The following is a 57,671-nucleotide window of genomic DNA, read 5'->3' as shown; positions in this document are numbered from 1 at the left end:
TGAGACCCTACATCAACCTGGTCTTCTTCCTGGCCATCTACCAACTCTTCTGCCCGCTCATCTTCCCCTTAAAGAGGAAGCCCCCAGGCGGATCGCTGTCGCAGGTCAGCGCTCCGCTGGCCCTTCCTGAGTCCACCCAGCCTCGGTACCCCGCGGGAACCTGTTGACGACTGGGGAAAGAAAATGGGCGGCGAAATTCAGATCCGGCGATGGGAAATACACGAGAACAATTGGCGTCCTTACTATTCATACCGACCCGGATTTCTTTGCCTGTTGTATTTTTTCTTGCTGCCCCACTTCGCTTTCATCCTTCGCTGGCTACATCTCCGCCACCTGCTGATTTCTGTTTCTTTCGTAAGGTTTCCAACGTTCTTCGCCATCGCGCGCATAAGGTGAGAGTGGCGCAAAAAAGGAAGAAAAAGCGGCTCACTGGTGTTGTGTCGCACGCGGAGCCGGCGTTAAGCTAGAGTCATCGGAACACAGGAAATACATCAAAGTTCCGGATTCATAAGAATATCGCGGGTAGGGATTGGTACCCCGTTTGCCCGCAACTCGAAAAGAAGCATCGAAAGGCATTCTCATGACTGCTGTCACTGTGGAAGCGTGGTCGCACGGCGACGGGTGGCTTGCCGTCGACACGGGCGAGTGGATCAACGATCGCGGCGAGTTCGCGCAGGATCTTACGGATGATCTGCGCGACTGGATGGACGACAACGGCCATCGGTGGCCGCATGATGACGTGATCGCCGCGTGGATCGAAGAGCGCACGGGCGAGCCTCCCGCCGGCCTGCATGGCGACGGCGCGGTGTGGCACCACAACCTGGTCAACTTTTCCGATCACCTGATCGATAATCTTGGTTTCGTCGTGCTCTCGTCGGCTGACTTCGGTGATCTCATGATCGTCGTGAGCGATCATCTCGGCTGCTATGTGTGGCCGACGGTCTATCGCTCCACTGTGGACGAATTGGAAGAGTGGGCCGACTACTCCGACGCTACGGGCGAATGTGCGAATGGGCACCGTTGGCAGACGCACGACACGGTGCGCCTGCATGCGTGGGACAGCGCCGACATGACGACGTATCGGCTGCCTGATCTGGTCCGAGTGCCGTTCGACGACCGTAGCCGCGCCTATGTGGCCTGCCCCGCATGCGGTAAGGCCGTGCGGTTCGAAAACCGGTTCTGAACTCCGCGGCCGGCCGCGCCCCCTGCTGTGTGCGTGCTGCGGCCGGCCGCCCTCCCTTTTCCTTTCGTTCCTGATCTTGCTTGTGAGGTGCGTTGTGTTTGTCCTGTCTGCCAACGGCGACATGATCTCCATCTCTCCCGAGGACTTCGATGACTCGTCGGTGATCACGTTGGAGAACGCCGAGGAAACCGAATGGCGGTGCCTCGCGTGCGGCGAGTCCCTGACCGAGGAAACCGACGGCTACGCCGACGAATCGGGTTCGCTGATCTGTGACGCCTACGACCCGTACGACGATCCCGAGATTGACGACGTGGACACAGCGCCGGATTTCCGAGAGGGTTCGCACCGCGCGCAACGGGTCCCGCTGGCGTGGGCCAACGGTGCCGCGATTCACACCAACCCAGATGAGGACTCGATCACGGTCACGGTCTCGGTCGGTGACCCGCGCGGCGCGTTCGCCTTCACCGTGCGCCGCATTCCCGATGATGCCGGGACCAACGGGGGCCGGTTGATCATGCACACCCCGTACCCGGGTGAGCCGATGCCGCACCGGGACTTGATCGAGGACCACACCGGTACCTACTGGGTCGGCTGACCCGCCGGGCAGGGCGCCCGTGGCCGCCGCAGTGCGGGCGCCCTGCCACCTCCCACTGGCTCTGCCGGCACCCCCTGACTTCGTGCTTTGAAACTCCCTTTCTTGGAGGTATCCGCGATGACGACCGCTACCGACACCACGACGACCGCCGTTCAGTCCGCGCCGGCTCTGGAATGCCGTATGGACCGCGCGACCCTCGCGCACGCTTTGACCACGGTCGGCGTGGGCATCGCGCGTCGCCCCGTTGTGCCACTGCTGGGCGGTGTGCTGCTCGACGGGCGTAGCGGTGACCTCACGGTGACCGCCACCGACTGCGAAACCGCCGTGTCGGTCCGCGTGCCCGACTCTGTGCTGACCCCGGGTCGGCTGCTGATCGACCACGCCGAGGCAACCAAACTCGTTGCCGCACTGGTGAAAGGCATCCGCAAGCGCGACGCGGACACGATGCCCGTCAGCGTGAAAACGACGGGCGACGGCACAGCGGTGCTCGAACTTGGCGGCTACACGATGCCCGTCACCACTTACCCGGCCGAGGACTTCCCGACCCTGCCAGACGCCCCGCCTACCGTGGCCGAGGTCAACCGCGAACGGTTCACCGCCGACGCGCGCCGTGTGTTAGTCGCCACGGGTACAGACGACACCTTGCCCATGATTACCGGCGTACAGATGCAGGTGATGCCCGGCACGCTCACCCTCGCCGGGACCGACCGATACCGGCTCGCCGTGGCGGAGCTGGCCGCGACGACGGTGACCGAGGAACGCTCGGTGCTCTTCCCGGCCCGCGTGCTCTCCGCCGCGCTGAAGCACGCCACTGCTGACCGCGTACGACTCGGGCTCGGCCGGGACAAGCTCGGCGACTGGGTGTCGCTGTCGTGCGGAACGCTGACCGTCGTCACCCGCCCGGTAGAGGCGCAATTCCCGTCCTATGAACAGCTTTTCCCGGACACGACCGTCACGGCCCGCGCCGACCGCGACACGCTCACGCAGGCCACCACACGGGCCACGGCGGTACTGGAGGCCAAGAAGCACACCACACGGGACAGCCACGGGCGCCGCATCGCGGCACAGGTCGCCGTGACCGTCGATCCCGCCGGGTCGGTGTCTATTGCCCCCGTGCGCTCGGGGAGCATGCCGACGCGGTGACCGCCCCCGAGCATGCCGCCGAGGTCCACGGCGCCACCGACACCGTGCGCGTGCTGTTCTCCGCGTCCTACCTGCGCGACGCACTGGGAACCCTTGACGGTGACACGGTGACCATGCAGCTCGCCACGCCGACGCGGCCGGTCGTGCTCACCGGTGCCGACTGGTGCGTTTACCGGCACCTGCTGATGCCCGTCCGTCCGCCGCAGTCCTGAGCGTGCGTCCCTGGGGAGCGGTCCACGCACCGCTTCCCAGGAACCGCTAAACCACAAACCCCTTGCCGTTCCTCCAATCACCGCAACCATTCTGTACACAAAGGACATCCAATGAACGAGATGCGCGAATACCGCTGCGTCATTGAATGGGACATCGAGGCTGAAGACCCTATCGAGGCCGCACGCCTCATGTGGTCGTCGATTATCAATTCACCGGGGCCGATTGTGAACGTCTGGACGGGTTCCGCCCGAAGCGTCGACGTTGATCTCACCTGGCCAACCGCGACCACCGACATCAACGGCGCGACAGCCGAGGAATACCGACACAGCAACAACGTGGCATCAGAGGCCATGACCCCAGACGGTCGTTGGACCACGGCCCCCACGAACAACACCAGGACCCATCCCGATCACACGGCGTCGTCCTGAACCACGGCACATACAGGAGAGAGCAAGGAGTCTCACCATGCACACGACCACCCTCCACAACGGACACGACGGGCACCACGAGTGGGCCACCGTCGACCTGCCAGACGGCCGGAGCCTGGATGTCTACGCATCGGGCACCGTGCAGGTCTATTACCCCGACAAGACCGCCGTCGAATTCACGATGCCGGCCACCGCGACCGAAGCGTTCGAGCCCGGCTGGATCGGCCACCACGTGCACCGTCTCGGCTAACCCTGACACGCCAAATACGGGAAGGAGGAGAAGTGTCCAAGGGAGGATTCATCAACGACCAATGCGGAACCGTCGGGTGCGCGGGTACCGGTTGGGGCATTTCCATCATCGTGTCACCGAGCGTCTACCGGTGCGCCGAGTGCGTGCAGTGCCTCAACGCTCTCGCGCCCAACTGGGTTGACGAACTCACCAACCCCGACGCCCACGCGGAACGCAACCGTGCCCTCGTCGCGATGGACGCGGACACCCTGCGCGAACAGGCCGCACCCGCGCTCGCCCTGCGCACGGCCGTGCGACGCGCCACTCACGCACTGGCCGACGATGTCGCGGACACCACGTTCGCCAGGCAAGCCGTCATCGACATCGTCAAGGCTGCTGACGAGATCATCGGCGCCACCGTGACCAACTGGTGGGCAGCGCACCGCCGCCCACAGCACTACCAGAACCACGCGCCCGAGTCCGCCCCCTACGCACTCAACCCGACATGGCTGGTCAAAGTACACGGCTCCGGAATCGGCACCGTGCGTCTCGCACCGAACGGCCCAGACGAACGATACGAGGCGAGCGACCTTTGTGGCGGACCTCTTCGCCCGGACCTGCTGCCCGACGATCAACCGCACTTTGACTCCCCGGCAGAAGCTGCCGCTGCCCTGACCGAACGCGCCCAGGAAATGGGCTGGGTTGATTCGTCCGCAGACGCCGGCTCGGACAACTAGATGGATTGGTTTGCATAACTGTCCACATGCGACAACCGAAAACGTCGCCTATGCAAGGAGAATTCAACGTGAGCACGCAATGTTTCAACGACGGCCAGCCGTCCGCCGTCGTCCTGGTCCGCGAAGACGTGGACCCGCCGCACATCAGCACCGGCGGCCTGTGTACGTCGTGCGCCACCTGCACCAGCCCCGGGTGTACGGAACTGGGAACGATCCTGGACGCCGAGTACGAGGAGCCGTGGTGCACCAGGCATGCCGCACAGTTCTCCGGCGACGAGGCCGTTCATGGCCCCAATTTGGTGCCCATCAACTCGGACCGCTACCGCGAACTGACCAGCTGAGCACCCCGCGCGACCGACCCGTGAAACGCGCCCTGACGCGACGAACCACCGCGCGCACGGCACGTATCACCTGGTCACGGGCCTGACCGACGTACTGGCGAGACGACAACTGGACAACGAGCGGTACGGGACACCACCGGAACGGTGAGTTACCCTGACCTCTACCTCCCTTCGGGGACGGTGCCCTTTCGATGGGGCTTTTCGAGAGGCCGGCGGACCGTACCAACACCCTCCGGGGTGGGTCCGTCGGCCCTTTTCATGCGCTTTCCCTGTGCCGCCCGCGCCGCGACGCGCCCACAGGCAAACCCTGCCTCGACCCTGGCCAATCCCGCCGGGAGCGGTCTCCGTGGCAATTCACGCTGGCCACCCCGAACACCCCACCGAAAAACCATCGAGAGGAGCACCCGATGAAGACACACTGTGAGCAGCCTTATCAGGCGATGATCTCGACCGCTAGCGCAGTGCGCCGACTGTCCGAGGACACCTCGACCTGGCACGTGCGTCGGCTCGCCACCGACCTCGCTGGGGCCGTGTGCGACCTGGACGGCCGCATGCGCGCCGTCCTGGAACTGCCGCGCGCCTGGCAGAGCACCCCGGACGCGGACAAGACGACAGACGGGGGATCAGCAGAGGAGGCGGACGACACCGCGCCGGTCGACACGGACGGCCATGAGCCCGGGTTCTACACGCTTCCCGCCGCCGACCTCGAAGAAGGCATGAGCACGGCTGACGGGCAAGACATCGTGAGCGTCGGCACCGACCCGGACGGAACGGTCTTCGCGGACGTATACACGCCCCGTTCCGACGATCCCGAGCTGGACGAGCGCAACCGCTCCGAGACCGAATGCCGCATGTACCAGCCCGGCGAGCGCGTGGCCATGGGCACCTTCGTCGACACCGAGATTGACGGATCGTCGGCCGCCAACGCCCTGCCTCTCCATGCCACCGACCGCAGAGCCTGACCCCGGGGCTCGCCCGGATCAGCCGAACGCGCACTCTCGCACAGAAAGGACGATCTCGTATGCCTGACACCGAGACTCCCCACACGCACACGCTATTCGCACTCGGGCGAGGCGAGCATGCCGAACCTCTCGGCGGGTTCGGCGGTTACCTAGCCCCGGCCGAGCTGGTGCGCGTGCCGATCGGACGCCAACTGCTCGCTGCTAGCACCGCCACCGAAGTCCGCGAACGGTTCGCGCGATTCGCGCTGGCGTGGGACGTGGCCGGCTACGACACGTTCAACCGCACCCGACGGGAACCTCGCATCCCCAGTAGCGTGCCAGGGCGCGCCGACTGGGTGCCCTACGAGCATCGCCGCGACATTTACGCCTTCGACGATGGCACGTGGTTCCTGTGGATCGCCACCGACTATCCCCAGTGGCACCGTCTGAGTTTCAAACCGGACGGCACCATTCACGAGGAGCCCGTGGCCCGCATCTACGGCACGGACTACGCCCGCACCCACGGGCTGGATCTCCCGCAGCTCGCCGCCTGGATCATGGGCGCGGCAACCGAACGCCTAGCGAACAGCGACTTGGCGTTGTCGGCTCTCGTGCACACAGGAGAGAACCAGGACGAGCCCGCTATCCATTTCACTGTCCACAACGGACATGATAGCGATCGGGGGCTCGTAACGGCGGAGTTGGAGTCGATTGCGCAGACTCACAACTGGTCCAACCCGTGCGATCCGGACGACCGGCGCTTCACGCTCTGCACCGGACACCCCCAGGCTGTAGCCCTCGGCGAAATCCTGATCGTCGAGGACGAACCATACGACGAGTGAGCTAAATACCATCCCTTAATTGCAGATTCCTTATCCGGAATCGCGCCCTTCTCTCATTTTCCTTTGTTCCTTGCCTATTCCTCGGCGGGCACACCTATGCCCGCTGACGGGCTGCACCTCCCATCAGGAGACCGCCATGCCACCAAACACAGCACCGCAATCGGTCAGCCAGTCGAGAACCAGCGTGGAACCGGGCGAAACCGCCCAGCTCGGCCACGTGCTCATCCAGCGCGACCGAAGCCGGCCGAACCCCAATCAAGCCGAGATCACCGCGGAGGAGGGCTGAACCATGGGCCGATCCACCCGGCGCAGCCAGACCCACCGCGATCCAGGTCAACACGCCGCCGCCATCGCGCAGGCCGTCGACGAGTCATGGAACAAGTCGAACCACTCCGGCCGCCGTGACGTGGCCCTGTCCGTGGTCGCCGGGCTGTCCCTCGTGGGGCAACGCGACCCGGACGGACCGGACCCGAGCGAGCAACTGCGCTCCCAGACGCCGGAGGGTTTCAACGCCACCTTGCGGGAGATCTACACGACCCTCGTTAACGCGCGCCCAGACTTGATGCACCTGGTCTACCCGCTCATGGAATGGATGTTCAACGACCCCGACGCGGCCCTTCAGAACGCCGCGAAGCGCACCGCCGACGCCGCTCTCAAGCAAGGTCAGCTCGATCTCACCGGTACCGACAACCGGCACGACACCGACCTGCTCGGCCACGTGCTCACTTTGCTCAAGTCGGACTCGGCCGGCAAGGCCAACGCGCAGATCTACACGCCCACGCCCGTGGCGGACTTGATGGCGCGCATGACCCTGCCCGAGGAGGGCAGCTCTGTGTGCGACCCCGCCGTCGGCACCGGCGGGCTGCTGCGCGCTGCCGCCCAAGCGATGCGGGAGCAAGGCCGCGACCCCGCCACCGTCGCCTGGTACGGCGCGGACATCGATGACTTGGCGGTTGCCGCCGCAGCGGTCAACAGCGTGCTCTGGGGCCTCGGGCCGCGCATCCTGCTGTGCGTGGCCAACACGCTGGCCGAGGGCGACTGGCCCCGACGCGCAGAAGCCCAGCGCGCCGAAATCGTGCAGTTAGCGGAGACCGTCCGCCGGGACAAGCTCATGATCGCTGCGGTGCGCACCGCGCAGCGGATCACCGAGATGGTCGCTGAAGATGACATGCCCGATGAGGGTGAATCGGCCGCGTCCTGATCCGGAGTAATGTCGATGGTGGCCCCGTGCTCCCAGTGACCCCCAGGCTGGTCGAGCACGGAGCCACCATCGTCAGGTGACTGTTTCACGGTCCTTGTCAATCCGCGTCGCCCCAGAACTGGCGTCGTCGATATGACCATTCCACGCGTCGTATGCTCAAGCCCGACCGAAGGCTGAGCCGCCAACATAACCACGTGGCAACCAAATCTGGATATCAGCGATTCGCTTAATAAACGTAACCGTTGTGCCGCAACGACATTGCGGCCAGCCAGTCAACGTCGGGGATCGCCTTGCCCCGGGCGACTCGCTCCCAGATAGTCGTCACGTTCCCAACGCGCATTGTCCACTTTGACCGGAACCTCGAAGTCCGGGGCGTTGATCATCTTACCTGCCCCGATGTACAGCGCGACGTGGTGCACATTTCCTGGGCTCCCGTAGAAAAGGAGATCGCCCGGGGCAAGCGGCGCTCCGTTCGGTACCCGTGGCCCAGCGTCGTATTGTGACTTTGCCGTGCGTGGCAAGGTGATCCCGGCTGCTTGGTAGGCCGCCATGGTCAGTCCGGAGCAGTCGAAGCCTTGGTGTCCGTGGTCGGGTCCGTTGCCGCCCCAGACGTAGGGCAGCCCGAGCTGACCTTGGGCGTAGTTCACGGCTTGTTGCGCTTGCGGGGATGGAGGCGCGTCTTCTCCGGACTTGTTTTCGGCTTGCTTGTACTGGGCTGCTTGGTTGAGAACCTGGCTGACGTACCAGTCAGCGTGGTTGTAGACGAAGATCGCGCCGTAGGTGTCGCGCCCGTCGCGGGCACCGGACTCGCAGAGATAGCTCGCTGCGGTGAAGATGGCGTCATGCGGGTTGTACCGCGAGGGCGGATTGCTGCCACCGGGCGGGATCGGGTGGCGCGCCACCACGGAGTCGAACGTCGACTGGAGGAACTGCATCGGACCACCGGCACCCGCTGTATTCGATCCATTGTGGACATCTGGTAGTTCTGATTTGCCATGGTTGGTCTCGATTTTGCCGATGGCCGCGATCACGCTCCAGTCGAGCCCTGGGCAGGTGCCCGCCGCTTGTCGGTAGAGGGCGAGGTAGTTGCCGGGGATGTCGGCCAGCGCGGCTTGGCTGGGCTGGCTGCCGGTCGCGGAGTCCCCTCCGCCGAAGACGGCGGCGATGATTCCGGACACGGCGGCAGCAACCAGCACGATCAGGCCGACGACGATGCCGAGCACCGTGGTGGCGAGTTTGAGCATGCTCCGATCACCCCGTGGGTTTCCAGGTCAGGTCGTGGCGGGCGAAGGGCGGCATCGGTGCCGGCGGGCTCAGGCGGGGCACCGGGCTGGGATCGGCGGAACCGGACGCGGGGTCGGCGCTGGTCGGTTCGGGCAGGTGCGGCCACACCGCGCGCAGGTCGATCAGCCGAGAGCGTCCACCGTCGCGGTGGGCCAGTGGCAGCCACACGTCGGCGGAGGCCGTTGCGGTGCGCTCCAGGTGCTCGGCGGTGGTGGTGGCGATCGGCAGGTCCTGGGGCCGCGGCTGGGTCCGCAGGTGCTCGGCCAGCAGCCGGCGGGCATGGGCCTCGCGCTGGGCAGTGGTGAAGCAGATCAGCAGCGGGGTGACGATCCGGCTGGTCGTGGCCAGTTCGGCGTAGCCGGGCAGCTTCGAAACAACCCTGGACAGGTGGTAGCTGCCGGTGTCCCACTCGATGAACCCCTCGATCTCGCGGCCGTGCTCGCGCCAGCGGGCGTAGCCATCGGGACGCACCATGTCGCCGAAGTGCCGAGCGCAACGGGCCTCTGACCACCACGCGGTCACCGCTCGCTCCTCGTGCGCTTGAGCGTCGGCGATCAACCCGGTCACCAGACTGTTGAGCCCGTGCAGGTGCGCCAGCCGCAGCGAGTAAGCGATCCCCACCGACCGCTCCGCCCGAAATCCCAGATCGCGGGGATCAATGCCGTCTTCGTGCGCCAGCAGGTGAGCGCCAGCGGTGTCGAGGACGTAGAACATCGGCGCCCGACCGCGACCGACGTAGGGCTGGAACCGGTCGAGCACCCGCCAGCTGTAGAGCCGTTGCAGCCGCAGGTTGGCCGCGCGCCGGCTGGGGAAAGCGAGTTGGGTGATCTGGGTGGAGGTCAGTGTGCGGTGTTCGGCGAGCATCCGCGCCAGCCATCGATCCCGCGCAGTGAGGTGAGCGGCAACAGTGGCGAGATGATCGGCGGTGGCCGCGACCCGTGCGCTGGCACGGGCGGGCACCGGGGCACGCAAGTCCCGTTGGGCAGACGTGGGTTCAAACATAAATAGCTCCTTTGTGGACGGTGAGAACGAATGCGAGAACAGCGGGGCGGGCTGCACTCATCTGGTCGGTGCGGCCAGCCCCGTTGGGTGGCGGGAATCAGGCGGCGCGGCGGGGATCGGTGCCGGTGTCCTCCGGCCCGGAATCGTCGCGCCTATTGGTGTCTGGTGTGGACAGTGGCCGGGTGTGACGTGCGGCGGCCTTGCGCACGAGGCGGGTTCGACCGCGGATTGCTGGTGGCAACGGTTCGGTGGTCACGGTGAACGGCTGGGTTTCCTCGCCGTTGACGACGAGGCGGGCGGCGGCGTGGAACACGCCGAGGTGCGCCAGATCGTGTTCGGCGATGCGGGGCGCGGTGTGCCGGGCCAACTCGCGGGCATCTTCGGGTGAGGCGTTGAAGAGGATTTTGCTGCGCGCGTTGGTGGAGATCCCTTCCTTCAAGTCTTTCCCGAGCTGCCCGAGGTGCTGGTGCGCCAGCGTCATCGACAGCCGGTAGCCCCGGGCCTCGGCCAACATGTCTTCCATGGCGTAGGGCAGATTGAGGAAGTTGTGCGCCTCATCTACGTACAGCGAGGCGTCCCTGCGTTGCCGCTGAGGCAATGCGGCCCGCGCGGTGGTGGCCTGCCACACGCGCGCCACGATCAGCGAGCCCAGCAGCCGCGTGGTGTCTTCACCCAGGCTGCCCTTGGGGATGCGTACCAGGCACAATCCGCCGTCCAACACATGGGCGAGGTCCACTGTGGATGGTCCGGCGGCGATGGCCTTCACCACGAACGGGCGCAGCAGGAACGCGCGCAGCTTGTTGAGTAGTGGCGCGGTGGCTTGTGCTCGCGCGCCGTCGGAGAGTTGGTCGTACCAGTCCCAGAACCCCCGCAACGTCGGGTCGCCAGCCACCATGTCGCGATGGCGTGCCCGGGTGGCGGGGTCGGTGAGCAGGTCGGGCAGCTTCGCCAACGTGGGTGCCTCCGAGCCGGCCCGCAACGTCAAGCAGCCAGCGCGCAGGATGTCCTCGGTGCGCGGTCCCCACGCTGAGGAGAACACGCGGGAGAACACGGACACGAGGTTGTCCACCGCCGCTTCCTTCGGCCCCTCCAGGGGATTCAAGCAGGGTGTGGGTCCGGCGGAGTCGGCGTCGAACAGCACCACTTTCTCGGCGGCGTGCTCGGGGAGGCGTTGCAGCACATCGGTGATCAGGTCGCCCTTGGGGTCGATGACCACCCCACCCCGGCCGTGTTCGGCGTCGGCCAGGATCATCCGCGCCAGCATGGTGGATTTCCCGCTGCCGGTGGCGCCGAGCACGTGCAGGTGGTGCCGGGCGTCGGAGACCTGGAGCCCAACTGGGCGGGCATGCCCGGTGTCGGAGACCCCGATGGGTCGGATCAGCTCTCCCTCGGTGGGCGTGTTCGGCGGGGGCGGCACGGCCTTGGCTCCGGCTCGCGCGAGGCCGGGCAGGGCATCGTCGGTGGGCAGGTGCGCCAGCGCGGCCAGTTCCGGCACGCCAAGAAGGTCACCGCGCCGCAACCGCCTCCTTGCCATCGTCGTCAGCGGATCACGGAGCCGGCGGCGCTGGTAGTGGTTGTGCTCGGTGTAGCCGGAGAACGCGCTCGCGATCGCGTGCGCCCGGCCCCGCAACTGGTCGCGGACCCGTGTGACCTGCTCGGGCGGCGTCTCGGCGGGCATGGTCGTGGTGACCGCGTACCGGATCACGGTCTCCCACTGCGAGCCGCGCTGTTTGCCGACGATGGCGCGGTTCTGCGCCTGGTACTCCAGCGAGGTTTGCGGGTCGAGCTTCGGCTCACCGTTACGGTTCGACGCCGTCGGCGTGGGTCCCGGTGTGATCGCGTCCAGGAGCCGGCCGACCGGTCGAGTGGAGCGCCCGGCGTGCAGGTGCCGGGCTGCACGCCGGGCCTGCTTGACCCGCCGACCGGTCACTGGCCGCGCGAGCACCTGCACACACGCCCCGTCGTGGACGCCCAGACCGACCGGGGCACCGAGCAGTGCTCGAATCGGGTCGGCGTCGAAATCGGTGCGGATCGGCAGGGCTTCCGAACGCGCCAGCCGCAGCACACCCCCGGTGACCAGTTGCCGCCGGTCGCCTTCGGCTGCGGTGGGCAGCGGAGCCGCCGCCGGCTCGGTGGTGGTGTGCGAGCCGGGCCAGGCCGCCTCGACGGCGCGCTCGACCATGCCCGGCGGTACCGTGCCCGGCACCCACAGCCGGATCTGTACGCCGTCATGGCCGAACACGTACTCCCATGCGAGATGGGGCTGCCCCTGCGCGATTCGAGTCCACATGGGACGCAAGAGCCCGACAAGGTTCGACCACACTGCTGGCGCGCCCTCCGGGTCAACCGTGGGCGGGGCCAGGATCGTCACGATCCGGGCGTTGTCGTGCAGCGCATCTTGGCAACGGTTGGACCACCAGCGCCGCAGTGCCCAGAGCGCGGTGATAGTGATGAGCAGTGCGGGTGCGGCGATCGGACCCCATGCTTGCGTCCAGGACCAGGCGGTGGTGAGCACGGCACGGATCGCGCCCCAGGGATCGGTGAGCAGCCCGTCGAGCGGGCTGTCCACGGGAGAACTGAGCGGAACCACGAGCAATGACCTCCCAATATGAGGAGTTGAGGGCGGGAGCGTTGGCTGCGAGCTAGGCGGCGTGCGTGCCGGTTCCGCGGCCGTCGCGGCGGCGCCGCGACGGTGCGCTGGTGATCGACCGGACGCGGCCGGTGCCCTGGTGGGCGTCGCGCTCGGCGTCGACTTCGGCTTGCCACTGCGAGAACCGACGGCCGTGCAGGCGTCGCAGGAAATGGGGAATGCGGTTTGCTGGCACACCCACCAAGCGAGGACCCAGCACCGCTAGCAGGTCCGATGCTTCTTGCGAGGACCATCCGGCTTCGGCAATGGCCTGCTCGTTGGGGAACACATCGGCTACCCGGTCCGTCGTGGCGTCGATCTGGGCGTCTTGCGTTCCGCCGTAGGAGTAGACCCACAGGAAGTTCTCCGGCGGGTCTGGCTCGATGAGCCAGCGGAAGCGGCGGATCTCCTTGGTATAGGCGTAAAAGGTCACGTCGGGTGCCGAGCGCATGATGCGCAACCAGCTGCGGGTGTAGTCGTCGGAAAAGAAGTCACCCGAGTCGTGCACCCGGACGAATCGGCCGCGGAACTTCGGTGCCGCCAGTTCGGCGAGCATCGCCTGCTCCCACCCGGCCGGGTCGTCCAGCACGAACATCAAGTTCGCCTGGTGCTTGGCGCGCACAGTCGGCCACAAGTAGGTTCCGTGCCGGGCGTAGCAGACCTGGCGGCAGATGCCTGCTGATGGGCAGGTGTTGTAGGTGCGGCCGTCGGGCAACCTTCCCGCCCAGGCGGGCAACGTCCAGTTGTAGACGCCGATCGCCCGCATTTCCCGATTCTGGGTGAGCAATCGTCGCGGACGGCGCGGCGCGGCCGAATCAGGAGCAGGATCGGATGAAGCCATGGAGATGCCTCCGTGGAAGAGATGTGAGAAGCGAGGCCCAGAACTATTGGGCGAGAAATAACTAGCGAGTCCAAAAAGGACTATGTGTTTTATGGCCCTTTGATTCCTTGGTTATCAGGCGGGACCGTCGGCAGGGCCGGATTCGGGATCTTCGGCCGGCGAGCTGTTGTGCCAGTTGTGGCGTCGGCGGCGATGCCGATCAAGATTGATGACCTTTGCGGTCACACCGTCGGGATCGACCGTGACGAGCCGGGCGTACTGTTCTCCCCGGCGACGTCGAATCTGCTTGGCGCAAGCACGAATCAGCGTCCGCACGCCGAGAAACGCGAGCCCGCCGAGATACGCCCCGGAGATGGCGATGATGGCGCTGGCGAGCCAGATCGCAGCCATGCACCCGAAAACCAAGGCACAGGCGGGCAGGATGTCGTGGATGATGGTGTGCAGGGCCGAGCCGTGCGAGGGGTCGTCGGCCGCGGCGGTGGTGAGTAGAGTCGGCACGGACATGTGTCCCTCCTTTGTGGTCAGTCGTCGAGAACGAGGTCGTGGTAGGAGTCCTGATCGGCCGTCTCGTCGGTCTCGGTGAATTCGTCGGCCATGGCCGCGAGTTCGGCCGGATCAGTTGTGATCAGGCGGTGCTCGGTGTCGGAGGCGATGGCTTGCAGGGCTACCCTCTGCGTCCCGGTTGACAGGAGTCCCTGTCCCGTGCCAGCAGCAAGCAAGAACTGTCGTTCTCCTTCGGAGAGCCCGAAAGTGCGGACGATGTCGTCGATCGCCTGCGGTGCTTGGCGCAACAGGATCTGTGTCGCGGCGTTAGCGATCACGGCCTTGCCCAGGTCTGAGCCGAGCACGTCGCCCACGTCCTGGGTTGCCACGGTCAGACCCGCCCAGTGCTTGCGGGCGGATTTGGCCATGCGCCACAGGAATTCCGCACCGGAGGGTTGCTGCATGAGCAGCCAGGCTTCGTCGACCACGCACAGCCGGGGCCGCCGTGTTGACGGGTTGGACACCCGCCGCCACACCGCGTCCAGCGTCAGCAACGTGCCCGCGGGCTTCAACTCGTCGGGCAAGTTCCGCAACGAGAACACGAGCAGGTGGCCCTCGGGCGGAGCCGTAGTCGGCCCGTCGAACAGCCCGGAGAACGCTCCGTCAGTGAACGGATGCAACCGGCTGCCGAGGTCCCGCGCGGTCTCGACATCGGACTGGGCCAGCACCGCGCGCAGGTCCGACAGCAACGGCGCCTGCCGTGTCCAGGTGCGGGCATCGTCGGTCATACCCGCCGCGCGATAGGTCGCTGTGACCGCCTGATCGAGTACGGCCCGCTCGTCCGCAGCCAAGGACTGTCCGAACAGGACAGAAAGGAGTGTGTGGACGAACAAGCTGCGGCGTGTGAGCGCATCCGAAGGGGCAGTGCGGCGCCCATCGGGACGGGTGTGGATGGGCAAGTCGAGCGGGTTGAGTCGTACTCCCTCGCTGCCCAGAGGGAAGTAGGTGCCGCCGACCGCGCGGGCGAGACGGGCGTACTCGTCCTCGGGATCGATGATCGCGATCTCCACACCCCGATACAGGCTGCGCAGCGCCTCCAACTTGACCAAGTAGGACTTTCCGGCACCAGACCGACCCAAGATCACCGAGTTGTAGTTCTCGCAGGCAAACCGATCCCAATGCACCAGACCCTGGCTGCCAAGGTTCCAGCCGTAGAGCACGCCACTGGCAGCCGAGGCCGAAGTGGCATCCGGTGGCGGCAAATCCGGAGACGTGAACGGGAAAGCCGCAGACAGGGCAGCGGTGTCGAAACTGCGGGTCATACCGATCTGGTCCAGGCCCATCGGCAACGCGGTCACCCACCCTTGCAGGCTGCGGTAGGTAGTGGGTTTGGCGTCCATGAGCAGGCTGGCCGTCAGAGCGCGTAGCGCACTGATCTCCTCGATCAACTCCCGCTCCGAAGTGGCGTGCACGGTGAGATACAGACCCACCCGGAACAAGCGGCCCTCACCGCGGGCCAGCCGATCGGACAGGTCGTGCGCGTCCTCGGTGGCGGCTTCCACCTGCGGATCGGCGAGGCGCCCGTGTTGAGCGGTGTGGCGCCGCCCGGATTCCAGCTTTCCGAGTTGCTTCTTCAACCGCTCGGCGGCGACCTGCGGGTCGATCGGTTCGATGTGCAGCGACACGTCCAGCCGCCCGGGGTAGGTCAGCAGTGGTTGCAGCCATCCGGGGTGGACCTCACGGGGGTAGCCGGCGATAGCGAAGGAAGCCACCCATTCGTCGCCGATCTGCAGATGACGCGGGTTGACCTCGACCGCGTCCGGTGCGAACGGACTTCCCACCGCGGCGGACGCGGGGCGGCGTTTCTTGGTCAGCATCAGAGCGTGTCCTCCTCCAAGTCCGACTCGGAGCCGGCAGCAGTGGTGATCACCTCGTGCGCGCCGGCCATCTCCGGTGAGTGCGGGATCGGGCTGTCGGGGTTGGTGGCTGCGGACAGCACCGCCGTGGCTTGAGCGACATCGAGCGGAGTCACCTCGATCCCGGCGGGCGAGAGCAGGTCGGTCGCCTCGTGCATGCGCCGCAGCAGCCGGGAGGTCGCCGCCCGGCGCGCACCTGCCGAGGGCTCGGTGTCCTCGGCGGAGCGCGACGGCAGTCCGAAGCGGCGTTGCCGCGTTAGCGAGTCCGACGGCAGGGTGCGCACGGGTTCGCGGACTACGAGCAGAATCTGCCGGCGCAGCAGCTCGGCCTGCTCGCCTAGCTGGTCGAGATAGTCCGCGTGATCCAGCGCGGCGGCCTCCAGTGCCGGGTGCGGCAGCCCCGGAGCACGCTCGCGCAGCTCGGCGATCTGGTCGGAGAGGTCCAGGCGCTGGGCACGCACCAGGACCTGCACCGGTGCGGACAAGCTGTGCAGGTAGCGGCCGAACGCAGCCACCAGCGCGTCCTGCTCAGCTGGCGTCCGGAGCGAGAAATTGACCGTGGAGCACGCGGCGATCAGTGCGACACCATCAGCCCCGAGGTCGACCACTCCAGCCTCGCCCACCCCGGTCGCGGGCAGGTCCAGTCCGCCGGGCACGGCATCGCCGGACTGGTCGGCGAATCCTTCCAACCATTCCGGCACCGCCCTCGGCGCCTGCCCAGCAGCCACCCGACGCTTCGGCTGCAGCCGAAGCCGGATCGCGGCCAACAGGAGCCGGTCCAGGGTCACCCCGTCGCGACGCACCACCACCAGCGCGGTCACCGCCACCCCGATCGGCACGGCGACGATGAGGTAGGCGATCACCGGCAGGAACGTCCGGGTCGCCACCCATCCGCCGTAAAGCAGCAGGCCCGTCACGGCCATCACGGCAACCTGGCGGGCGGTGAACCCCGCCAGGATGGTGTCCTCGCGGTCCACGTCCGCGGGAATCCGAACGCTTTGTGACATCACTTCTCACCTCCTTCTCGGCGGGTGCTCGGGCGAGGGGGATGGACCTTGGGCAGGTCCAACGGCAGCGACTGTTGCCGTGGCCGCGGTCCTCGCCTCGGCGTCGTCGGGGGTTGACCGCCGCTGGGCGGTGGGGCGGGTTTGCGGGTGCGCTGCACGTTCAGCGGCAGCTGGTACTGCCCGTCCCGGCCCACGCGGGGCTTGTTCTCCGGCCACTCGCCATCGGCGGGGAACTTCAGCTGGCGACCCGCCGACGACGGCCGCGGGTGTGGCGGTGCAGGAGCCGGCGCGGGCTTTCGCACCCGTCGCGCGTCCATCGGCAACCGGTACTGCCCATCCCGGCCCAGGCGTGGCCGGTTCTCCGGCCACTCACCGCTGGCCGGGAACTTCAACTGCCGGCCCCGCGGCGCCGACGACGGCCGGGCCGGCGGGCCGGCCGCGGGCTTGGGTGCCGGCTGACGCTGCACATCCAGCGGCAGCCGGTACTGCCCATCCCGGCCCACACGGGGCTTGTTCTCCGGCCACTCGCCATCCAGCGGCAGCGACAACTGCGTGCCCTGTCCACCGGGACGCGACTGTGCCGAAGGCTTCGGCGCATACCGCTGGTGCGGTGGCTTCGGCGCCCGTCCCCGCTTGATGCCCTCCAGCGGCAGCATGTACTGGCCCGACGAGGTCGCTTTGGTGTTGGCGTACGGGTCCGACGGCCCCGACGGCTTCGGCCCACCCCGGGGCCGAGGTGCCCTGCCCCCACCTCCGCCAAGCAGACCGAACGTCTTGTAGGCAAGGAAGCCCTTGACCAAGCTCCCGATGAAGGAGCCGCCGTTACCCACTCGGATACTCGACAAGATCCAGAACGGAATCTTGAACAAGATGAACATGAGTGCTATCGACACGAGGAGATTCACCAGCCCATCCGTGGTTGGCCCGAAGAACGTGAACCCGCCCGGCGCGAGGAAAATGCGTATCGCGGTAATCAATGTCAGCGACTGGGCCAGTTGAATAGCCAAACAGCCTCCGAAGGCTTTCCACCACCATTTCGCGATTCCCTCGGTATGCGGCAGCGCATGACACATCAAGGCCAGCGGCGCACCCACAATGAGAATGACGGTGAGCGACACACGGACGATGTAGGTCAGCAACAGCGCAACCAGCATTACGGCCAGAAAAAGGCCGATGAAGATGATGAAGAACCCGCCATTGAGAGACGACAAAGTGAGGCGTTTCAGCGTGCTCGCTGCCGAATTCTCATCGACTCCGCCGGACATGAGCGCCTTTGCCAATGCATTGGCGATATTGATCGCCTGAGAACACACCCACAGCGACAGCGCTCCTGCCAGGAAACCAATAATGACCCGCGGCAGAATCTCCTTGATGGAGACACGCGTCTGGACGGTTTCGTACGCCATCACGATGATTCCCGCGATGAGGATCAGCATCCCGTAGCAGGCCAGCATGATTTGCCACGAGGAATTCCACAGCTCACCGATTCGCGGCAGCTGATCCAGCGTCGGGGTCGTCAACAACGTGTTGGCAAGCAAATCCAGCAAGCTGTTCAGTGCTGGGGCGACCAAGTCTCGGAAGAACGAATCGATCGCCTCTTTGACACAGGCCACCGGATCGGTGATCCCGCACGACGACTTCTGCTGCGTTTTCTGATTATTGGGTTGTTCTGCGGGGTTGCCGCCGCCGGGTGGCGTGGTGGGCTGGGGGATGCACCCGATGCCCTGACACGGCGCCGGCCCCGGCTGGGGTGGCGGGGCCGGCTGAGCCGGCTTCGGGTCGGGCAGCATATGGCAGGCGGGGTTCGGCGAGTCCGGTCCGCACCCGTCAACAGTGGGCAAAGGAAGCGGCGGCGGTGCGGGCTCGGGCGACGGAGCCGACGGCGTGGGGGTCGGGGTGGGCGGCGCGGGCTGGGCCGAGGCCGCACTCGCGCCGGCCAGCCCGGCGATGACGGTCAGCACAAGAAGGGCGGCCACCGCAGCGAACGCGCGGCCCAGGCGGCGGCCGGCCCCAGGCGTGGGGAACGCGGTGGCCATTCGATCAGCCCCCCACGATCCCTTTGAGGATCTCGACCACAAGCGGCGCCAAGGCTGCGAGGCCGTAGCCGAAGCCAGCGCTCTTGAACGCCTGCTTGGCTTTTTCGACCTCCGACGGGTCGCCGTTGGCGACCACGTAGCGGGTGCCGCCGATGGTCAAGAACACGGTGGCTAGCAGAGCCAAGATGCCCATCAGCCAGTTGCGGATGTTGTTGAGGACGTCTTCGACAGAGCGGGCCAGCGCGACTACATGGGTGGTCTCCGCCGACGCCGACGCGGCGGTCAGCACCAGGCCGGCGACGACGAGACCGCCGACGACCAGGACGCCGAGCCGCCGCCGACCCGGCGGCCGGCCATCAGCCGCACGGCGGCGGAACGAGGGCGCGATCGAGCGCATCGTGGACCTCCAGGGATGCTCAGCGGGCGAGGTGCGCGAGAGGCGGGCAGGGATCACCCGCAGCCCTGAAGTCCGGAATTCGGGGGCTCATTGGACACGGCCCCGTCAACTTTTTTCGCTACTTTCTGTGACCGACTTGGGGTGTCGGATGCGGCGCTCGGGGAAGTCCGGGACGTGGCCTGCTCGCCCGTGGGATCGCCCTCGGCGGAGCCGTCGACCGACTCGGTCAGCCAGGCGGCGAGTCGGCGCTCGGCTCGCTTGCGCATCTTGTAGGCGGCCCAGAACTCGATCTCGTGGTCCCAGGCCCACTCGTGCAGCAGACAGTCATCGAGCCGAGTCGCCGAGATGACAGTTGCCTCGGTCTGGGTCAGGACCCCGACCTCCACCGCTCGGGCCAAGACCAAGTCCGGATGCCCCGACGGAGGCTTCGGCTCGACCGAGAAGAAGCCCGGGGCCTTCGGTGTGGGTCCGTCCAGCGCCGCGATCAGTGCGCGGTGCCCGGCGCGGTAGGCCGCCCACCGCAGCCGGATCGTGATCCGCCCCTTGCCGAGATCGACGGTCTGCAGCGCGTCGAGGAAGCCCCGCAAAACTTCGGCGTGGATGTCGCTCGGATCATTGGCGTACCGGCCGGTCAGCCGGGACGCCATCGGGGTCAGCATCGGCAGCGCGAGCCCGACCGCCACGATCGTCCACGTGCCGCCCTCGTCGCGGGCGCGGGTGATCACGTGGGTCCACACCTGGTCCCACACCCGCCGCGGGCAATCTCGCTGCAGCAGCAGATCGCGGAGTTCGTCGACAGGGATCTCGCGTTTGGGCACGTGGTCGAACAGGCGCCCATCCAGGGCGACCGGATGATCTCCGGCCGTTAGCCACGCGAACGCTGCGCGGGCGGCATCGAGGGGGTTGGCGGGCCACTCTGCGTACTCGGAAGCCGATAGGTGTGCCATCTCGTGGCTCCTCTCGAACGGCGGTCAACGACGCCGCCGAGAAGGCCAGGCGAGGAACAGCGCAGCGCACGGCTGCGTACTACGAGATGCTTAAAACGATCTCCTTGTTCCGGAACAAGGAGATCAACAATTCGACCATGTCAAGATCGCCTCAGATGCCGCCAGCGACGCTGTGAACTGCGGCGTTAGTCAGCTCTTGTTCCGTGGCTGTCACGACCGGCAGACGGTGCGCATGAACAAGAGAAATGATCTTGACGAGTTTTTGGAACGATCTTGATCGGCGTCGCCAGCGCTCTCCCCAAGCCCCCTGGGGACGATGCGGAAACGATCTTGAATGCCCGGCGGTAGAGATCAACATGTCGCCGCATCCGCGCCTCGCGGCGACCACAGACCGTGGCGACATCTGTGACGTGGAACACATAGAATTTTTTCGAGGCGCGTGTCCAATCGGGGCCGTTGTCGCGGACTTCAGGGACGTTCTTGCCCGACCGCGACGATCACTGGAGCGTGCCCCATGTCGCCACAGTCGATCCCCAACGCGCCGCCCGCGCGCACCCCCGCCAGTCCCACAGAACATCCCACCGAAACGTCGCCTCGCCGGCTCGCGCCGGGCGGCGCCAGCCCTCGCTCCGCGGTCGTGCCGGCGACCGTTCGGCTGTGCCCGGTCGACCCGAGCGTCGACGACGAAGAGAAGGTGGTCGTGGCCGTTCGCGTGATCACCACGGCCTACAGCGACCCCGGCGACCGCGTCGCGCTCGCCGATGCCGGCGAGCCAGCCCCGGCCCCGCCGCGTGGTGCCCCAGAGCGCCGGGACCGACTCGTCGAGTCCGTCCTGCGACTCGGTCGCGGCGCGAGCGCCGAGCCCGCCCTGCCGACTTCGAAGGCCCGTCGCGGTGACGGTGGCGACGATGAGCCGAGCACCGACGCGGGGTTCGAGTCCGGACCCGGACCCGCGCTCGGCCGACCGCCCGACACAGTCGCGGACCGGACCCTCCGTCCCTCTGTCGACGATGCTCCGAGGCCGCGCCCGGACCGCTTCGCCGTGATCATCCTCGGCTGTACCGACCGCCCCGTTGACCCCGGCTTGCTGGCCGAGTGGGCACCGCTACTGACCCCTGCGGGCACCCTGATCGTTCTCACGCACAGTAATCAGCAGCGGGGGTCGCGCAGCACCCGTTCCGGCGCCTTGCACCGCGCCGCGGCGATGGCCGGACTCGCGCTGACCGACCGGTTGATCCTGGCCCACCAACCCCCGAGCAGCGGCCCGCCCACGACCCGGCACGGCCGCCGCGCGATCGCCCTCGGCGGGCACCTCCCGGCGCACAGCACCGCTCTCGCCTTCCGTCCAACCACACCTTCTGGAGGTCGCTGATGCCGCGCTCCGCACCCCGCCCCGTCAGCGTTTGGGACACCGGTCAACATGGTCCCCGCCGTCAGCTGGACGGCCGCCACGTCGGTGCGACCCGGGCCGACACCGCGCTGACCCCGGCTGTCGCCCGCCACATCCTGGATACCTACACCGGCCCCGGCGACACCGTCTGCGATCCCCTTCCGGGACCCGGCCTCGTGCTCGCCGAGGCCATCCGCGCCGGCCGCAACGCCATCGGCCTGCCCACCGAGACCCGGTGGGACTCACCGCTGGAGGCGAACCTCGACATGGCCCGGCTCGCTGGGCCGGTCGGCGCGCTGACCTTGCTCGACAGCGTCGACGACCCGCGCGCCGCACAGCTGCCCGGCGCCGTCGACCTCGTGCTCACCGGAGTCCGGCATACCCCCGCCGACGACCCCACCCGCGTCCTCGTCCGGCTCTATGACGCTCTCGACGCCGTGGCGGACTGGGTCTGGCCCGGCGGCCATGTCGTCATCACCTGCCGACCCTGGCGCCGCCGCGGCCTGCTGGTCGACCTACCCGGCCAGATCCACGACGCCGCCGACGCCGTCGGCCTCGTACCCGCCGACCACTGCATCGCCCTGACCGCACCCGTGCGCGGCCAACACGTGCGCCCCCGCGTGATCACCCGCGCACAAGAGCTGCCCGAGTTCGCCGACCTACACGGCCGCACCGCTGCCCGACCGGCCCATATCGATGTCCTGGTTTTCCGACTTCCTCCGGACTGCCCGGAGTTCAGACGAACTGAAGGTTTCTCAGGAGGAACCCACGGGTTCATCAGGGCTGTCGTCCAGTGTGGACCCGCGGGTTCCGGGTGAAGGCGGGGGCTTGGCTTCATGAGGGCGTTGCAGGAGTTGCCGTGCCGAGGTGGCGTAGCGGATCGCGGTGCTGCTATCGATATCGAACACGGCCGCGAGGTGCAGTGGGTCGCCGCCGCAGGCGAGGGCTTCGTCGAGTTGGCGGTCGATGCGCAGCCCTTCGATCGTGGCGGGCAGTCCGCGCAGCAGATACCCCACCCAGGGCTGGGTGACCGGCTGGATACCAGTGGCGCTGTGCTGGCTGACGAGCAGGTACGGGTTCGCGGTGTTCGGCCAGCGTTTTCTGCGGTAGTCCAGCCACTCGACGAGGACTTGGTGAGTCAGGTCGTCGATCCGGCGGATGCGTCCCGCGATAGTGATCCGGCGATTGCCGAGATCGACATCATCGAGGAGTATCGCCCGGATATCGCCGTGGCGGGCGGCGTTGATGGCAGCCAGGGCGACGAACAGGCGCGCGTGGGGCGTGGTCGCCGCGTTCACAGCGTGAGTGATGTCGTCCTCGCTCAGCGGCTGCAGGATTCGTCGTTCGCAGGGTCCGTTCTTGATCCCTGTGGTGGGGTTGCGGAAGATCAGGCCCTCGCGTTTGGCCCAGGAGAACAGGCAACGCAACGCTGCCAGCGTGAGTGCTCGCGCGAAGCCGCTGCGGTTGGCCACCGCGGCGAGGATGTCCTCGCGAGTGACCTCCCGCAGGTGGCCGTAGCGCTGCGACCAATCGGTCAGCGCTGCTTGCACGTGGTAGAGGTAGTTGCGGACGGTGCCTTCGCTGCGTCGGCGCACACGCGGGCCTCCTTCGTGCAGTGCCCGCGCCCAGGAATGGATGTCGCGGCGGATGCCGGGGTGCAGGTCGGCGAGTTTGTCGGTCATCCACGCCTCGAAGGTGTCGGGGCGGTCGTCGAGCAGGATGCCCATGCTCTGCAGCACCTCGGTGACGCGCTTGAGGCCGGCCATTCGGTCGCGCAGCACCGGGTAATAGTCGGAGTAGCGGATGCGCTCGCCGTCGAGGTAACCGGCCAGCAGCATCACCAAGTTCCGATCCAGTGTCCGGTGGACAATTCCGCTCCATCCGCGGGCCTCGGCCATGGTGTGGGACAGGTGCAGCGCCCAGGCCAGCCACGGATTGTCAGGAACGGTGTGACGTCGCAGGTCAACGCGCCCGTAGCGGTAGTCCCGCCGCAGATCGTCGATCAACCGCAGCTGCACCTGGCCGGCTACCGGGCGCCCCGCCACGGGTGGGGGAGCCTTGCGAGGAATCCCGGGCGAGCCCGTCCCCACGCCCCGGCGGGGTTGCGTTGGGCGGACGGTGGTATCGCGAGGACTGGGCATGCGTGCGAAGAACAACTGGTGATGCCGTACGTCCTGGACGAACGGCAGCAAGCGGGAATGCCGGTTGACCGGGCCGCGATCCAGCCTGGCCTGGCACCAGCACAACCGGCAATACCCCTTCCGCCGTGGCGTCCTGCGCCGACATCCCAGGCAGTCGCCGAGATCCGGGTAGCGGACGCCGAACTCGCGACACGCCCGACACCGACCGATACCCTCGGGCACGCCCCAAGACAGGCACTGGTCACAACTGACCATCGTGGACATACGCGGGCTCGTGCTCGATCAGGCCGGCGGCAGCGAACGGCCGTCCCGGCGCCGCGGCACCACCGCGGTCACCGAGGCCACCGCGGCCTGCTCGGATTGCTCATCATCGACGCGCGTCACCGACTCCGGCTCAGGAACAAGCAACTCGCTCACCTGGCAGCCCAGCACCACGCAGATCACGTCCAGGTCGGTGAGTTTGATCGACGCGGGCTGCCCCGACCACAGACCGGACATCTTGCCCGCCGAGATCACCAGCCCGTGCTCGGCCAGGCTGCGCTGCAGGTCGGAGGCTTTCCAGATGCCGCGCTGCGCGGCAGCCAACCGCAGATTCCACCGCATTCAGACCAGCCCCCTCAGCCGTTGCGCCGCGCGACGCTGTCCCTCAGCCCAGGCGTCCTCGATCCGACTTCGGTGCACGTGCACATATTTCATCGTTGTCGCAATCCACGCGTGCCCAAGCGTCTCCTGGATCGCCACCAGGTCCATCCCATGCAGATACAGCTGGGACGCGCAGAAGTGACGCAACACATGGGGAGTCAGCGTGTCGGACCAGTCCGGCAGAAACGCGGCAGCAGCCTCCGCCAGCCCCGTGCGCAGCGGATCGGCACCGACCCGTGCGCACGACCCGTCACGGGCTTTACGTTCGGAAGGAAAAAGCGGCGCACCGGGCCGGGTGTGATCGCCCTCGAACTGGCCCCAGACATCCTCGATATACCAGCGCAACGTCCGACCGGCGTCATTGATCAGCGGCACCATCCGCTCCCGCGGCCCCGATCCACGCGCCCCCTTCCCAATCCGCACATGCAGCTTGCCGAACCGGCCCAGATCCCACTTCACGTCAGCGAGATCGAGGTGACGAAGCTCGTTGACGCGAAGCCCCACCTCGGACATCAACCGCGCCGCCGCATAGTTGCGCGCCGTGGGCGCGAACTTCCGGCACGTCGCCAACTCGCCAGCCCACCCCGTGAACATCGCCTTGACCTGACCCTCACTCGGCGGGATCCGCAGCTTGGCGTCCTTACGCCCACGCGGACGATTCATCTCATCCAGCGGGCAACTCACAACCCTGCCAGTCATCCGGTGCAGCTCCGCCTGGAAACGCAGCTCCAGGAACGTGAAATACACCTCCAACGCCTGCGCCCGAGCATGGCGCGTCCCGCTGGGCGAGGTGCGCAGCACGCGCCCGAAGTAGTTATCGGCGTCCGCCGACTGCATCTCCCACAACGGCCGACCGAACCACGACCGGATCTGCTCCAACTGCCCCACTTCCTTGCGGATCGTGCCATCAGCCAACCCAGCCGAGGACCGTGCCAGCACCAATCCGGCCAGCACGTCGGTCTCAAAATCCGCCAGCTCCTCCTCGCTCGCCGGGGACCGCGCCTCGTTCAGATCCCGCACCACCGCCAGCGCCAACCCGCGCCCCTTCCCTTCACCACCATGCCAATTCGCTCGACTCCAGGGAGATCGGCTCATGAATCCCGAAATTGACTCACCACCGGCCAAGATCACCCGATCAAGCGCAGAACCCCAGCTCCAGGGCATGCCACCCAACACCAAATCTCAAGACACACCAACGAACTCACCAGATGTCGAATAACGGCGCCCCACGCGGCGAAAGGCGGTGGCGAATGAACAGCCTCCACTACCGTGACGAGAGCACGGAATTGCACCTGGGCGACGCGTTGGAAGTGATGGCAACGCTACCTACCGCGTCCGTGGACTGTGTGGTGACTTCACCGCCCCAGTGGGGTCTGCGTGATTACGGGACCGCGGAATGGGTCGGCGGAAACCCGCGGTGCCGACACACTCTCGGCACGACACCGCATCAGCGGCGATCGGTGAAGAAAACTGGGATCGGCGGTCACCGCGCCCGCGCCGAGAAACACTGCCGACGGTGCGGGTCGATTTCACGAGACAAACAATACGGCCTTGAGCTAACGATCGACGAATACGTTCACAAGCTCGGTGAGGCAAGCGCGGAAATAGCGCGACTCCTCACCCCGGAAGGAACATTCTGGCTTAATCTCCGGGATGGCTACAGTTATCACAACAATGGCACGGGAAGCACCCGAAGAATAGGCCCCGAGGAATCCGATCAGGTGGTTCGCCACAAGAGCTTGATGGGTATTCCGTGGCGCGTCGCTCTCCATCTACAAAAGCGAGGGTGGATTATTCGGAACGCGATTGTCTGGCACAAGCCCAACAGTATTCCCGACCCCGCAGCGGACCGATTCTCCTCGCGTTATGAGATGGTCTTCCTCTTGGTCAAGCAGCCGGATTACCACGTGGATGTCAGCCACGTGCTCGAACCTCTCTCGCAGGAACGCCCTGCCCATCGCAAAAGCCATCGCGGGGGCAACAAGCCGTACACGATCAAATCCCCGTGGCGTCCACTGGCCCGCGGAAAGAACCCCGGTGACGTTTGGTCGATGTCCACCCGGCCATTGCCTGACGCGCATTGCGCCCCATTTCCCATCGACCTTCCCTGGCGATGCATTGCTGCCGGCTGCCCCGAGAACGGTCGCGTCCTCGACCCGTTTTCCGGCGCCGGCACGACTGGGCTCGCCGCCCGCCATCTGGGGCGCTTCTACCAAGGCATAGACCTGCGTCGCGACTATCACGACATCGCCCTGCGCCGACTGGCCGACAGCCAGTCCGCCGACATCGACCGGCCCGAGGCGGCCTGACCCGAGGCCGCCTCCTCCACATCGAATCCATCCAGCACATGGCGAAAGGTGGTGACCCGTGAGCAAATCGACGTCACTGATCTGACCTTCGCCGAAGGATCACGATCCTCAGCTTCTGAACCTGGACCCCGCGTCGACCGTCCCCGCATCAGCTGAGCCGGGACACCGAGGTCCAGTCGGTCGGTGGATCGCTGGCCCCGACGGGTGCCCCAGTGCAGTCGGGGAGTCGAAGCCCACCGATCGCCCGCGCCGACACCCCCAGCCACCACAGCGCGCGTCATGGCGCGTGCCCGCGACCCGATCAAGCCCACGCGGTAAGGGACGCGGGTGCCCCGGCTGGGGTCGTGTCCGCTGCGTCGACGGTTGCCCAAGCCCGCCGACCAGCACCCGCGACCTCCCGCTCACCAGCGGGCTCGCGGGCTCGGAGGTGCGCTCATGTGCGCTGACCAACCCCACGTCGACCACGACGGCGCCGACCAGCAGCCGAACACTGTGGTCCCGTTCACCCGCGATGCCGCCAGCGCCGGCGTTACGGTTCACATCGATCACATCGAGACCACGCCGATGACCGACGAGCAGTACCGGCTCGCCGTCACCGCGCTGGCCGAGCTGATCAACCAATGGAAACACGCACAGCAGCAAAGTCCGGATGAAGCCGATGAGGCTGCGTGACGTGAGAGCACGCAGCGTCGGTAGGAACCGCCGAGGCCAGAGTTGTCTGGCCTCGGCGGTTCAGGAACGCCACACATCGCAGTCCAGCAAGGGAGTCTTGCCGATGGCGCGATCCGCCACTGCACAACGCACGAAGAAGGCCGCCAGCCTCGACGACCTCGACACCATCCGAGTCGGCATCTACACCCGGCGCTCCACCGACGACGAGAACCAGCCGTACTCCATCGAAGTGCAACACGAACGGCTGGACTCCTACATCGGCTCCCAGCCCGGATGGCAGGTCGCACTACGATTCTCCGACGATGCCTCCGGCAGCACCACGAAGCGCCCCGGCCTGCAACGCGCGCTGCAGGCGGCCCGCACGGGCCTCATCGATGTGCTGCTGGTCTATCGAGTCGACCGGTTCTCCCGGAACCTGCGCGACACGGTCACATTGCTCGACGAGCTGGACCAGCTCGGAGTCGTGTTCCGGTCAGCCACAGAGCCGTTTGACACCTCCACCCCGATGGGCCGGATGCTGGTGCAGATGCTGGGCATGTTCGCCCAGTTCGAGCGCGACAGCATCATCGAGCGCGTCATCGCTGGCATGGAACGCAAGGCCGCCAAGGGTTTGTGGAAGGGAGGACGCCGTCCCTTCGGCTACACCGTCGACCACGGAACCCACCGCCTCGTCCCTCATGCCGACGAAGCCACAGTGGTCAGACTCATTTTCCGCAGCTACACCCGCGACCGGCTCGGCTCCAGTGCCATCGCCACCCTGCTCAACGAACGCGGACACCGCACCACCAACGGCGGCACCTGGTCCGCCTACCAAGTCCTACGGGTGCTAGCCAACCGCATCTACGTCGGCGAACTGACCTTCCGCGACATCACCGTCGAAGACTGCCACGCCCCGCTAGTCGACAGCGAAACCTTCGAGCACGCCGAACGCATCCTCGCCGAACGCGGCGAAGACCACTCCCACCGCGCCGCCTCCGGTTACGACTACATGCTCACCGGGCGCATGCACTGCCCGCAGTGCGGCAAAGCCATGCTCGGCACCCGCGCCACCGGCCGGAGCAAGACATACCGCTACTACACCTGCTTCACCCGCGCCCGCTACGACTCCAGCAAGTGCGACGCCAAGCGGCTCAACGCCGATGCCGTCGACGCCGCCGTGCTCCACGCGCTCGGACACTTCTACCGCGACCAACACGCCCTGATCACCGACGCGATCAGCACGGCCCAGCAGGAACACGAAGCAGGCCACGCAGACCGCCACGCGGAACTCGCCGCGGTCGACACCGAGCTGAACAAGGTCAACGCCGCGATCGACCGCTACCTCTCCGCGTTCGAGCGCGGCACCCTCGACGAGGAAATGGTCGCCGACCGACTCCCCGCCCTACGGGAGCAGACCAAACAGCTCCGTGCCCGTCGCGTGGAACTTGCCGCCGCCATCGACGAGCAGCCCACTGCCCCCGACATCACCACGCTGACCGGGGTCGCCGACCACATCAACGAGATCATCACCGACGGCACCGCGAACCAACGCAAGGCCCTCATCGAGGCCCTGGTACCGACGGTCAAGATCACCGGACCAGACAGGCTGGTCCCGGTCTTCCGCATCCCCCAGCCCCGGAACAACGAAGAGGCCGTTCCCGCCTCACCAGCGGAAACGGCCTCGAAAGGAGCGGTTCGCACAATGACTAATTTGGTGGAGGTTAGGGGACCTTACTCGAACATAAAAGACCAGGTCAGGGCGCTGGAAGAGCTCCGCGAGAAGCTTCCCAGCCTCGATATCCCCGAGCCGTCGTCGATCACGCGCGACCGGCCCCGGCGGGCCCGGCAACTCCGTTCTGAGCAAGTCGAGGAGTTGATCGCGGGCTACCAGGCGGGTGCGACGGTGTACGAGCTCGGTGACCGGTTCGGCATCGAGCGGCGGACGGTCAGCAACATCCTCCATCGGCACGGCGTGCCGATGCGCCGCCGGGGTCTCTCGCCTGAGCAGGTCGACGACGCCATCCACCTCTACAAGCTCGGCTGGTCGCTGGCGCGAGTCGGCGAACACTTCGGCGTCAACCACACCACCGTGCTGAACAAACTGCGCGAACGCGGCATCCCCACCCGAGACACCCACGGGCGCCCGCGCGTCGAAGCAGGTGACCCTCGATGACCAAGCCCGCAGTTAGTTTGTCAGCTCGATCAGCTTCGGACGGCGCTACCGTCGTTCGAGCCGTCACAGTGATCATGGGCGTTGTCGTCGGCCTCACCTTCCTCTTCGGGTTTGGCAACGTTCTCAACCTCGCCCTTCGGTTGGGGGTGCCGGTCTGGGTGGCGCCACTCGTCGCTCCGGCAGTAGACCTCTCGATCCTGGGACTTCTGCTCGGCACCCGGCACCTCGCACTTGCCGGTGCCTCCGACGAGGTGTTGCGACCAGCTCGCCGGCTCCTGATTTTCGCCAGCGTGGTCACCCTGGCATTGAACGTTGCGGACCCACTCGTCGCCGGCGAGTACGGCAAGGCCGCGTTCGATGCCGTCGGACCTCTTCTCTTGATCGGCTGGGCGGAGGTTGGGCCAGGCTTCTTGCAGGCGATCGGCACTACCTATCCCGCCAAGACTGTCGCCGATGGCGACAGCGTCACCGGCGCCGAGGCAATAAGCGTCGAAGCCAAGGAGTCGGTGGCCGATCCGGGGCGATCTGGGGGTGATCGTAGGCATGCGAAGCCGTCGAAACTCGATCAGCGGGCGCCCCGCGGCCGTCCGTGGGAGGTCCTCCTGGAACAGGCGCGGCAGGAGGACACCGCTCACCGGGCGACTCACCAAAGGCCAATATCTGCTGACGCGCTCCGTGTTCGGCTGGGGATTGGTGCCACCTCAGCTCGACGACTCGTCAAGATCGTTCGTGCAGAGTTCGAAGCGAATGGTGCTCGCGATCGAGGAGACGAGCAGCGGACGCACGAGTTCCAGAACGCTGACGCAACCTTGGCCGCGTGACGCCCGGGTTCCGCAGCTAATCGCGGTTCTGGGTTACGGCTGGGGTTGGATCTGCTGGTCAGTGGTCTGGAACATGGTGTGAAACACGGTTCCGCCTAGATACACGCTTGTCGGTGATTTCGTGGATGTGCATGGCTTAAGGGGCTATCGTCTAGTCCATGTACCTGCGGTCGACGCCTCGGCGGAACAAGGATGGCACCGAAGTCCGCTACCTGCAGTTGGCGCACAACGTGTGGGATCCCGCGTTGAAGCGGTCGAAGGTGCAGGTCGTCTACAACTTCGGTCGTGAGGACGCCGCGAACCGGGAGGCGCTGGGACGTCTGATCGCGTCGGTCACCCGGTTCCTGGACCCCGACGCTGTCCTGGCCGCCACTGCGGAGGGGCTGGCGTTCACCGAGTCCCGGCCGTTGGGCGGCACCTGGGTGCTGGACGCGCTCTGGCAACGGCTGGAGATAGGCAAGACGATGAAACGCCTGCTCAAGGGCCGCCGACTCGACCCGAACGCGGAGCGGGTGCTGTTCGCGCTGGTCGCCAACCGTGCCCTGGCCCCGTCCTCGAAGCTCGCGGCCTCCCGCTGGGTGAACAACGACGTCCATATCGACGGGCTTGCCTCCACCAGCGACGACGCCTGTTACCGGGCGATGGACTGGCTGATCGAGATCTCCGCCAAGCTCGAGGAAGCGGTGTTCGGTCAGGTCGCCAACCTGCTGAATCTTGAGGTGGACCTGCTGTTCTTCGATACCACCAGCACCTACTTCGAGACCGAAGAGGCTGATGAGGCCCTTCCTCGAAACGAACGAGGCGAGGTCGTGGCCGAAGAGAAGGCGACCGACGAACACAAGCGCAAGGGGTTCCGGTCGTTCGGCAAGTCCAAGGACCACCGCGACGACCTGCCCCAAGTCGTGATCGGCATGGCCGTCGCCCGCACCGGCATCCCGGTCCGGGTCTGGTCCTGGCCCGGCCACACAGGCGACTCGGCGTTGATCCGGCAGGTCAAGGACGACATGCGCGACTGGACCCTGTCCAAGATCGTGTGGGTCGCCGACCGCGGCTTCGCCTCCGAACAGAACCGCCTACACCTACGCAAGGGCGATCACCACTACATCATCGGCGAGAAGCTCCGCTCCGGATCGGCCGAGGCCACTGCGGCGTTGGCCCGCCAAGGCCGCTATCAAGAGGTCCGCGACAACCTGCGGGTCAAGGAAGTCCGCATCCGCGAGGACGAGCGGTTCGTCATCTGCTTCAACCCCGAAGCCGCGACACGCGACGCGAAAACCCGAGGCCGACTGGTCACCCAACTCACCGAACTGATCGACGGCACCGACGCACTGAGCGCGACCAAACGGGCCGAACTACGCGGGGTGATCTCCACCAAGCCCGGCCTGAACCGCTACCTGCGCACCACTCCCGGCGGGCTGCTGCGCATCGACGCCGCGAGGATCAAGACCGAGGAGAACCTGGACGGCAAGTACCTACTGCGCACGTCTGATCCCAAGATGACCGCCGAGGACATCGCCCTGGGCTACAAGCAACTTCTCGAGGTCGAACGCGGCTGGCGAGACATGAAACAAGTCATCGACCTGCGGCCCGTCTTCCACCGCCGCGAAGACCGCATCCGCGCTCACGTCCTGCTCTGCTGGCTTGCCCTACTCCTGGCCAGGATCGCCGAGACCACCACCGGACACACCTGGCCCACCCTCCGCCACGATCTCGACAAGATCACCCTCGGCACCTTCACAGGCCCCGCCGGCACCTTCCAACAGCGCACCGAGATCACCAAACACCAACACGATCTCCTCCACGCTCTCCAGATCGACACCCCGCCCAGGATCTACAAACTCACCCCACCCAGCCGCTGACCAGACCGAACTCCTAGATACACACCGTCCCACCAACCGACGGCACGTTTCCGCACGTCAACCCCCAGATTCACGGACTATCTCGCTACAACAGCTGCGGAAGCCAGGTGACGCGGGCTGCCACCGTGCGTCGCTACCTGCGGCCGGACCTGCCGCGACCGGTTCCACCGGCTGGGACCGAGCCGGCCCTACTTCATGTCCGACGGTTTGGTCCGGCTGCCAGGAACGCTTACGGTGACGATGTGCCTCGGCACTTCGTCACCTGGCACATCGAACACCGTATGCCCGATGAGCGCGCTCAGGTGTGGTGGAGCCCCAGTTGGATCGAACGCCTTGTGGCGCAGTGAAACCAGGAATCCGATTCGGATATCCGTGGTCTGATACGTGACCGCCTGCTTGAGGTACGCCTGCTTGTCGCTCAAGGGCTGCTTCATCGAATCGACCTTCATCTCGATGCAGATGCTGAATCCGCTGAACTTGAGTCGCAGGTCGATTCGCCCGCCGCCGACGTGCTGGACCTCGAACTCGGCGATCGCGCCCAGGCTGCTGGACTTCAGGTAGTCAAGGAGGTCCTTGTGGATGTGGCCTTCGACGGCCTTCGGGTCGAACAGGTACGGGTACAGGTCCGATTGGGCATTAGTCCGTGAGCTGACGAACTGGATGATCAGCCGAAGAACGTCGTCCACTGCATCCTTCGGCTCCCTGACGTAGTCGGGGCTCGTCTCCAGACACGATCGGATCGCGGAGTACACCTCTGCCTCGATCAGGTTGAGGCTGTGTCTGCCGATGGTTTTGTCGCTGACCGCTTTGGCGAGTTCAGCGAGGGTCTCGGGCGACACTTTCTCGGCAAGTTCGATCGCTGCCGCGGATCCTGGCAGGACAAGTTGGTTGAGGGGTTGCGGCAGCGACGCGGTTGCCGTGCCGCTACCGCCTTTTCCCGGCCCTGCACCGGCCAATGCTTGCGCCTTCGCCGCTTGAAGGACCGTTTGCGCGGCAGTGAGTTTCTCGGTGACCTCGCGTTGACGGTCGCCCGCCGCGGTCGCGGCTTCCTGTTCCAAGGCGTGGGTGTGATCTTCGAGGTTGCTCAGCAGGCCCGCCGTCCTGGCGAACCCCGACTCGATGACCGGCTGAACGAGCCTGAGCAGGCCGCCAATGTCCTCCTCGTGAGAGACGACAGCCGCGGAGCGCGAGCCCAGGTAGATCTGGAGTAGGTCGTCGACAACGACCTCGGCTTTGTAGAAGCTATCCCGCTCAAACTCTTCCCGGAGCCTGCCCAGGTCGTCGGCCAGTTGTGACCACGCCAGCAGCGCTGCTCGCTTCGGATCCCCATACCAATGATTCAGACCCATGGACGTCACGTTGATCCGGCGAACCCGCTCAGCCAGGTCGGCCAGTGCGCGTGGTTCGAGTCGAGGTGTCGACAGGGCCGCCACCTGCGGCCTCGCCGAGGACTCGTCGAGGAGCGCGCACAGCACTTCCACCACGGTCAGAAGGACGCTGGCGTCCTCACGCTCGTAGGAGTCCCAGGCGACCTGCAAGTACCGTGCGGAAGCTTCGAGGTTGCTCAGCATGAGCGGAAGGTCCGCGGCGCGGAGTGCGCCGACCAGTTCGATACCCGCCAGCACCCACGCGGCGTCGGAGGCGACGTCCTCGGGGTCGGCATCTGGACGCAACCGGCCGGCTGGGGGGTCGATCCCAGCGATGACGCGGACAACACCGGCGAGGCTCGCGGCGTGGGGCCAGTGGTCGACGGCGACACCGACGGCGCGGACAACCGCGGTGCCGAGCGGCTTGGGCATCGGTGCATCGAAACGTTCCAGAAGAGCTAGCAACGCGAATGGTGATCCGATCCCGCACAGGGCAAGTCGGGTGCGGGCCTCCAGCGCGCTTGCTGTTCTCAGGGCGGCGCGGCTGTCCGGGTCCGGTAAGTCGAGGAATTTCTGGACAGCATCCTCCAGGGCTTTGGCCAGAACGCCGCCGACCTCGTTCAGCGCGGGTCCACTGGTGAGCAGAGCCTCCAAGCTGTCGGTGAGGATGGCCGGACTCGTGGAGGATGTGACCGCAGCTGATACGCGGCGCATGGCTGCCGGATAGCTGTCGGTCCGGCCGCCGGAGTTGGCTGCCTCGTGCGCGACCAGATGGACGAGCGGCGGAAGCACCGGGCTGTCGGCGAGGTCAGCGGCTTCCCGAGCCAATCGCTCCCAGCCACCAAGCGTCGCGAAAGCGCCCTCGACCGGCGGGCCACCCGCGTTTGCCGAAAGGAGCGCGGTGAGATCCCCCTCCAGCTCGACGGCCGCACTGCCGCTCATGGCGTTCCTCTCGTCAGCAATTACCGTGCAGGTTCTCACCAAACGTAGGCGTTACCCTCCGCGACAACCCGATTGGCTTGCGGAAGTAGATCAACGAGCGGGGCGGCGTTGCGGGTGGCGACGAAGATCTGCATCTCGGCCTCGCCCGCGACGTCCCGCAAAGCCCTGACCATGGTGGCGAGGTCCTCCTCCGGCATCTCCTCGGCGGACGGCGAGTCCAGGACGAGGAAACCGGGGTGGCGACCGATCCCCTCGACGTAACCGTGCTGGATGAGCGCGATGGCGGTCGCGATCTTGACCCGCAGCTTCTCGCCGGCTGTAAGTCCGGAGTAGGTCTGCTTGACGCCGTTCTCTCGGAGCGTCATGTTCGCTCCGCCGCTGAGAGCGAAGCCGCTGAGGTTGTCGGCGCCGAAGCTCTGAGTCAGGCGTTCGATGTCAGCGGAGATCTGGACCAGCATCGGGTCCTGGTCGTTCTTCACCCACTTCTTGAGCACCTGCTCGGCTGCTTCCACGACGGCGAGGTGCACCGGATCGACCGGGTCAACCGTCGCCGGGTCGCTCGACCGGGTCAGCGCCCCCAGAGCACCTTCGGCGCGGGCCAAGTCCAGTTCGAGCACACGACGCTCACTCGCGGCCGATAGAAGTGCGCTCCCCACCTCTACTCGCGCCGCCGCCTCGTCCCGTTCCGTCGTCAGCGTCGCGATCTCGGCAGTCAGCTCCGCCACCGCGGCTTCGGCCGCGGCCACTGCGGCCTGCGCCGCTTCAACCTCGTCCAGGGGCCCTTCTTCAGCATCCGGATCCTCGCCGTCACTTCCGGACGTCCTTGCGACCAGGCCGGCCACGAGCTCGTCCGGTACCGATGCGGCCACGATGACATCGGACTGGAGGGCCTTCAGATTCAGTTCACTGGTGCACACCGAACACTCGTGTTTGTCCGGTTCCGCAGCCTGCCGTTCCGGAGTGACCTGCGCAGCGCAGCGTGGGCACACCGACGGACGCATGTGATGGAAGAACCTAGCCGCGAGCGCGTCCTCGTAGCTGGTATGCACGCGGGCCTTCACTGCCTTGAGCTGTTGACGTGCTGTTCCAGCGAGCGACGTCTGCGCGATCAGCTTCGCCTCAAGCTTGTGAACCTCTCGCGCGAGGTCGGATGCGCGGGTCGCGGCGTCGAGCACCAGCTGCATGTCCGGTGTCTCGGCCGGCAGCTTCCCGATCTTCGTTCGGACGTCCTGGACCTGCTTCTCCGCCGCGCGTCGGCTTGCCTCCACCGCCTCGCCAGCCGCCTGGGCCTTGTCCTTCGCGGCGTCTCGTGCCGTATCCATGCCGCGCCGCGCCGTCATTGCGGCAGCCTGCACCGGTGCCCAGTCCGTACCGATGAACATCTGCATCATCCGCAGGCCGATGGTCTGTTCGTTGCCGACGATAGGATCGAGCTGGTTTGCGCGGACCACAAACGAACTGGAGTACGCGGGCCACGCGTGCACCCGAGCCGCCGTATCTGTCCAGACCGGGATGTTCTCCAACCTCAACCGAGTCATCATCAGCGAGCCCATGACGCCCTCGAAGTCTGCGCCGTCGAACTGCCCGAGGACCGTAGATCTGGCGTCCGAGTCCGCCTCCATAATCCTGATCACCTGTCCGGCGGCCACCCCGTCCACCGCATCGAACTCGACCCGCAGCCGCTCGACGCCCACCTTCCAATCGACTTCGACATGTTCGATCCAGCTGCGGACATCGTTTTGGAACTGCGGACACCGGCCGGTCAGCGACCACATGAGAACGTTCAACAGGGTTGACTTGCCGCGTAGGTTCCGGCCCGAGCCAATCCCGTTGACACCGGGCTGCGGCGACCATTCGAAGTGAAATGGGACCCGCGCCCTTGGTCCTGCCTGTTCATCGACCTCCGATGCCTCACCATGTCCGGCCGAGACCGCTCCGGCCGAGCGCTTGTCAACGACCGGTCGGATCCACTCGGGGAGGTCTGCTACATCGACCAGCGCGTGTCCATGGGCATCGGGGTGATCCGGTTTGAGCCACTTCGTCCCACTGAAGTACATCCGGGTCGCTCGCAGCGGCACTGGCACCGCCTTGGTGCCGCCGAGCGGGACACCGAGCCCGCTGAGGATCTTGTCGACCTCGTCGACAGTGATGCTGAGCGGACCGCCTGCCCGCCGCCTGGCCAGGACCTCAACAACCTCCTTGCCGAGAGCACTCACGTCTGGTCCCCTTCCTGACCGGCTTCTCCAGCAGCCGATACCGATGCGCCGGCGCTCAACGCGTCCAGCCGTTCGCGCACCCGCAGCGCGATCGGCGCGATGGCGACCCCCAGCTCGGTCCCCGCGTATGTGGCCTGCAGGTATTGCCGGTCCTTCAGAGCCTGCCCACCGTCGTCCCCCGCGACCAACGCGACCAGCTTCACCTGCTTGGCGTACCAGCCCAGAGTCGAATCCTTCGCGAGCTCAGCGACCGCGGCGGCCCCGGCCTGCGTCAGGAAGAACTGGTTGCGCTTGCTCTTCTTGCCTGGCTGCCCAGTACGGCGCAACGTGGCGAGGCCGTACGTTTCGAGGATGGAGAACGCGTCATCGAGCTGCTCGTAGGCGCCGAAGAACCAGCGCGGCATCGGGTACCAACGCAGGTCAGGCTCTGGATCGTCCAGGAGCGACCGCGCTGTGTTCAGGTGACCAGCGTCGGCCGTGCCAGTTTCCACCATCGACACCAGCTCGTCGGCGAGGTAGTCCGGGTTTCGCAGCCAGAAGTCCATCGCCTGGAGCCGCAGCTCGCTTCGGACCGACTTGACCGTTCCGGGCGGATCTCCATCCACGGTCGGAGTACCGCATCCATCGAGCAGAACTAGCAACCGAATGGCGTGCTGAGTTCGCGTCGCAGCAGGGCGACCCTCTGTACCTGCGGACTCTGCACCGGTAGCCATCTCGTCCAACCTGGCATTCCCCCCAGAACCACCGCTACTCGACCGGACGACCTTCACCAGAACGGCCGCCAGCATGATCACGGACGACAGGGTTCCGGCCCGTGATCATGTCGCCAACCACGTCGGGCCGGCGCGACCACCCGTTACACTCGGGAACCCTCTGTAACCGATGTGGTATGTAACGGATGCGGGATAGCAGCTGGAACAGGTCCGCCGGCTGCGGGAGTCGTGTGCCGTGAGACCCGAGTCGGTGAAATTGGGCCTCCAAACTCGCAGTCAAGTGTTTCTGCCTCGCCGTGACAGAAACTCATCCGCCAGGCGCTGTCCCAGCGCAATGCCGATGCCAGTGACCAATCCAGCGGTCAAACTGTCCAGCGGCTGGCGCGCGGGGCGGCCTTGCCGGTACCGCATTGGAGCTGCAGCGCCCGGTAGCGCGGCGGGCATCGTGGGCTCGGTGACGGATGCCTCGGTCCCCGGCCTGGGCAACCGGCGGACGTGGTTGACCACTTGTTCGAGTTTCGAGCTCACTGGTTGTCCCTCCCAGGTCAGTACCTCCACCTGGGCCGACTCGCCGTCGGCCAGCGAGGCGAATGCGCGATCGCTGGAGCAGACCGTGAACAGCACGCATCCCTCGGCCTGCATTCGTCTCGCGTGCGCCAGCAGCGCGGTCTCCGCAGCGTCCGGGCCTGGCGACACCCTGAGAGGCGCGACGTTCAGGCAGGCGAGCGCCGAGGCCATGAGGTCGTCCTCGGCATCGGCGGCTGCATATGCCGCGACGGCGTGATGGCGCGGTCCGGCGGCATCGAGCAGGGCGGTGATCCGAGCGCGCAGGGTGCGGGGTTTTGGCCGGAAGCCGACCACGTTCTCCAAGTCGATGAGGACCAGCCGGTCCGTGGGCAGCATCGGTGGTCAGGCCCTCTTCTTCGTGCGCTTGTGCCTGGTGTTTTTGCCCGACTGCCTGCGAGGTCGACCCGGCGCGCTCAGGTCGCGGGAGCTGTTGAGGAAGGAGCTCAGCTGTCCTTCCCAGCAGCATCCGAGCTCGTAGGCGAGCCGGGTGCCGTGCTCGCACGCGACCCGGTCAGCAGGGTGCTCGGCGTGCTCGGCTGCCTGCGGCAGCAGCGTGTTCAACATCAGCGCCAACGTCTGGATGCTCCGCCGCACGATCCCCGCTGCTGACTCATCGAGCGGCTGGCCTGGGTTGTAGTAGACGATCGTCCGGTCATCGGCGGGAATCTGGAAGCCGTCGGGAACCAGGCCATCCACGGTCTCGACGACCTCGTCGGTATAGGGCAGTGACGGAGCCTCACGCAGCAGCACGGCCACGGCCGCCATCACCGGCCGGGCGTTCCGGGCCAGTACCGCGTCATCGACGTTGTCCTGGGCGAGGAACTGGCCAGCCGCCTCGGCGGTGCCGAAACCATGCCATGCCGCCAGCAATGACGCCGTCGTGTCACTCGGGTCTGTCGTCTGCAGCCGGGCGATCGCCTCGACGACCAGATCCAGTGCGGTACGCGAACGGTCAGCGGACGGTGTGGTGGTCACAACCAGGGACGGTAGCCACGAACGCCGTGACACGAACGAGCGATGCCACCCCGGAACGGTCAATTCGGACAGCAGCTAGTCCCGCTGGCAGGGTCACAAGAAAGGTGATCGACGAACACGCTGGCCCCGTGCGAGCAGGCGCATCTGGATCGCGGACGGGAGCTTGTCAACCAGGGTGCCGGTCCATCGAGGCCACCGCCGTGCAGCGGCGTAGTCCTGCCAGCTCACGCGGATCGCGGCTCGGGCATGGTCGGCGGCAGGGATCGCGGCACCGTGGGTTGTGTCGGGTAGGTAGCGCCCCCTGACCGGGCAGTGCTGCACTTCGGCGGCGCGCAGGGCGCAGAGGCGGTGCTGGCCATTGGTCAGCATCTGGTCGCGGTCGTCCCATTCGATCGGATCGATCAGCAAGGTCTGCAGCCACTGCTTGTCTTCGGCCGAGAGCAGGACGTAGTCCGGGTGCCGCTGTGGCTGAGGGTCCTGCCCGTCGGCGGTGTCAAGGATTTCGGTGAGGATGCGGACCAGGCGCGGCCAATCGGGCTGATGGTACGAGCAGGAAGACATGGTACGAGCAGGAAGACATCGTCTCGCGGCCTTCCGCCGACAGGAAAGCTGCGGCGTGGGCGGTCTGCTCGTCTGCCGCGACCGCCTTGTAGGTGTCGGCGATGCGGCCCATCCGGCAGTTGGACTGGCCATGTGGCCAGGGCAAAGCTGACAACGGCACGGTGCGCAGCCCGTAGCGGGACTCCAGCGCCAGCCGGCGCTGAAAGGGGTCGCTGAACCGGCTCGGATACCGGCCGGCCTCGTCGGCCTGCGGTCGGCGCGCCACGTCGATCGCCTCGGCGGCCTGCCGCTCGGCGTCGGTGGGCGCGTGGCTGTCGATGAACACCATCGACGGCTGGCCCGACCACCGGTTGCGGGCCTCCCAGGCTGCTCGCTCCGGATTGGGCACTGCCTGGACCTCGACCGTGTCCTCGCCGCGCAGCATCAGCACACCGGGCAGCCCGTACACGCTGGCCACGACGACGGTGCCACCCCAGACCGAGTCGACGAACAGCTGCTGCGTCAGCTCGGGATTGAGCAAGCGCAGGTGCTCGACTCGGGCGAAGCCCTCGTCGACATCCTGGTCGCACTCAGGCCAGCGATCGCGATGGATCCGCAGATAGTCCCCCACGAGCAAAGCCGAGGCGGACTTGGGGAACCCGGTCGCCCGATACGGCGCACGAGGCGGCCAGTCTGCGTCCGCCCAGGTGACTTGCCCGGTCCACGGTATGGGTTCACGGCGCCACCGGTAAGGCTCGTGGCCCGCGGCCACGGCGCCCCGCAGGAGGACCTTCTCGGCGGGCGGCCACCACGGGTGCGCTTCATCGTGGCGAACACGGCCGGGGTTAGCGTGATCGAGAACGTGCACGTCACCACCGCGCAGCACTAGCGGACCGGGAATACCGTGACACCACACCACTGGCACCGGGCCAAAGTCGACGGACTCGCGCGTGAAGATCTCCCGCGCAAGGTCTTCGGCGAGATGTTCAATCCGTTCAATGCGGGCGAAGCCCTCGTCCGCTCCCCGGCCCGATACCGCCGGACGATCAGTAGTGACGCGAAGGTAGTCGCCGATCAGCAAGTTGAACGAGTTTTGCGGTCCCTTCGGCGCCACTGCAGCCCTCCCCCTTCAGCACCTCACACTGGCCGACACAAGCCTCGTTCCGCCGTGTGAGGCGGCAGCCGGCTCTCACCTGTTTACCGTGGGGCGGACGTTCGGGCTCGGTGCGACACGAGGCTGTGGAGGGGCATCGTCGGGTTCCGCACGCCTCGGGATCACGCCGACCTGATTGATGCGGAACTCGCTTGGTCGGCGCGGAGGGCCGGTCTACGCTGGCCGGTTCGACTCAACACAGAGTCCGATGAGGGAAGCGATGGCAGGCGAAGTGCAGTTCGACGGCGAGTTCTGGTTGCCAGACAACCCGGACAACAAGATCAGCGGAGTTGTCACTTTCTCCCCGACAGCGGGAGGTACGTTGTCGCTGATCGGCAGCTTCGCGGACATCTCCGATCGCATCAATCAGCGTCCGACACCGAACTACCAGCGCATAGTGGGCGAGACCGCTCATGGTGGCCTGACCCTCGATGACTGTCGACGCACTTTCGAGAACCCGTTCGGCCGTCGCCAGCGCTTCGCCGTGGGCAAGCTGCTGGTCAACGCGTACTACGGGCACGGCGAGCCGGTGGACCTGGACCGGCTTGTCACCCGCATCAGCGACCTGGTGCTCTGGCTGCTCGACGGCGCACCCAAGATGGTCCCGGCCCCAGAAGCGCTCGCCGACAGCATCCCGATCGCCGACCAGCAGACCGAAGTCATCCCCTTGGACGCGGGTGCCCGACTCAACCTGATTCACCGGCTGAGCTTCACCGTCGACGTGGGCCGTACCGAACTGCGGCAGACCGCCACACCCCGGTTCGAGTTCGATGCGCCGGTCGAGCTCGACTCCGCCTTAGAGCACGCCTTCGACCTGTTGGCAGCGGTCACCATCGCCGCGGACCGGGTCGTGGCGTTCGACGACGTCCACTACAGCCATCCTGCCCTGACCAAGCCAGACGGCTCGACTCGTCAGCTCGTCGACGTGCATGAGCAGTGGCGAGTGCAGGCGGATCCGCACCGCAAGCAGCTGACCGACGACCGCATGGCGTTTACCTACGCCCAGCTAGGCGGCGTTGACGGCCTTCGGCGCTTCCTCGGCGTGATTCGAGACCATCGTGCGCTGGTGCGGCAAGTTCTGCGTCCACGCTACGACACGGCCCCGACGGTGCAAGACTCTTTCTTCACACGTGTGGCGGCGCTGGAAGGGCTCGACAAACAGCAACACCAGGACGGGTACATCCTGGTGAAGTGGCGTGCTCCGAAGATTTCGGACTCGACTAAAGCGGACTGTATCATGCTGCTTGCTGATCGGTAAACCATTCGTTGAGCACCTCGAACGGTGTCCGGTATCCCAGTCCTGAGTGCAATCGACGCGGATTATAGAAACCCTCGATGAACTTGATGATCTCCCGTCGAGCTTCTTCGCGGGTCGAGAAAGATCGATGGTGGACCCACTCGGTTTTGAACTTCCCGAAGAACGACTCAGCCATGGAATTATCGAAACAGATTCCGGTCCGTCCGACTGATTGCCGGACACCCTCCTCCCGTAGTAGCCGCGCGAAATCGTAGGACGTGTACTGACTGCCGCGGTCGGAGTGAAATATGGCGCCCTGGGGCAACTGAATGCGGCCTGCTGCCATCGTCATCGCCGCACAGACCAGTCCGGCATTGTACTTGTCCTCCACGGACCATCCAAGAACGCTTTTGGAGTAGCAATCGATCACTGTGGCCAGGAACAATGGTCCTTCACCGGTGTTGACTTGCGTTATGTCGCCGACCAGCTTCGCACCGGGCGCCGGCGCCGTGAAGTCGCGTCGGACCAGGTCCGGGATCGGGCCGGTGACCCGATCGGCCACCGTGAGGCCGCGGCGAGGCTTGACCTGCACCGGCATGAGCCCTGCGGTGCGCATGAGCCGCCGGACCAACTCGTCGTCCACCCGCACACCGCGCCGCAGCAATTCCGCGTGCACCCTTCGATAGCCATAGGTACGTTGCGAGCTGGCGAACACCGCGCGAACCTGCTCAGTCAACCATTCCCGACGTCGCGCCTGTTTCGACACGGCGCGACGATCCCAGTCGTAGAAGCCCGAACGCGATACGCCGAGCAATCGGCACATCAGTGCCACATCGAAATGGGCCTTCTCCGCCGCGATACACGCGTATCGCTCCGCTACCGTTGTTCTTTCGCGAAGAAGGCCGCCGCTTTTTTCAGGAACGCGTTCTCTTGTTCCAGCTCACGGATACGCCGTTCCAAGTCGTCCACCACCTGGCCGCGCGCACCGGCGGATTGCCCCTCGTCCCTCTTCTTCTTTTCGGCAGCGACCCAGTTATGCACAGTCTGCGGGACCAGATCAAAATCGCGCGCCGCCTCGGTATAGCTCAGCCCGCCCTCGAGGACCGCCTTGACTACCTCGGCCCTCAATTCTGGCGAGTACCTCTTCGGTTTCCTTGCCACGTAACGACCCTCCGAATCCTCCACCAGTCTACTTGGAAGACGTGTCCGCAGACGTCGGAGCACGTGAGAAGCGACTTCTGCGGCTCGCTGACAACGTGGCGCAGCCGTTCGAGGCGCTGGTGGGACAGGGAGATGCCATCGAACGCTGGTGCAAGCGCGTGAAGGAGCTCCGCAACAACATCGGACACGGCGACCCCGTACCACTGCACCAAAGCGCCGCCGAACTGTACGAGATGTCCGAAAGCGCCTATTGGCTGTTCGTCCTCAACCTGCTCGTCGAGGCCAAGGCGCCGCACGCGGTCTATCACCACCTGATGACCATGTCGCGGCGCTTTCTCTTCCTGAGCAAGCAAGTCCGCCAGTACTACTGAGGCCGCGTCGCCGCGACCGGGGCGCAGCGCGACCCCGGCGAACAGGGGCCGAGGCCGGGGTCGCAGGCGTGCCCCAAGGGGTCAGGCACGCCGCACTGAAGACGTCGTTCCGCAGCTGCCCGCTGTTTCATCCAGTCAGCGCCTCGGCAGGGTGAAGCCAGCCTGGGTCCGTCCCAACGGAACTCGTAAATGAGGTCGGGTCGGTCCTGGCCCACGCACCGTTTGCTCAAGGCCCCGTGTTCGAGTCCGGGTCGACTTGGACTTTGGACGCTGGCGTCGGCGCCCGGCGTGGACGTTGAAGGCCAGCGTCAGGCCGGCCGAGGAGCATGACCTTCATGCTGTGGCCGTGTGAGCTCGGCGAGCACCAGCTGAATCGCACGCCCCAGGAGGCGAGCAAGGTCCTCAATGAAGCGAGCGAGGTCGTCGGTCTTTGCTCCGCCGAGGAGCGTCATCGTCCTCTGGACAGGGTGATCACCGTGGATCTCCGCATTCCGCAACCGGTACGCCTCCTTGAAGAACCTCCCGATCTCCGTTCGCTCGACTCCGAGCACCGGGTCAGCAGCCAGCAGCTGTCCGGCCGCATCCGCCGCGGTGTCCCCTTCTGCCCTCCTTTGATCTTGCGGCGCTTGATGAACAGAGCCTCGGAGCAGATGTTGAGGTCGATGAGTCGATCCTCGGGCAGGGACTTCGAGCCGGCGAAGACGAACCGCCGGAGGGCGACCTGCAACGAGCGATCCCGCGCGACCGCGGGGGCCGCGAGCGCCTCGTACACCCTCCGCACATCGTCGACGTGCTCCTCGGTCAGGAGCAAGGTCGGCCGGTTGACATCGGCGAGGCCGACAGCAGGGAGAACAGCGCTGCCCTCGATGTCCCGAGGCAAGTTGTCGTCATGCTGCAGGTGGATCGGACGCGTGGCTACCACCGATCCTCCGCACACCACACGCAGCGCAGTAACAAGTCTCTGAACAGGCTCCTCCAGCCTGGGAAAAGCAGGGGGCTGCGGCTGTTCGGGCATCCCCTGCTTGTACGACCGAACCGGATAGCTCTGCTCCCTGGTCACGGCCCACTGGTGGAAGCGCGAGACCTGCACGCTGTTGGGGCCGCCACTGAACTCGGCCGGCGCTGCCAGCACCTGGATGGCCCGGCTCATCTGCCGGTCGGTCATCGGACGCATGACCACGCCGCCGGGCAGGGCGATTTCGGTCATGCTCGACACAAAGCCGTTGAGCGGGATGAACTCGACGAGTCGAACGGTGTCGGCCAGCAGGCCGGCTTCGAGCCGGTTGTAGTGCAGCTCGAATGCCGCCTCGTCGAACTCGTAGGTACGAGTGGTGACGATCATCGGTTCGAGCAGATGCTCAATCAGTAACCAGTCGAGTCTGCGCTGTTGGAGCGAGAACTCAACCCCGACCATCGTGTCGACGCGGGCACTCAAGATCGGGTCAGCGTCGATCGCGTCGCGGACAGCGACCATCTCGGCGAACGTGTCCAACCAGTTGACCTTGGTGACGCGCTCAGGCATGTACCAGGCAATGGGCCGCAAGGCGACAAAAGACTCTTGACCGTAGCGCCACCAGTTCCGGAGATCCGGCATCTTGTCGATCTTCGGGGCACCGTCGTGTTCCGCGAGGTCGCCGAGCGCAGCCACAAGCAATGAGACCACAGCCGCTCGAACCGCCGGCCTCTGACTTGACAGCATCAACCTGATCCCAACCGTCACGTCCTGCCCGCCGAGGACCGGTCAGACGCGAGCCGGTCAGAATGCCACGAACGGACCTGCGCCCCAAGTCAATTGCGGATGACACGCCGAATGTCTCCCGCCTGGGACGGTGTTCGACGCCGTATCCTCCGCGGATGACGCAGCCGCAACCCCATGAGCCGGTCGTGGTCGAGCCCGTCGTCAACCGCGAGAAGCTGCGGGAGCTGCTCGCGCTGGAGACGGAGTACCCGACACTCGACTTCAAGTCGGGCTGCGACCTGGGCGAGAAGCGGGAGCAGGTCGAACTCGCCAAGGACGTTGGCGCTATGTCGGTGCGCGGCGGTTTCCTCGTCATCGGTGTCGACGGGCAAGGCAAGCCAACGGGCAAGCTGACCGTCGAGCAGGCGAAACTCTTCGACGAAGCACGCCTGCGTCCCAGGCTGCTGAAGTGGCTGCCGGACACCCTGGAGATCTACTCCCAGGCCCACGGCGTCGACGGTCACCAAGTCGTGCTCGTGCACGTTCCGCCAAACCCGGCGGGCTGCGCGTTCTTCCGAGCAGACGGCCAGTACGACCAGCCCGGCAAGGCGTCGAAAGTCGTGTTCCGCGAAGGAGAGGTGTTCTACCGCGACGGAACGCAGAGCGTGAGACTCAACCACCAGGGCCTGGAACAGGTTATTCGCCAGCGAGTCGAACGCGAGCGAGACCGGTGGGAGGCCGAGCGCGCCGAGACCTACCGACGACTCGCCGACGAGCTCCGGGCCGGCGCCGCCGGACAGCACGTTGCTCAAGGCCCGGCCGTCGAGTTCAACCTCGCTCTCGAACCCGAGGTGCTGGTCGAGGCCGCCATCGAACTCCTGCGCGCCAACGACGACATCCCCCTCCGCCGGCTGCTGAGCCGAGCGGTGCCGGACCTGCGCGCCCTGTTCAGGTCGGGCGACGAGGAGAGCGCCTCTGGGCTGCTCGACCGCCTCACCTGCCTGGCCGCGACCTTCCTGGAGCTGGGGCGCAGGGAGTGGTTTGAGCAGGTCATTGACACGCTGGTGTCGATCTACGGCGTCGGATTCGAAAATGAGGCCCCTATCGTCAACGCTCCGCCGCGCCACTCCGCGGTGTTGTGGCTGGCGATCATCGAGCGGGTGCTGGCTCTCGGCGCGTTGGCTGTCCGGCGTAGAAACTGGCGCGCGGTACGGGACCTGGTGGCCCGACGGCACGCCGACATGCACGAGATGTACACAACGTGGCTTCGGCATGCGATGACCATGGCCAGCCGTGCCGAACTGCTCACGACTCGCGACGGCGACCACGAAGTTCTCGACTCTCTGCTGAGTCGCGCCCGCAACGTCGTCCGGCGCTTGGAGTGGCTGCGGCCCGACGTCGAGCCCGAGGACGAAAAGATCCTCACCAGCCTGACACAGTTCGACTTCCTCGCCGCGCTGGTCACTATGGCCGACAGCAACAACAAGAGCGGCACCTTTCCGAACTTCGCGCGGTTCTACGCCCAACGCACGCAACCCGCCGCACAGCGTTTGCTCCTTGAGCCCGACATGCGCAAGGTTCTCTACCCAGGTGCCGACCACCAGCTCGCCGAGGCACTGCACACGATCGACCGAGAAGCCCAGCGCGCAGGCTTTCGATACGACGGCTGGGAGGGTTACACGCGCGATGTCGACGCCTTCATCCGCGAGCAGGGCATCGATACGGACGAGCCGTAGGGTCACGTCGACGCAGCGCAGACAGCCTTCGGCGTGATGCTTCTTGCAACGGAGCACGGTTCGACGCCCGAGTTCAATGCTGGCGTCGAGGGCCGCTGGCGGTCGCATCCTCGGCTCACCGCCGTCCCCGGACCTTCACTGCCGGGCCTGTGTAGCGCCCTTGTTTCTGAAAGGGCCGGGATCGCCGCGAGCGATTATGGACATCGCGCGCTCCCAGTCCGGATGACCGCGGGAAGCCATTGCAAGCTGGTCGTAGAATTCTGGCTCCAGCCAGCCGCGGGCCAGTCCGCGCATGAGGATTCCGCCGCACGTCGCAGACTTCATGTCAGCAGCCGTACAGATCTCCTTCTCCACCAAGCGTTTGCTGAGCCCGAAGTAGTCCGCAGTGGAGGTTCCGGTGTCGTAGTCGTGCAGCTGGAGGCGATACAACATGCCCGCGATCAACTCACCTCGCGTGCCGGTGTAGTAGCCCTGCGCGAGGATGGCGTCCGCAGAAGTCAGCACCGGTTCGAGATCGCCGCCGCGGGCGGCGGCCGTGAGTGCGTCGGCGAGCGCGCTGCCGTGGGCCCTCGCGAGCAGCGCGTCAAGGTGATTGCTGGTTGGTGGTGTCATGCGCGTTGTCCCAGATCACACGAGCGGAGTGGGTTCGACAGGCGACGCGAGCTCACACGATGTCCCGTCGTAGCTTGTCTGCGAGCTGGGATTCACAAGGCCACGTCGTCGTACGTCAGGACGAACCTGCTGTGGGTCTTCTCGATGGCGGGGCCGGCGAGCTCGCTATCCGGGGTGCCTGCCGGGTGGACGATTAGCGACGGCGTGCGCTGGTTCCGCTCAGGCCCCCACAGCCGGATCTCGTCGCATAGATAATTGGTGAGCTTTGCTGCGGCCGGTCCGTGGCCGATCGCGCCCAGCTCCCAGCACACGTCATCGCCCGTTTCCAAACGGCGGGCGGTGAGGTAGATGAGCGTGTCGCCGTCGACCAGGGCCATGCGCCACCATCCTCCGATCGGGTCGCACACCTCGGGCGGGACGTCGGCGTGGACCTTGATCCGGCACACACGCGGGTCGGTGACGGTGAGCCGAAGCCAGAGCCCATCGTGGGACTCGTTGCTGGCGATAGTGATGCCGGACCAGGCCGTGACACGCGGCTGGTCGAGCACGCCGCGCAACGCGTCGATTTCCACGGCTTGGTCACGGTCCCAGTGCAGCGTAACCAGTTCATCCGCTGTGACCGGACCGCTGAGTTCGCCTTCGTCCTCCACGCCCTGCAAGTACACGAAGCCGCACAGGTGCAGCGAGTCGGAGACCAGCCGGCCGTCGGTGTAGGTGAAGGCGACGCTGCGGCCCTGCCCGCGCCAGCGCAATGGAGCGACCAGGCGTCCTCCAGGAGCAAGCTGCTGCCACCATGCGGCGGGGATGTCCCACGGTGAGACGGTGGCGATCATGCGGTCGTACGGGGCGTGGTCGGGGTAGCCGAGCCCACCGTCGCCGGTGATCACGTGCACGTCGCCGTAGCCTGTTGCAGCCAGCGCTCCGGAGGCTTTCGCGGTGACGTCCGGGTCGATGTCGATCGTGGTCACCAGGTCCGCGCGGCCGGTCAACTGGGCGAGCAGGCACGCGTTGTATCCAGTGCCTGCGCCGATTTCCAGGATGCGGTTGCCCGGTTGGACGTCGAGTTGGTCGAGCATCGCGGCAACCAGCCACGGCGCCGACGCGCAGGACAATGACCGGCCGTCCTCGAACCGGTGGGTGACCACCGCCTGCCACGGGTCGTAGGCAACCGCTAGTTCCGCGTCCGGCACGAACTCGTGCCGCGGTGTGTCGCGCAAAACCCGCTCGACCTCGCCGCGTTGCGCGTGGCCCGCCTTCCGGATCCTCTCGACCATTTCCACACGCAACGCGTCCGGCGATGTAGTAGTGGTGTGCATAGTTTCCCTTCGTGCCAATGGTCGTCGTGTTTGCCGGTTGGCATTAGTAGTCGACGCTCAGCCGTTTCGCGGATGGAAGACGCATTCCGTTATGTCACAACGGTTTCCCATCTGAATCGTCCACTACGGACCGGCGGGAGCATGGGAGTCGCGATACATCGCGGGCGCGATCACGTTGGTACTGCGGGTCATAAGCTCTTCGACGCTTGCTAGCGCCGTCGTGAGATCTGCCAGCAGTGCGGCCGGGAGCGTGCCGTGGCCGAGCGCGCACGCTTCGACAAGGTCGGACAGTTCACGTGTTTGGGAGTCTGTGAGAAGTTCGCGGCAGCCGTTGTGGGCGAGTACGTCGCGGGCGGCGTATCCGTCTCGTGTCGCGGTGGCGTGGTTGATCAGTTCGACGGCGATCTGGCGCGCGGGTGGGTCGTCGATGGTGCCGATGGCGTCGATGAAGGACAACCCGAGCCGTGTGTGGAAGACCACCAAGCCCGGCGTGGAGGTGTCGAGGCCGTGGTACTGGTCCAGGAGCGCGGTCAGGTCAGCGCTCCCCGAGGCGCCGCGGCACTGGATGGTCAGGCACGCGGTCACGGCGTTCTCCCACGGTTCTCCTGGTGTCGTGTCGGCCAGGAGCGCGAGGGCGCTGTCGGTGTCGCCGGATACGGCGTCGGCGATGACCGCGACTTGGCGGCCGTCGAGCATGCGGCGGCCGATGCCCTTGTAGTCGCCCAGTCGGGCGCGTGCTTCCGTCCAGCGGCCGGCGGCAGCGAGAGCACGGCCACCGGTGGCCAGCAGAACCGCCCACAGCCAGCTGCGGATCTGCTGGTGCGTCTCGACCGAGTCGGTGAGGTCAGCCGGGATCTCGATGCCATCGACGTCGGCATCGGCGCGGGACGAGACCGCCTTGAACAGGGTGTCCATCAGCGCGAAGGCACGCACGCCTTGGCCCTCGCGGATGTAGAGGCGGGCGAGGTTGGTGATCGGTTCGAGGGCGAGGCGGGCTACCTGCGCGCCCAAGGGGCGGGCGCGCAGGTAGATGTTCACCTGCTGGTGGCACCACTGCCGGGCCAGGTCGGGCAGGCCGCAGTCGGAGGCGATGAGCGCTGCCTGGTTGTGCACCGCGGCTGCCTCGGTGATGTCGCCGGTGCGCACGGCCTCGCGGGCTCGGTCGCACAGCTCGGCCACCCGCCGGGCCAGCGGGAGGCAGGCCGGGCGGGTGCGGGCGACGAGCGGGAAGCGGCGGGCGAACTGGCCGGTCGGGTCCATGACCATTACTCCCAGGTGACGATCATGGGCTTGGTCGGGCGGTCCAACACCACGCGGCCGGGGTTGGCGTCCGGCTGAGGCGTGGCGTCCGGGATGGCGAAGCGGACCGTGGACGAGCGGAAGCCCTTGTCCCAGGTCGTGATCTCGCTTGCGACCTGCTCGGCGAGTGCCTGGCCGCTGGCCCCATGGCCGATGACGCCCACCTCGAAGCGCCGGCCGCCGTCCGGGCCGGGCTCGGCCGGGCGGATGGTGAGGTAGGCAAGGCTGCCGTCGACGGCAGTGGTGGCCATCGCCACCGTGGGGAACATCGGCCGCACCAGGCCGCTGTCCTTCGCGGCCGGGGCGACCTCCATGCGCATGAGGGGGTTGGGCAGGTGGCAAGCCAGCCACAGGTCCAGCCACTCGAAGGACTCCCTCGGGACGAAGTGCACCCCGGTCCACACCTCACGGGCGGGGGTGTCGAAGACCCCGGCGAGGTTGTCCGGATCGGTGGCGTGGTTGTTGTCCTTGTGCGTCTGCAACGTCACCTCGCCAGCGGTGCCGGTGAGGTCGAGGACACGGCGGGCGTCGTCACCGAGGCCCCGCAGGGGCATGAAGATCGCCATCTCGCTCCCCAGGCTGCTCCAGCCGTCCTGGTCGCGTTCGAAGACGATGCTGCGCGAGGCGCACCCGCGCAGACGCACCGGGGCGACCAGGCGCCCGCTGGGTGCGAGCTGGTCGAGCCAGGCGGTGGGGATCTCGTGGGCGCCGACGGTGGCGATGACGCGGTCGAAGGGCGCGGTCTCCGGATGGCCGAGCGCGCCGTCGGCGGCGACCGCCTCGACGTTCCTGATCCCGGCGGCGGCGAGGTGCTCGCGGGCACCGACGACGAGGTCCTCGTCGATGTCGATCGTGGTGACGTGCCCGGTCGGGCCGGTCAGGGTGGCCATCAGGGCGGCGTTGTAGCCGGTGGCCGCGCCGAGTTCGAGCAGTCGCTCGCCGGGCTGGATGCCGAGCTGTTCGAGCATCATGGCGACGATCTTGGGCTGGGACGCGGCGCTGATGCGGGTGCCGTCGCCCTCGTGCTTGGTGTAGACGGGCTCGTCGGCGTACGCCTCGGTCAGCGGGAGGCCGGGGAGGAACAGGTGGCGCGGCACCTGGCGGAACGCTGCCTCGACGGCGTCGGTGCGGATGGTGCCATCCTTGATGAGGCGCTTGGTGAGCTGGGCGCGCAGTTCGTCCGCGGAGTCGGTGGAGGCGTCACTCACAGTAGTCGTCATTGTCGGAACCCTAACGGTGTTGGAGGTGGTCCCGGCTGGTGCCTGCCGGGTAGGCGTGCTCGGTGAATCGGCATGGAAGACGGCGTCGACGGCCAGCGCAGCGAGGGTGGCTTGTTCGGGGCCGGAGAGTCCGGCGCGGTTGGCGTGGAAGATGAAGTGGTGCGCCAGGATCGCGCGCAGACCTCTATCGAGCTGCCCTTCGCGGGCGAGCGTGGCGAGTTGGCGTCCCGCGGTGTCGAACGCCGCCCACCACGTCTCAGGCACCTGGTCAGGCGCCACATCGGAGATCCTCTGCGTGTTGGTGGTCATCAGACGCCGCACGGCCTGGTTCCACCGCTCGGTGCGCTGAGAATCGGTGTGGTGACCGTGGGCGGCGGGCCGGAGTGCTGCGATCTTGGCCCAGACGTCGCCCTGCTCGAACCAGTCCAGCCCCGCGGCGCGCAGCATCGCGCTGAACAGCAGGACGGTGGTCTCCCGCTGCCCCAAGGCCACTGGCGCCGTCTCGCGGGCGCGGGCGAGGCAGTGGCGGCTGTCGTGGTGGAACAGCGTGTGCGCGATGTCCATCCCGGCAGGGCCGCCGAAGGCGACGGTTTCGGGTTCGTAGATGCCGCGGGTCCAGTGGGCGACCTGTCCGTCGGCTTCGAGGTCGGCCAGCAGCGTGTCGACCACGATTGTGTCGGGGTTGACCGGCTGGTAGCGCAGCCGCCAGGCGGGCGTCTTGCGCAGGTGCCACCACGTGTCAAGTTCACCCTCCTGCTGGGCCTGGTCGAGAGCGGGCGCCAGCACAGTCGCGGCGGTGTGCTCAGCGGTGGGCGGGTCGGCGAACTCGACCAGGTAGTGGTGCCAGCGGCTGTCCGGCGGCATCGGGGCGGGTCTCCTTCCGGGGTGGATTAGGTGATCAGCAGGCAGGTGTCCCAGCCCGTCGCGGGCTCGGTCACGGCGGAGAGGGCGGCTAAGCCGACGCCGGCTGCGCCCTCCAGCACGCCGGGCCCGTCGGGGATGGGCTGAGCGCGTGCCCGGTGGAGCAGGTCGGCGGCCAGTGCGCGGAGCCGGGACGCAGAGGGGCCTGTCGCGTCGGTCGCGGCGCGGGCGGTGATGCGGGCGAGGCCGGCGTAGCCGTGGCACAGCGAGGCGTCGCTGACCAACTCCTGCTGAGTCGAGTCGGTCACCGCGCTGACGAGGGCGTCTTCGGCGATCTGGCGGCGCGAGTCGTCACTCAGGGCCAAGGCGGCGAGGTGCAGGGCGCGGGCGATACCGGCTGTTCCGTAGCACCAGCTCGGGCGGCGGTCGGCTCCGCTGTGCTGCACGTGCGCGGGCCGCGACCGCGCCTCGTCCCTGGTGATCATGTAGGGCCAGCGATGTCCGCCGGAGGCGTCGATGCGCCAGGCGTCCAGCCACGCGCAGATCGTCTCGACGGCCTCGCGCTGCCCGTCCACAGTGATGCCCCGGCGTAGGGCCTGGGCCAGCAGCGCCAGGGGGCCGCTGATGCCGTGCGCGAGGCCGAAGTTGCCGTGGCCGCCGGGAAACTCGTCCTCCACTCGACCGGTAGGGCCGGTGAGGGTCCACCACCCCGGAAGCGCCTCTCCTTCGATCGTCACCGGGTGGGTGCGGCGCACCAAGGCACCCAGCACGGCTCGTAGAGCGGTGCCGCCATGGTCGTGGTGCAGCAGGTACGCGCCCAGCCCGGTGAGGCCGCGGATCGTGTCGAACTCGGCCATCACCGGCAATATCCCGGCGTCCATGCGCGTGTGCGCAACGTCGACGCGGGCATGGGCATCGGCGGCGATCTGCCGGGCCAACGGTGCAAGGGCGGACCGGTACGTGCCAGGGCGGACCGAGGCGGCGCCCGCAATGGCACGGGCGACGGCCGGCGCGCCGTAGAAGCCGCCGGTGCTCGCCCCGGCGGTGACCGGCTTGCCTGCGACGACGGTCAGCCACTCGTGGGCGCGGTCGAACGGCCGGATCCCGGCCGCCGCCAGCTCGATGTGCAGCAGCGCGACGCCGGGAGCCCCATGAGCCAGAGACTGGTGCCACCACGGCTGATCGGTCGGCAAGTCAGCGTCGTCCGGCAGAGCGAGGCGGTCGGCGATCTCCACCGCGAACGCGACCGCGGTGTCTGCGGCGAGGTCGGCGTTCATCGAAGTTCTCCCGCGCGGGCGGTGAAGGTCAGGGCTGCGGTCCGGGCCAGGTAGAGGCAAACCGCCTTGTCCTCGGGCTCGATGCCGCACGCCCGCAGGAAGTGGGTGTGCAGCAACGACCCCAAGGCGGCGTCCTGGTCGACGCCCTCGGCGTCGGCTCCGGACAAGCGCGATCGGTAAGCGGCCAGGGCCTGGGCGCGTTCCGCCCACGTCGCGACGATCGCGTCCCCGCCTGGTTCGCCACGCAGGACGCGGAAGTCCTCGCGGGGATCGGCCAGGCGTCGTGCCTCGGCGAACACCGGCCGAGGAACAACGGCGGGCGGCTTCGCTGGAACATGGTCGATCAGCCACCGCATCCCGGCTGCGGTTCCTCCGGTGAAGGCGATGGCGATGGCGGCGAAGTTCGCGGCGGCCAGGGCGTGGTGGTGAGGCCGCACGGGCTGGGCGAGCTGGGTAAGAACGGCGCGCGAGTCGGCGGTGAAGACCGCCTCGGCGGCTGCCAGCGCCTCCCCCGAGCCCCAGCGGCCGGTCTCCGGGTAGGAGGTCGCGAAGGCCACCTCGCGCAGCAAACCTTGGCGGCGGAGTCGGTCAGTCCAGGAGCTGACTCGACCGGCGGCTTCACCGAACACCGCGGCGTCGGCGCTGGGCAGCGCGATACGCAGGCGCAGGTAGTGTTCGCCGCCTTCGCGGAACCGCAGGAACCACCACCGCGGCTGGTCCTCGCCCCACTGCGCCAGCAGCGCGGGCAGATGGTCGGCGAGCACGGTGTTCTGACGTTGTGCGTCGCCGTAGAGCTTGGCGAACAGCAGCGGGGACGCAGCAGGCGGCAGGCCGTGCTCACCGGGCCGGACGATCCGCTGAGGTGTCGGGCGCGGCGGTCGCACCGTGGTCTGCGCCTGGCGGGCGGCCAAGGGCACGACGATCTCGTGAGCTCGGCCGTCGAACCATCCGATGGCATCCTCGGCAGGGCCTTCCTCCAGCACCGCGTGCGGGCGGGTGACGAGGTGCTCGCGCAACAGCATCCGGTGCGGGTCCTCGTCGAGGTCCAGCGGCAGTCGCCAGTCCCCGTCAACGAGAAGCACCCTGCGCGGCAGACGACGGCGATCTCGCCAGCTGGACAGCGCGGTGACCCACGCCTCCCAGCTCGCGCTCCGGCCGGGCAGATCAGCGGCAGCCAGCCGCCACCGCGCAGCGGCCAGCACGACGCGTCCGGAGCGCAACCGCGGCAGAAACGGCAACGTCGAGGCGGCCCCCCAGTCGAAGTCGGTGACCTGCGCGGACTGGGCGCGGCACAGTTCAGTCACCAAGCGGGCCAAAGGCGGGGTGTGCTTCCGGAGATTGAGTGCGTGCATCCCCCATGCCTCCACTCTCCTGCCGAGGGTGGGAGCCGTGAGATACAGGCGGTGGCTGTCGCAGCCGACGGCGAGATCGCTCGCCGTCAGGACGTCCGCCGAGGCGGTGTTGCCGTGCTCGGCGAGGCTGATCACCGTCGGCAGGACCTGCGTGGTCCGGGTGACGTGTGCTGTGGCGGGGTCCAGCGGCGGGAACGACAGTTGCGCGAACAGCACGTCGTCCTCGCTCGACATGTCGACCAGCGCACCGGTCAGTGCGTCCCGCTCTCCTGCGGTGAGCAACTGCAGGAATCGGCCGGTCACGACGCCCGCGGCGCGGGAGACCGAGGTGACCGTCATGTGGAAGTCACCGCGTCCGAGCGCTTCCACGCTGGTGGCGTCCACACGGGCGCACAGCTCCAGATGGGAAGGCAGCCGGAACGGGCCGGTGTCCGTCGGTTCCAGCTCGGCGACCAGCGCCTCGTCCAGGATCACTTCCACGCGCCCGTCCAGCGCTGCGCCCTGGGCCAGCGCGAGCAGAACCTCGTCGCGGCGTGTCCGCTGGGGACGCTGCGGAGCCGCTGAAGCACCGGGATACCCGTCCGGCCAACCGAGGCCGCTGTCCGCCACGAGTTCCAAGAGCGGTACGAGCGTGCCGGCGCCGAAGCGCTCGTAGAAGCGCCGGTGATAGTCACCCCACAGGGGCGTGCCATGCGGGTAGGGACTCAAGCGCGTCAGGAGCATTGCGGCACGTTCGGCCTCGCGGGCGACTGCGTCGGGAAGGACGATCTCGGCATCCAGCCGCAGATCGACCGCGACGGGATGCCGCTTGGTGCGGGCCAGACGATGCATCCGGACAACGGCTTCCGCACGCACCGTGTGACTCGCATCCAGGGACTCTCGCTGGTGCTGCTCCAGCAGGGTGTGGATCTCCCGCAACGCGGCGGACTGCTTCGCCGCGGCCTCGCCCGCCGCTTCCAACTCCCGCAGCAGATGCCCCAGGGCGTCGGGCTGGGTACTGGGTGCGGAAAGGCTGGTAACGAGCACACCTTGTGCGACCAGCTCGGTAAGCATCGCGGTCACCGTCGCTGGTGGCGCGTCAGGGAAGTCGGTCTGGACCTTGGTACACAGGTCCTCGAAGCGGATTGGTGTCCGCGCAGCATCCAAGGCAACGCGCACCGGGGCGGTGTGCCGCAACGAGACCTCGACCGCGCCGGTACCCCGATCGAGAAAACTCGGCCGATACGGCACGACCAAGCGATCACCACGCACCATGACCGTGGTATTCGCGATCACGAGCAGATTCGGCAGAACTTCGGGCCGACGCTCCAGTTGGCTGATGATCTCGGCCAACCAACCGGATTCGCCTCGGGCGACAGCCCGGTGGGCGATACCCCACTGCAGGTGGGCCCGATGGGCGAAGCTCGCTGGGGCCACCCCGGCGAACAGGCCATTTGGAGTCGGCCGGCCGGTCATGCGGGCCAGATAGCGGACGACGGACAGCACCGCCCGCCGCGTCTCCCGCTCGCCGGGATTGTTCGTAGCGCACAACGTGCGTATCTGCTCCGCCAAACGAGGACTGGCATGGCCAATGGCATCGCTAACAGATTCGGTGGCCCATACCTGACGCAGCCAGTCCAACCACGCTGCCACTGCGGATGAACCAGTTCCCGACGGGTTAGGCCACTGCGGCAGATTCAGGCCGCCATGAGTAACGGCGCGAACCAATGCACCGCCCATGGCGTGGAATCCCGCGCCGCCGTGGATAGCCGATTTCACCAGGAACCCTTCCCGTAAGAGCAAGTGTGGAGACCGGACGCCACCCCGCGCCGTTCGAGGTGGTGGCGTCCGGTCATGTGGTGACGATCAGGCGGCGCTGATGCAGGTCGACTTCTCGCAGGTCTGTCCGCAGCCGTCGTCGGTCATGTTGATGAGGTGAGCTGGATCCACCACCTCCAGCAGGGTCACATCGAGATCGAACTCCGACTCCGTCGTCGACGCGATCGGCGCTACTGCGTAATCCAGTTGAGCTGTCACAGGTTTCCCCTTCGCGATAATGCAATTTTCGGGATCGCGCACTCAGCCAGGAACCGACGCCCGGTCAACTCTTTCAAGCGGCCTGACGAAGCTGGATGAGTGAAACAGTGATCATTTGAGGGACGCCGTCGAGTTGCTCATTCCGACAGAAACGACGAGTCGGCAGTCATGAGTTTCGATTCACGGGCGGCGCCCCGATTTAGCCTCGATATCTCTCCTTTGCTGTGCAGGGTGCTGGACGCAATGGCAGCTGGCTGGAGAAGGTGCAGCTGGCGGAGACTCCGGTCATGAAGCCGCAAGCGTTGCGGCGGTTGGCCCTCCCGTGACAGCGGCATGCCTGCCAACTCCAGCTGCGAGGGAACCCTCGGCGGCGATCAGGTGCTGGTGGGCAGTGCTCCACACGGTGCAGGGGTGTCGGCGTGGACGTAGCCAGCCGGAGCATTCCGAACAGCGGCCGTGCTCGTTGGGAGCGTGCAGTTTCAGCAGTGCCCGCCAGGCATCAGCCAAACGGGTGATCTCCGTTTTGGCCAAGGAGGCGCGGGACGGTTCGTCGGACTTGGCGACCAGCCGGTCGAGGTATTCCAGGCGTTCGAGAACTGCCGTGTCGAGGGTCGAGGCCAGGCACTCATCCATGGGAGGACTCCTCGTCGAACCAGGGATCCGATTGCGGGGCGGGCTGGG

General features: G+C 66.7%; 52 protein-coding genes. 21 read left to right on the top strand and 31 right to left on the bottom strand.

What is annotated here, in order from left to right; translation table 11 throughout:
• Window positions 1-580: 580 nt before the first annotated feature.
• From HFP15_RS31140 to HFP15_RS31095, 11 genes are all read left to right on the top strand, one after another.
• Complete coding sequence (locus HFP15_RS31140) at window positions 581-1,183, top strand: hypothetical protein (protein ID WP_168520355.1); 603 nt, start codon at window positions 581-583, stop codon at window positions 1,181-1,183.
• A gap of 94 nt (window positions 1,184-1,277) precedes the next feature.
• Window positions 1,278-1,778 carry a hypothetical protein gene (locus HFP15_RS31135; RefSeq protein ID WP_168520354.1) on the top strand — a complete coding sequence of 167 codons (501 nt, stop codon included), beginning with the start codon at window positions 1,278-1,280 and terminating at the stop codon, window positions 1,776-1,778.
• Window positions 1,779-1,880: 102 nt separating this feature from the next.
• Window positions 1,881-2,921, top strand: coding sequence for a DNA polymerase III subunit beta (locus HFP15_RS31130; protein ID WP_246272195.1), 1,041 nt, complete (start codon window positions 1,881-1,883; stop codon window positions 2,919-2,921).
• The gene (locus tag HFP15_RS44005; RefSeq protein WP_312871832.1) at window positions 2,918-3,133 is read left to right on the top strand and encodes a hypothetical protein; all 216 of its coding nucleotides are present in this window, start codon (window positions 2,918-2,920) and stop codon (window positions 3,131-3,133) included. Before HFP15_RS31130 ends, HFP15_RS44005 begins: the two co-directional genes overlap by 4 nt.
• 111 nt (window positions 3,134-3,244) lie before the next feature.
• Window positions 3,245-3,562, top strand: a complete 318-nt coding sequence (locus HFP15_RS31125) for a hypothetical protein (RefSeq protein ID WP_168520353.1) — start codon at window positions 3,245-3,247, stop codon at window positions 3,560-3,562.
• A gap of 37 nt (window positions 3,563-3,599) precedes the next feature.
• The gene (locus tag HFP15_RS31120) at window positions 3,600-3,812 is read left to right on the top strand and encodes a hypothetical protein (RefSeq protein ID WP_168520352.1); all 213 of its coding nucleotides are present in this window, start codon (window positions 3,600-3,602) and stop codon (window positions 3,810-3,812) included.
• Between the two features lie 143 nt (window positions 3,813-3,955).
• Window positions 3,956-4,528: a hypothetical protein gene (locus HFP15_RS31115; protein WP_168520351.1), complete on the top strand. Its 573-nt coding sequence runs from the start codon at window positions 3,956-3,958 to the stop codon at window positions 4,526-4,528.
• A 68-nt stretch (window positions 4,529-4,596) separates the two neighbouring features.
• A complete protein-coding gene (locus HFP15_RS31110; RefSeq protein WP_168520350.1) occupies window positions 4,597-4,869 on the top strand; it encodes a hypothetical protein in 273 nt (90 codons plus the stop codon).
• 407 nt (window positions 4,870-5,276) lie between these two features.
• Entirely contained in the window at window positions 5,277-5,831 is a 555-nt protein-coding gene (locus tag HFP15_RS31105) for a hypothetical protein (RefSeq protein ID WP_168520349.1), read from the top strand.
• Between the two features lie 59 nt (window positions 5,832-5,890).
• A complete protein-coding gene (locus HFP15_RS31100) occupies window positions 5,891-6,652 on the top strand; it encodes a hypothetical protein (RefSeq protein WP_168520348.1) in 762 nt (253 codons plus the stop codon).
• A 289-nt stretch (window positions 6,653-6,941) separates the two neighbouring features.
• Window positions 6,942-7,853, top strand: a complete 912-nt coding sequence (locus tag HFP15_RS31095; RefSeq protein ID WP_168520347.1) for an N-6 DNA methylase — start codon at window positions 6,942-6,944, stop codon at window positions 7,851-7,853.
• Between the two features lie 272 nt (window positions 7,854-8,125).
• On the opposite strand, the gene HFP15_RS31090 is transcribed toward HFP15_RS31095, so the two are convergent.
• The 10 genes from HFP15_RS31090 to HFP15_RS31045 form a co-directional block, all read right to left on the bottom strand.
• Window positions 8,126-9,097: a C40 family peptidase gene (locus HFP15_RS31090; protein ID WP_168520346.1), complete on the bottom strand. Its 972-nt coding sequence runs from the start codon at window positions 9,095-9,097 to the stop codon at window positions 8,126-8,128.
• Window positions 9,098-9,104: 7 nt separating this feature from the next.
• Window positions 9,105-10,139 carry a replication-relaxation family protein gene (locus tag HFP15_RS31085; protein ID WP_168520345.1) on the bottom strand — a complete coding sequence of 345 codons (1,035 nt, stop codon included), beginning with the start codon at window positions 10,137-10,139 and terminating at the stop codon, window positions 9,105-9,107.
• 97 nt (window positions 10,140-10,236) lie between these two features.
• The gene (locus HFP15_RS31080) at window positions 10,237-12,708 is read right to left on the bottom strand and encodes a type IV secretory system conjugative DNA transfer family protein (protein WP_376768908.1); all 2,472 of its coding nucleotides are present in this window, start codon (window positions 12,706-12,708) and stop codon (window positions 10,237-10,239) included.
• Window positions 12,709-12,781: 73 nt separating this feature from the next.
• On the bottom strand, window positions 12,782-13,609 hold the full coding sequence (locus HFP15_RS31075) for a GP88 family protein (protein ID WP_168520343.1): 828 nt from the start codon (window positions 13,607-13,609) through the stop codon (window positions 12,782-12,784).
• Between the two features lie 114 nt (window positions 13,610-13,723).
• On the bottom strand, window positions 13,724-14,113 hold the full coding sequence (locus HFP15_RS31070; protein ID WP_168520342.1) for a hypothetical protein: 390 nt from the start codon (window positions 14,111-14,113) through the stop codon (window positions 13,724-13,726).
• Between the two features lie 17 nt (window positions 14,114-14,130).
• Complete coding sequence (locus tag HFP15_RS31065) at window positions 14,131-15,969, bottom strand: VirB4 family type IV secretion system protein (RefSeq protein ID WP_168520341.1); 1,839 nt, start codon at window positions 15,967-15,969, stop codon at window positions 14,131-14,133.
• Window positions 15,969-17,015 (bottom strand): PrgI family protein, encoded by a 1,047-nt coding sequence (locus tag HFP15_RS31060; protein ID WP_168520340.1) that lies wholly within the window; start codon window positions 17,013-17,015, stop codon window positions 15,969-15,971. The genes HFP15_RS31065 and HFP15_RS31060 overlap by 1 nt, the downstream gene beginning before the upstream one ends.
• Window positions 17,015-19,051 carry a TrbL/VirB6 family protein gene (locus HFP15_RS43070; RefSeq protein ID WP_246272193.1) on the bottom strand — a complete coding sequence of 679 codons (2,037 nt, stop codon included), beginning with the start codon at window positions 19,049-19,051 and terminating at the stop codon, window positions 17,015-17,017. The genes HFP15_RS31060 and HFP15_RS43070 overlap by 1 nt, the downstream gene beginning before the upstream one ends.
• Before the next feature lie 4 nt (window positions 19,052-19,055).
• A complete protein-coding gene (locus tag HFP15_RS31050) occupies window positions 19,056-19,448 on the bottom strand; it encodes a pilin (protein ID WP_312871831.1) in 393 nt (130 codons plus the stop codon).
• 53 nt (window positions 19,449-19,501) lie between these two features.
• Window positions 19,502-20,395, bottom strand: a complete 894-nt coding sequence (locus HFP15_RS31045) for a hypothetical protein (protein ID WP_168520339.1) — start codon at window positions 20,393-20,395, stop codon at window positions 19,502-19,504.
• Window positions 20,396-21,032: 637 nt separating this feature from the next.
• On the opposite strand from HFP15_RS31045, the gene HFP15_RS31040 reads away from it, so the two are divergent.
• Both HFP15_RS31040 and HFP15_RS31035 read left to right on the top strand, forming a co-directional pair.
• Window positions 21,033-21,767, top strand: coding sequence for a hypothetical protein (locus HFP15_RS31040; RefSeq protein WP_168520338.1), 735 nt, complete (start codon window positions 21,033-21,035; stop codon window positions 21,765-21,767).
• A complete protein-coding gene (locus tag HFP15_RS31035; RefSeq protein ID WP_246272192.1) occupies window positions 21,767-22,603 on the top strand; it encodes a TRM11 family methyltransferase in 837 nt (278 codons plus the stop codon). The genes HFP15_RS31040 and HFP15_RS31035 overlap by 1 nt, the downstream gene beginning before the upstream one ends.
• Here the strand turns inward: HFP15_RS31035 and HFP15_RS31030 are convergent.
• The 3 genes from HFP15_RS31030 to HFP15_RS31020 all read right to left on the bottom strand — a co-directional run bounded on the left by HFP15_RS31030 (window position 22,541) and on the right by HFP15_RS31020 (window position 25,603).
• Complete coding sequence (locus HFP15_RS31030) at window positions 22,541-23,791, bottom strand: site-specific integrase (protein WP_210718106.1); 1,251 nt, start codon at window positions 23,789-23,791, stop codon at window positions 22,541-22,543. The genes HFP15_RS31035 and HFP15_RS31030 overlap by 63 nt on opposite strands.
• A gap of 417 nt (window positions 23,792-24,208) precedes the next feature.
• Entirely contained in the window at window positions 24,209-24,529 is a 321-nt protein-coding gene (locus HFP15_RS31025; protein ID WP_168520337.1) for a helix-turn-helix domain-containing protein, read from the bottom strand.
• Entirely contained in the window at window positions 24,530-25,603 is a 1,074-nt protein-coding gene (locus tag HFP15_RS31020; RefSeq protein ID WP_168520336.1) for a tyrosine-type recombinase/integrase, read from the bottom strand.
• A gap of 215 nt (window positions 25,604-25,818) precedes the next feature.
• On the opposite strand from HFP15_RS31020, the gene HFP15_RS31015 reads away from it, so the two are divergent.
• The 5 genes from HFP15_RS31015 to HFP15_RS30995 all read left to right on the top strand — a co-directional run bounded on the left by HFP15_RS31015 (window position 25,819) and on the right by HFP15_RS30995 (window position 32,381).
• The gene (locus HFP15_RS31015) at window positions 25,819-26,877 is read left to right on the top strand and encodes a DNA-methyltransferase (RefSeq protein WP_168520335.1); all 1,059 of its coding nucleotides are present in this window, start codon (window positions 25,819-25,821) and stop codon (window positions 26,875-26,877) included.
• A 435-nt stretch (window positions 26,878-27,312) separates the two neighbouring features.
• Window positions 27,313-27,549: a hypothetical protein gene (locus tag HFP15_RS31010; protein WP_168520334.1), complete on the top strand. Its 237-nt coding sequence runs from the start codon at window positions 27,313-27,315 to the stop codon at window positions 27,547-27,549.
• A gap of 103 nt (window positions 27,550-27,652) precedes the next feature.
• A complete protein-coding gene (locus HFP15_RS31005) occupies window positions 27,653-29,701 on the top strand; it encodes a recombinase family protein (RefSeq protein ID WP_168520333.1) in 2,049 nt (682 codons plus the stop codon).
• Window positions 29,698-30,522: an MATE family efflux transporter gene (locus tag HFP15_RS31000; RefSeq protein WP_246272191.1), complete on the top strand. Its 825-nt coding sequence runs from the start codon at window positions 29,698-29,700 to the stop codon at window positions 30,520-30,522. Before HFP15_RS31005 ends, HFP15_RS31000 begins: the two co-directional genes overlap by 4 nt.
• Before the next feature lie 158 nt (window positions 30,523-30,680).
• Window positions 30,681-32,381, top strand: a complete 1,701-nt coding sequence (locus HFP15_RS30995) for an IS1634 family transposase (protein ID WP_168520332.1) — start codon at window positions 30,681-30,683, stop codon at window positions 32,379-32,381.
• 188 nt (window positions 32,382-32,569) lie between these two features.
• On the opposite strand, the gene HFP15_RS30990 is transcribed toward HFP15_RS30995, so the two are convergent.
• The 7 genes from HFP15_RS30990 to HFP15_RS30960 form a co-directional block, all read right to left on the bottom strand.
• On the bottom strand, window positions 32,570-34,690 hold the full coding sequence (locus HFP15_RS30990; protein WP_168520331.1) for a hypothetical protein: 2,121 nt from the start codon (window positions 34,688-34,690) through the stop codon (window positions 32,570-32,572).
• A gap of 35 nt (window positions 34,691-34,725) precedes the next feature.
• Window positions 34,726-36,906, bottom strand: coding sequence for an ATP-binding protein (locus tag HFP15_RS30985; RefSeq protein WP_168520330.1), 2,181 nt, complete (start codon window positions 36,904-36,906; stop codon window positions 34,726-34,728).
• Complete coding sequence (locus HFP15_RS30980; RefSeq protein ID WP_168520329.1) at window positions 36,903-37,451, bottom strand: hypothetical protein; 549 nt, start codon at window positions 37,449-37,451, stop codon at window positions 36,903-36,905. The genes HFP15_RS30985 and HFP15_RS30980 overlap by 4 nt, the downstream gene beginning before the upstream one ends.
• A gap of 444 nt (window positions 37,452-37,895) precedes the next feature.
• A complete protein-coding gene (locus tag HFP15_RS30975) occupies window positions 37,896-38,522 on the bottom strand; it encodes a hypothetical protein (protein WP_168520328.1) in 627 nt (208 codons plus the stop codon).
• A gap of 6 nt (window positions 38,523-38,528) precedes the next feature.
• On the bottom strand, window positions 38,529-39,161 hold the full coding sequence (locus HFP15_RS30970) for a hypothetical protein (RefSeq protein WP_168520327.1): 633 nt from the start codon (window positions 39,159-39,161) through the stop codon (window positions 38,529-38,531).
• Between the two features lie 93 nt (window positions 39,162-39,254).
• Window positions 39,255-39,722: a hypothetical protein gene (locus HFP15_RS30965; RefSeq protein ID WP_168520326.1), complete on the bottom strand. Its 468-nt coding sequence runs from the start codon at window positions 39,720-39,722 to the stop codon at window positions 39,255-39,257.
• Window positions 39,655-40,815: a hypothetical protein gene (locus HFP15_RS30960; RefSeq protein ID WP_168520325.1), complete on the bottom strand. Its 1,161-nt coding sequence runs from the start codon at window positions 40,813-40,815 to the stop codon at window positions 39,655-39,657. Before HFP15_RS30960 ends, HFP15_RS30965 begins: the two co-directional genes overlap by 68 nt.
• 259 nt (window positions 40,816-41,074) lie before the next feature.
• On the opposite strand from HFP15_RS30960, the gene HFP15_RS30955 reads away from it, so the two are divergent.
• On the top strand, window positions 41,075-42,112 hold the full coding sequence (locus HFP15_RS30955; protein WP_168520324.1) for an ApeA N-terminal domain 1-containing protein: 1,038 nt from the start codon (window positions 41,075-41,077) through the stop codon (window positions 42,110-42,112).
• On the opposite strand, the gene HFP15_RS30950 is transcribed toward HFP15_RS30955, so the two are convergent.
• Together HFP15_RS30950 and HFP15_RS30945 are read right to left on the bottom strand one after the other, a co-directional pair.
• The gene (locus tag HFP15_RS30950) at window positions 42,090-42,950 is read right to left on the bottom strand and encodes an IS3 family transposase (protein ID WP_312871834.1); all 861 of its coding nucleotides are present in this window, start codon (window positions 42,948-42,950) and stop codon (window positions 42,090-42,092) included. The two genes, HFP15_RS30955 and HFP15_RS30950, sit on opposite strands and share 23 nt — an antisense overlap.
• Before the next feature lie 17 nt (window positions 42,951-42,967).
• Window positions 42,968-43,252: a transposase gene (locus HFP15_RS30945; RefSeq protein WP_168520323.1), complete on the bottom strand. Its 285-nt coding sequence runs from the start codon at window positions 43,250-43,252 to the stop codon at window positions 42,968-42,970.
• Window positions 43,253-43,347: 95 nt separating this feature from the next.
• Between HFP15_RS30945 and HFP15_RS30940 the strand changes: the two genes are divergently transcribed.
• Entirely contained in the window at window positions 43,348-43,623 is a 276-nt protein-coding gene (locus HFP15_RS30940; protein WP_210718104.1) for a hypothetical protein, read from the top strand.
• 448 nt (window positions 43,624-44,071) lie between these two features.
• Here HFP15_RS30940 and HFP15_RS30935 read toward each other — a convergent pair whose 3' ends face one another.
• Complete coding sequence (locus HFP15_RS30935; RefSeq protein WP_210718103.1) at window positions 44,072-45,271, bottom strand: hypothetical protein; 1,200 nt, start codon at window positions 45,269-45,271, stop codon at window positions 44,072-44,074.
• A 206-nt stretch (window positions 45,272-45,477) separates the two neighbouring features.
• On the opposite strand from HFP15_RS30935, the gene HFP15_RS30930 reads away from it, so the two are divergent.
• Window positions 45,478-47,037, top strand: coding sequence for an AlbA family DNA-binding domain-containing protein (locus tag HFP15_RS30930; protein ID WP_168520321.1), 1,560 nt, complete (start codon window positions 45,478-45,480; stop codon window positions 47,035-47,037).
• A 135-nt stretch (window positions 47,038-47,172) separates the two neighbouring features.
• Here HFP15_RS30930 and HFP15_RS30925 read toward each other — a convergent pair whose 3' ends face one another.
• The 8 genes from HFP15_RS30925 to HFP15_RS30890 form a co-directional block, all read right to left on the bottom strand.
• Window positions 47,173-47,649 carry a hypothetical protein gene (locus tag HFP15_RS30925; RefSeq protein WP_168520320.1) on the bottom strand — a complete coding sequence of 159 codons (477 nt, stop codon included), beginning with the start codon at window positions 47,647-47,649 and terminating at the stop codon, window positions 47,173-47,175.
• 92 nt (window positions 47,650-47,741) lie between these two features.
• A complete protein-coding gene (gene fxlM / locus HFP15_RS30920) occupies window positions 47,742-48,965 on the bottom strand; it encodes a methyltransferase, FxLD system (protein ID WP_168520319.1) in 1,224 nt (407 codons plus the stop codon).
• A 123-nt stretch (window positions 48,966-49,088) separates the two neighbouring features.
• A complete protein-coding gene (locus HFP15_RS30915) occupies window positions 49,089-50,225 on the bottom strand; it encodes a hypothetical protein (RefSeq protein WP_168520318.1) in 1,137 nt (378 codons plus the stop codon).
• A 5-nt stretch (window positions 50,226-50,230) separates the two neighbouring features.
• The gene (fxlM, locus tag HFP15_RS30910) at window positions 50,231-52,348 is read right to left on the bottom strand and encodes a methyltransferase, FxLD system (RefSeq protein ID WP_168520317.1); all 2,118 of its coding nucleotides are present in this window, start codon (window positions 52,346-52,348) and stop codon (window positions 50,231-50,233) included.
• Between the two features lie 26 nt (window positions 52,349-52,374).
• The gene (locus HFP15_RS30905; RefSeq protein ID WP_168520316.1) at window positions 52,375-53,622 is read right to left on the bottom strand and encodes a lanthionine synthetase C family protein; all 1,248 of its coding nucleotides are present in this window, start codon (window positions 53,620-53,622) and stop codon (window positions 52,375-52,377) included.
• Window positions 53,619-56,756 (bottom strand): lantibiotic dehydratase, encoded by a 3,138-nt coding sequence (locus HFP15_RS30900; protein ID WP_246272189.1) that lies wholly within the window; start codon window positions 56,754-56,756, stop codon window positions 53,619-53,621. Before HFP15_RS30900 ends, HFP15_RS30905 begins: the two co-directional genes overlap by 4 nt.
• A gap of 63 nt (window positions 56,757-56,819) precedes the next feature.
• Window positions 56,820-57,032: an FxLD family lanthipeptide gene (locus HFP15_RS30895; protein ID WP_312871830.1), complete on the bottom strand. Its 213-nt coding sequence runs from the start codon at window positions 57,030-57,032 to the stop codon at window positions 56,820-56,822.
• 243 nt (window positions 57,033-57,275) lie between these two features.
• Window positions 57,276-57,623: an SNARE domain-containing protein gene (locus HFP15_RS30890; RefSeq protein ID WP_168520315.1), complete on the bottom strand. Its 348-nt coding sequence runs from the start codon at window positions 57,621-57,623 to the stop codon at window positions 57,276-57,278.
• Window positions 57,624-57,671: the final 48 nt, after the last annotated feature.

Source organism: Amycolatopsis acididurans, assembly GCF_012328925.1.
Classification (GTDB): Bacteria; Actinomycetota; Actinomycetes; order Mycobacteriales; family Pseudonocardiaceae; genus Amycolatopsis_E; species Amycolatopsis_E acididurans.
The sequence above is the reverse complement of the archived record's forward strand: the minus strand, read 5'-3'. Positions and strand labels throughout refer to the sequence as shown.

Coding starts and splice junctions, on each gene's coding strand:
- HFP15_RS30995 (WP_168520332.1), top strand. CDS start 30,681: ATGTACCTGCGGTCGACGCCTCGGCGGAACAAGGATGGCACCGAAGTC.
- HFP15_RS31140 (WP_168520355.1), top strand. CDS start 581: ATGACTGCTGTCACTGTGGAAGCGTGGTCGCACGGCGACGGGTGGCTT.
- HFP15_RS31015 (WP_168520335.1), top strand. CDS start 25,819: ATGAACAGCCTCCACTACCGTGACGAGAGCACGGAATTGCACCTGGGC.
- HFP15_RS31035 (WP_246272192.1), top strand. CDS start 21,767: ATGCCGCGCTCCGCACCCCGCCCCGTCAGCGTTTGGGACACCGGTCAA.
- HFP15_RS31060 (WP_168520340.1), bottom strand. CDS start 17,015: ATGTCACAAAGCGTTCGGATTCCCGCGGACGTGGACCGCGAGGACACC.
- HFP15_RS31075 (WP_168520343.1), bottom strand. CDS start 13,609: ATGGCTTCATCCGATCCTGCTCCTGATTCGGCCGCGCCGCGCCGTCCG.
- HFP15_RS31050 (WP_312871831.1), bottom strand. CDS start 19,448: ATGCGCTCGATCGCGCCCTCGTTCCGCCGCCGTGCGGCTGATGGCCGG.
- HFP15_RS31120 (WP_168520352.1), top strand. CDS start 3,600: ATGCACACGACCACCCTCCACAACGGACACGACGGGCACCACGAGTGG.
- HFP15_RS30965 (WP_168520326.1), bottom strand. CDS start 39,722: ATGTCTTCCTGCTCGTACCATCAGCCCGATTGGCCGCGCCTGGTCCGC.
- HFP15_RS31010 (WP_168520334.1), top strand. CDS start 27,313: ATGTGCGCTGACCAACCCCACGTCGACCACGACGGCGCCGACCAGCAG.
- HFP15_RS31025 (WP_168520337.1), bottom strand. CDS start 24,529: ATGCGGTGGAATCTGCGGTTGGCTGCCGCGCAGCGCGGCATCTGGAAA.
- HFP15_RS31000 (WP_246272191.1), top strand. CDS start 29,698: ATGACCAAGCCCGCAGTTAGTTTGTCAGCTCGATCAGCTTCGGACGGC.
- HFP15_RS31095 (WP_168520347.1), top strand. CDS start 6,942: ATGGGCCGATCCACCCGGCGCAGCCAGACCCACCGCGATCCAGGTCAA.
- fxlM (WP_168520319.1), bottom strand. CDS start 48,965: ATGCACACCACTACTACATCGCCGGACGCGTTGCGTGTGGAAATGGTC.
- HFP15_RS31065 (WP_168520341.1), bottom strand. CDS start 15,969: ATGCTGACCAAGAAACGCCGCCCCGCGTCCGCCGCGGTGGGAAGTCCG.
- HFP15_RS30975 (WP_168520328.1), bottom strand. CDS start 38,522: ATGCTGCCCACGGACCGGCTGGTCCTCATCGACTTGGAGAACGTGGTC.
- HFP15_RS30925 (WP_168520320.1), bottom strand. CDS start 47,649: ATGACACCACCAACCAGCAATCACCTTGACGCGCTGCTCGCGAGGGCC.
- HFP15_RS30990 (WP_168520331.1), bottom strand. CDS start 34,690: ATGAGCGGCAGTGCGGCCGTCGAGCTGGAGGGGGATCTCACCGCGCTC.
- fxlM (WP_168520317.1), bottom strand. CDS start 52,348: ATGCCGCCGGACAGCCGCTGGCACCACTACCTGGTCGAGTTCGCCGAC.
- HFP15_RS31125 (WP_168520353.1), top strand. CDS start 3,245: ATGAACGAGATGCGCGAATACCGCTGCGTCATTGAATGGGACATCGAG.
- HFP15_RS31090 (WP_168520346.1), bottom strand. CDS start 9,097: ATGCTCAAACTCGCCACCACGGTGCTCGGCATCGTCGTCGGCCTGATC.
- HFP15_RS31045 (WP_168520339.1), bottom strand. CDS start 20,395: ATGGCACACCTATCGGCTTCCGAGTACGCAGAGTGGCCCGCCAACCCC.
- HFP15_RS30915 (WP_168520318.1), bottom strand. CDS start 50,225: ATGGACCCGACCGGCCAGTTCGCCCGCCGCTTCCCGCTCGTCGCCCGC.
- HFP15_RS31070 (WP_168520342.1), bottom strand. CDS start 14,113: ATGTCCGTGCCGACTCTACTCACCACCGCCGCGGCCGACGACCCCTCG.
- HFP15_RS31005 (WP_168520333.1), top strand. CDS start 27,653: ATGGCGCGATCCGCCACTGCACAACGCACGAAGAAGGCCGCCAGCCTC.
- HFP15_RS30930 (WP_168520321.1), top strand. CDS start 45,478: ATGACGCAGCCGCAACCCCATGAGCCGGTCGTGGTCGAGCCCGTCGTC.
- HFP15_RS31085 (WP_168520345.1), bottom strand. CDS start 10,139: ATGTTTGAACCCACGTCTGCCCAACGGGACTTGCGTGCCCCGGTGCCC.
- HFP15_RS30955 (WP_168520324.1), top strand. CDS start 41,075: ATGGCAGGCGAAGTGCAGTTCGACGGCGAGTTCTGGTTGCCAGACAAC.
- HFP15_RS31105 (WP_168520349.1), top strand. CDS start 5,277: ATGAAGACACACTGTGAGCAGCCTTATCAGGCGATGATCTCGACCGCT.
- HFP15_RS43070 (WP_246272193.1), bottom strand. CDS start 19,051: ATGGCCACCGCGTTCCCCACGCCTGGGGCCGGCCGCCGCCTGGGCCGC.
- HFP15_RS30905 (WP_168520316.1), bottom strand. CDS start 53,622: ATGAACGCCGACCTCGCCGCAGACACCGCGGTCGCGTTCGCGGTGGAG.
- HFP15_RS31100 (WP_168520348.1), top strand. CDS start 5,891: ATGCCTGACACCGAGACTCCCCACACGCACACGCTATTCGCACTCGGG.
- HFP15_RS30980 (WP_168520329.1), bottom strand. CDS start 37,451: ATGGACTTCTGGCTGCGAAACCCGGACTACCTCGCCGACGAGCTGGTG.
- HFP15_RS30890 (WP_168520315.1), bottom strand. CDS start 57,623: ATGGATGAGTGCCTGGCCTCGACCCTCGACACGGCAGTTCTCGAACGC.